Annotated in this window: 54 protein-coding genes (1 of these 54 running past the window's edge); 24 read left to right on the top strand and 30 right to left on the bottom strand. The window is 64.2% G+C overall.

All coding sequences use genetic code 11. The features are described from left to right. The 3 genes from U5A58_RS23805 to U5A58_RS23795 form a co-directional block, all read right to left on the bottom strand. Positions 1–171, bottom strand: partial view of an iron-containing alcohol dehydrogenase gene (locus U5A58_RS23805; protein ID WP_321963281.1) — the start only. It extends 999 nt beyond the left edge of the window; only the first 171 of its 1,170 coding nucleotides appear in the window; it begins with the start codon at positions 169–171; the stop codon falls past the left edge of the window. A 68-nt stretch (positions 172–239) separates the two neighbouring features. Further along, positions 240–1,127, bottom strand: a complete 888-nt coding sequence (gene dapA / locus U5A58_RS23800; protein ID WP_321963280.1) for a 4-hydroxy-tetrahydrodipicolinate synthase — start codon at positions 1,125–1,127, stop codon at positions 240–242. A gap of 98 nt (positions 1,128–1,225) precedes the next feature. Further along, the gene (locus U5A58_RS23795) at positions 1,226–2,374 is read right to left on the bottom strand and encodes a porin (RefSeq protein ID WP_321963279.1); all 1,149 of its coding nucleotides are present in this window, start codon (positions 2,372–2,374) and stop codon (positions 1,226–1,228) included. A 325-nt stretch (positions 2,375–2,699) separates the two neighbouring features. Between U5A58_RS23795 and U5A58_RS23790 the strand changes: the two genes are divergently transcribed. Next, entirely contained in the window at positions 2,700–3,602 is a 903-nt protein-coding gene (locus tag U5A58_RS23790; protein WP_321963278.1) for an NAD(P)-dependent oxidoreductase, read from the top strand. Positions 3,603–3,668: 66 nt separating this feature from the next. Here the strand turns inward: U5A58_RS23790 and U5A58_RS23785 are convergent, their stop codons facing one another. The 4 genes from U5A58_RS23785 to U5A58_RS23770 form a co-directional block, all read right to left on the bottom strand. Beyond that, positions 3,669–4,910, bottom strand: a complete 1,242-nt coding sequence (locus tag U5A58_RS23785) for a cystathionine gamma-synthase family protein (RefSeq protein WP_321913362.1) — start codon at positions 4,908–4,910, stop codon at positions 3,669–3,671. Positions 4,911–5,006: 96 nt separating this feature from the next. Next, positions 5,007–6,128, bottom strand: a complete 1,122-nt coding sequence (locus U5A58_RS23780) for a GNAT family N-acetyltransferase (protein WP_321963277.1) — start codon at positions 6,126–6,128, stop codon at positions 5,007–5,009. Next, positions 6,125–7,396: a cardiolipin synthase gene (gene cls / locus U5A58_RS23775; RefSeq protein ID WP_321963276.1), complete on the bottom strand. Its 1,272-nt coding sequence runs from the start codon at positions 7,394–7,396 to the stop codon at positions 6,125–6,127. The genes U5A58_RS23780 and cls overlap by 4 nt, the downstream gene beginning before the upstream one ends. 102 nt (positions 7,397–7,498) lie before the next feature. Beyond that, positions 7,499–7,927 (bottom strand): MarR family winged helix-turn-helix transcriptional regulator, encoded by a 429-nt coding sequence (locus U5A58_RS23770; RefSeq protein ID WP_321963275.1) that lies wholly within the window; start codon positions 7,925–7,927, stop codon positions 7,499–7,501. Between the two features lie 143 nt (positions 7,928–8,070). Between U5A58_RS23770 and U5A58_RS23765 the strand changes: the two genes are divergently transcribed. After that, positions 8,071–8,439, top strand: coding sequence for an antibiotic biosynthesis monooxygenase family protein (locus tag U5A58_RS23765; RefSeq protein WP_321913366.1), 369 nt, complete (start codon positions 8,071–8,073; stop codon positions 8,437–8,439). A gap of 50 nt (positions 8,440–8,489) precedes the next feature. On the opposite strand, the gene U5A58_RS23760 is transcribed toward U5A58_RS23765, so the two are convergent. From U5A58_RS23760 to U5A58_RS23735, 6 genes are all read right to left on the bottom strand, one after another. Continuing rightward, complete coding sequence (locus U5A58_RS23760; RefSeq protein ID WP_321949471.1) at positions 8,490–8,696, bottom strand: hypothetical protein; 207 nt, start codon at positions 8,694–8,696, stop codon at positions 8,490–8,492. Between the two features lie 205 nt (positions 8,697–8,901). Further along, positions 8,902–9,396 carry a molybdopterin-dependent oxidoreductase gene (locus U5A58_RS23755; protein WP_321963274.1) on the bottom strand — a complete coding sequence of 165 codons (495 nt, stop codon included), beginning with the start codon at positions 9,394–9,396 and terminating at the stop codon, positions 8,902–8,904. Between the two features lie 141 nt (positions 9,397–9,537). Then, positions 9,538–11,079: a methyl-accepting chemotaxis protein gene (locus tag U5A58_RS23750; RefSeq protein WP_321963273.1), complete on the bottom strand. Its 1,542-nt coding sequence runs from the start codon at positions 11,077–11,079 to the stop codon at positions 9,538–9,540. 280 nt (positions 11,080–11,359) lie between these two features. Beyond that, complete coding sequence (locus U5A58_RS23745) at positions 11,360–12,100, bottom strand: YdcF family protein (RefSeq protein ID WP_321963272.1); 741 nt, start codon at positions 12,098–12,100, stop codon at positions 11,360–11,362. A 5-nt stretch (positions 12,101–12,105) separates the two neighbouring features. Further along, positions 12,106–12,243: a hypothetical protein gene (locus U5A58_RS23740; RefSeq protein WP_321963271.1), complete on the bottom strand. Its 138-nt coding sequence runs from the start codon at positions 12,241–12,243 to the stop codon at positions 12,106–12,108. A gap of 43 nt (positions 12,244–12,286) precedes the next feature. Further along, entirely contained in the window at positions 12,287–12,604 is a 318-nt protein-coding gene (locus tag U5A58_RS23735) for a DUF3311 domain-containing protein (RefSeq protein ID WP_321963270.1), read from the bottom strand. Between the two features lie 257 nt (positions 12,605–12,861). Between U5A58_RS23735 and U5A58_RS23730 the strand changes: the two genes are divergently transcribed. Next, the gene (locus U5A58_RS23730) at positions 12,862–13,317 is read left to right on the top strand and encodes an MEKHLA domain-containing protein (RefSeq protein WP_321963269.1); all 456 of its coding nucleotides are present in this window, start codon (positions 12,862–12,864) and stop codon (positions 13,315–13,317) included. A 28-nt stretch (positions 13,318–13,345) separates the two neighbouring features. Here U5A58_RS23730 and U5A58_RS23725 read toward each other — a convergent pair whose 3' ends face one another. Then, positions 13,346–13,987 (bottom strand): TetR/AcrR family transcriptional regulator, encoded by a 642-nt coding sequence (locus U5A58_RS23725; RefSeq protein ID WP_321913373.1) that lies wholly within the window; start codon positions 13,985–13,987, stop codon positions 13,346–13,348. A 286-nt stretch (positions 13,988–14,273) separates the two neighbouring features. On the opposite strand from U5A58_RS23725, the gene U5A58_RS23720 reads away from it, so the two are divergent. The 4 genes from U5A58_RS23720 (at position 14,274) to U5A58_RS23705 (ending at position 21,664) form a co-directional block, all read left to right on the top strand. After that, positions 14,274–15,527 (top strand): efflux RND transporter periplasmic adaptor subunit, encoded by a 1,254-nt coding sequence (locus tag U5A58_RS23720; protein ID WP_415774283.1) that lies wholly within the window; start codon positions 14,274–14,276, stop codon positions 15,525–15,527. Positions 15,528–15,536: 9 nt separating this feature from the next. Next, entirely contained in the window at positions 15,537–18,749 is a 3,213-nt protein-coding gene (locus U5A58_RS23715) for an efflux RND transporter permease subunit (protein WP_321963267.1), read from the top strand. Then, on the top strand, positions 18,746–20,200 hold the full coding sequence (locus U5A58_RS23710; protein ID WP_321963266.1) for an efflux transporter outer membrane subunit: 1,455 nt from the start codon (positions 18,746–18,748) through the stop codon (positions 20,198–20,200). Before U5A58_RS23715 ends, U5A58_RS23710 begins: the two co-directional genes overlap by 4 nt. A gap of 132 nt (positions 20,201–20,332) precedes the next feature. After that, on the top strand, positions 20,333–21,664 hold the full coding sequence (locus U5A58_RS23705; protein ID WP_321963265.1) for a leucine-rich repeat-containing protein kinase family protein: 1,332 nt from the start codon (positions 20,333–20,335) through the stop codon (positions 21,662–21,664). A 73-nt stretch (positions 21,665–21,737) separates the two neighbouring features. Here U5A58_RS23705 and U5A58_RS23700 read toward each other — a convergent pair whose 3' ends face one another. After that, the gene (locus U5A58_RS23700; RefSeq protein WP_321963264.1) at positions 21,738–22,808 is read right to left on the bottom strand and encodes a radical SAM protein; all 1,071 of its coding nucleotides are present in this window, start codon (positions 22,806–22,808) and stop codon (positions 21,738–21,740) included. A 269-nt stretch (positions 22,809–23,077) separates the two neighbouring features. Between U5A58_RS23700 and U5A58_RS23695 the strand changes: the two genes are divergently transcribed. Continuing rightward, complete coding sequence (locus U5A58_RS23695; protein ID WP_321963263.1) at positions 23,078–23,587, top strand: VOC family protein; 510 nt, start codon at positions 23,078–23,080, stop codon at positions 23,585–23,587. A 46-nt stretch (positions 23,588–23,633) separates the two neighbouring features. On the opposite strand, the gene U5A58_RS23690 is transcribed toward U5A58_RS23695, so the two are convergent. Continuing rightward, complete coding sequence (locus U5A58_RS23690; protein WP_321963262.1) at positions 23,634–24,488, bottom strand: substrate-binding domain-containing protein; 855 nt, start codon at positions 24,486–24,488, stop codon at positions 23,634–23,636. A 222-nt stretch (positions 24,489–24,710) separates the two neighbouring features. On the opposite strand from U5A58_RS23690, the gene U5A58_RS23685 reads away from it, so the two are divergent. After that, on the top strand, positions 24,711–24,986 hold the full coding sequence (locus tag U5A58_RS23685) for a hypothetical protein (RefSeq protein ID WP_321913381.1): 276 nt from the start codon (positions 24,711–24,713) through the stop codon (positions 24,984–24,986). 158 nt (positions 24,987–25,144) lie between these two features. Here U5A58_RS23685 and U5A58_RS23680 read toward each other — a convergent pair whose 3' ends face one another. After that, entirely contained in the window at positions 25,145–25,453 is a 309-nt protein-coding gene (locus U5A58_RS23680) for a hypothetical protein (protein WP_321913382.1), read from the bottom strand. A 74-nt stretch (positions 25,454–25,527) separates the two neighbouring features. Further along, complete coding sequence (locus tag U5A58_RS23675) at positions 25,528–26,400, bottom strand: GNAT family N-acetyltransferase (protein ID WP_321913383.1); 873 nt, start codon at positions 26,398–26,400, stop codon at positions 25,528–25,530. Positions 26,401–26,639: 239 nt separating this feature from the next. Between U5A58_RS23675 and U5A58_RS23670 the strand changes: the two genes are divergently transcribed. From U5A58_RS23670 to U5A58_RS23620, 11 genes are all read left to right on the top strand, one after another. Beyond that, a complete protein-coding gene (locus U5A58_RS23670; RefSeq protein WP_321963261.1) occupies positions 26,640–28,130 on the top strand; it encodes an aldehyde dehydrogenase family protein in 1,491 nt (496 codons plus the stop codon). 250 nt (positions 28,131–28,380) lie between these two features. Continuing rightward, positions 28,381–29,049 (top strand): haloacid dehalogenase type II, encoded by a 669-nt coding sequence (locus U5A58_RS23665; protein ID WP_321963260.1) that lies wholly within the window; start codon positions 28,381–28,383, stop codon positions 29,047–29,049. A 25-nt stretch (positions 29,050–29,074) separates the two neighbouring features. Continuing rightward, the gene (locus U5A58_RS23660) at positions 29,075–30,349 is read left to right on the top strand and encodes an FAD-dependent oxidoreductase (RefSeq protein ID WP_321963259.1); all 1,275 of its coding nucleotides are present in this window, start codon (positions 29,075–29,077) and stop codon (positions 30,347–30,349) included. An 81-nt stretch (positions 30,350–30,430) separates the two neighbouring features. Further along, entirely contained in the window at positions 30,431–32,047 is a 1,617-nt protein-coding gene (locus tag U5A58_RS23655) for an ABC transporter substrate-binding protein (RefSeq protein ID WP_321963258.1), read from the top strand. 80 nt (positions 32,048–32,127) lie between these two features. Further along, positions 32,128–33,084, top strand: coding sequence for an ABC transporter permease (locus U5A58_RS23650; RefSeq protein WP_321913388.1), 957 nt, complete (start codon positions 32,128–32,130; stop codon positions 33,082–33,084). Further along, complete coding sequence (locus U5A58_RS23645; RefSeq protein ID WP_321963257.1) at positions 33,081–34,034, top strand: ABC transporter permease; 954 nt, start codon at positions 33,081–33,083, stop codon at positions 34,032–34,034. Before U5A58_RS23650 ends, U5A58_RS23645 begins: the two co-directional genes overlap by 4 nt. Then, on the top strand, positions 34,031–35,896 hold the full coding sequence (locus tag U5A58_RS23640) for an ABC transporter ATP-binding protein (RefSeq protein ID WP_321963256.1): 1,866 nt from the start codon (positions 34,031–34,033) through the stop codon (positions 35,894–35,896). Before U5A58_RS23645 ends, U5A58_RS23640 begins: the two co-directional genes overlap by 4 nt. Then, a complete protein-coding gene (locus tag U5A58_RS23635; protein ID WP_321963255.1) occupies positions 35,893–36,213 on the top strand; it encodes a (2Fe-2S)-binding protein in 321 nt (106 codons plus the stop codon). The genes U5A58_RS23640 and U5A58_RS23635 overlap by 4 nt, the downstream gene beginning before the upstream one ends. Then, a complete protein-coding gene (locus U5A58_RS23630; protein ID WP_321963254.1) occupies positions 36,192–37,658 on the top strand; it encodes an FAD/NAD(P)-binding oxidoreductase in 1,467 nt (488 codons plus the stop codon). Before U5A58_RS23635 ends, U5A58_RS23630 begins: the two co-directional genes overlap by 22 nt. Then, entirely contained in the window at positions 37,655–38,833 is a 1,179-nt protein-coding gene (locus U5A58_RS23625) for an FAD-binding oxidoreductase (RefSeq protein WP_321963253.1), read from the top strand. The genes U5A58_RS23630 and U5A58_RS23625 overlap by 4 nt, the downstream gene beginning before the upstream one ends. A 2-nt stretch (positions 38,834–38,835) precedes the next feature. Continuing rightward, entirely contained in the window at positions 38,836–39,180 is a 345-nt protein-coding gene (locus U5A58_RS23620) for an AraC family transcriptional regulator (protein WP_321949485.1), read from the top strand. 20 nt (positions 39,181–39,200) lie between these two features. Here the strand turns inward: U5A58_RS23620 and U5A58_RS23615 are convergent, their stop codons facing one another. The 9 genes from U5A58_RS23615 to U5A58_RS23575 all read right to left on the bottom strand — a co-directional run bounded on the left by U5A58_RS23615 (position 39,201) and on the right by U5A58_RS23575 (position 47,163). Continuing rightward, positions 39,201–39,545 carry a cupin domain-containing protein gene (locus tag U5A58_RS23615; protein ID WP_321913414.1) on the bottom strand — a complete coding sequence of 115 codons (345 nt, stop codon included), beginning with the start codon at positions 39,543–39,545 and terminating at the stop codon, positions 39,201–39,203. Positions 39,546–39,582: 37 nt separating this feature from the next. Further along, positions 39,583–40,554, bottom strand: a complete 972-nt coding sequence (locus U5A58_RS23610; RefSeq protein ID WP_321963251.1) for a succinylglutamate desuccinylase/aspartoacylase domain-containing protein — start codon at positions 40,552–40,554, stop codon at positions 39,583–39,585. Continuing rightward, entirely contained in the window at positions 40,551–42,023 is a 1,473-nt protein-coding gene (locus U5A58_RS23605; RefSeq protein ID WP_321963250.1) for an NAD-dependent succinate-semialdehyde dehydrogenase, read from the bottom strand. Before U5A58_RS23605 ends, U5A58_RS23610 begins: the two co-directional genes overlap by 4 nt. Before the next feature lie 166 nt (positions 42,024–42,189). Next, positions 42,190–42,690: an Lrp/AsnC family transcriptional regulator gene (locus tag U5A58_RS23600; RefSeq protein WP_042269347.1), complete on the bottom strand. Its 501-nt coding sequence runs from the start codon at positions 42,688–42,690 to the stop codon at positions 42,190–42,192. Between the two features lie 44 nt (positions 42,691–42,734). After that, positions 42,735–44,165 (bottom strand): aspartate aminotransferase family protein, encoded by a 1,431-nt coding sequence (locus U5A58_RS23595; protein ID WP_321963249.1) that lies wholly within the window; start codon positions 44,163–44,165, stop codon positions 42,735–42,737. 202 nt (positions 44,166–44,367) lie between these two features. Next, entirely contained in the window at positions 44,368–45,294 is a 927-nt protein-coding gene (locus U5A58_RS23590; protein ID WP_321963248.1) for a glyoxylate/hydroxypyruvate reductase A, read from the bottom strand. A 16-nt stretch (positions 45,295–45,310) separates the two neighbouring features. After that, on the bottom strand, positions 45,311–46,186 hold the full coding sequence (locus U5A58_RS23585) for a GNAT family N-acetyltransferase (RefSeq protein ID WP_321963247.1): 876 nt from the start codon (positions 46,184–46,186) through the stop codon (positions 45,311–45,313). A 139-nt stretch (positions 46,187–46,325) separates the two neighbouring features. Beyond that, positions 46,326–46,700 (bottom strand): BON domain-containing protein, encoded by a 375-nt coding sequence (locus U5A58_RS23580; protein WP_321963246.1) that lies wholly within the window; start codon positions 46,698–46,700, stop codon positions 46,326–46,328. Positions 46,701–46,869: 169 nt separating this feature from the next. Continuing rightward, on the bottom strand, positions 46,870–47,163 hold the full coding sequence (locus U5A58_RS23575; protein ID WP_321963245.1) for a hypothetical protein: 294 nt from the start codon (positions 47,161–47,163) through the stop codon (positions 46,870–46,872). 109 nt (positions 47,164–47,272) lie between these two features. Here U5A58_RS23575 and U5A58_RS23570 point away from each other — a divergent pair, with 109 nt between their 5' ends. Beyond that, positions 47,273–48,238, top strand: coding sequence for a GlxA family transcriptional regulator (locus tag U5A58_RS23570; protein ID WP_321963244.1), 966 nt, complete (start codon positions 47,273–47,275; stop codon positions 48,236–48,238). 13 nt (positions 48,239–48,251) lie between these two features. On the opposite strand, the gene U5A58_RS23565 is transcribed toward U5A58_RS23570, so the two are convergent. After that, the gene (locus tag U5A58_RS23565; RefSeq protein WP_321963243.1) at positions 48,252–48,962 is read right to left on the bottom strand and encodes a GNAT family N-acetyltransferase; all 711 of its coding nucleotides are present in this window, start codon (positions 48,960–48,962) and stop codon (positions 48,252–48,254) included. Between the two features lie 127 nt (positions 48,963–49,089). Next, positions 49,090–49,953 carry an NmrA family NAD(P)-binding protein gene (locus U5A58_RS23560; protein WP_321963242.1) on the bottom strand — a complete coding sequence of 288 codons (864 nt, stop codon included), beginning with the start codon at positions 49,951–49,953 and terminating at the stop codon, positions 49,090–49,092. 219 nt (positions 49,954–50,172) lie between these two features. Between U5A58_RS23560 and U5A58_RS23555 the strand changes: the two genes are divergently transcribed. Then, positions 50,173–51,087: a LysR family transcriptional regulator gene (locus tag U5A58_RS23555; RefSeq protein WP_321963241.1), complete on the top strand. Its 915-nt coding sequence runs from the start codon at positions 50,173–50,175 to the stop codon at positions 51,085–51,087. A gap of 131 nt (positions 51,088–51,218) precedes the next feature. Here the strand turns inward: U5A58_RS23555 and U5A58_RS23550 are convergent, their stop codons facing one another. Beyond that, the gene (locus U5A58_RS23550; RefSeq protein ID WP_321963240.1) at positions 51,219–51,656 is read right to left on the bottom strand and encodes a carboxypeptidase regulatory-like domain-containing protein; all 438 of its coding nucleotides are present in this window, start codon (positions 51,654–51,656) and stop codon (positions 51,219–51,221) included. 507 nt (positions 51,657–52,163) lie between these two features. Between U5A58_RS23550 and U5A58_RS23545 the strand changes: the two genes are divergently transcribed. Next, positions 52,164–54,377 carry a glycoside hydrolase family 3 C-terminal domain-containing protein gene (locus tag U5A58_RS23545; RefSeq protein ID WP_321963239.1) on the top strand — a complete coding sequence of 738 codons (2,214 nt, stop codon included), beginning with the start codon at positions 52,164–52,166 and terminating at the stop codon, positions 54,375–54,377. A 355-nt stretch (positions 54,378–54,732) separates the two neighbouring features. Continuing rightward, the gene (locus U5A58_RS23540) at positions 54,733–57,006 is read left to right on the top strand and encodes an EAL domain-containing protein (RefSeq protein ID WP_321963238.1); all 2,274 of its coding nucleotides are present in this window, start codon (positions 54,733–54,735) and stop codon (positions 57,004–57,006) included. The last annotated feature ends 98 nt before the right edge of the window (positions 57,007–57,104 follow it).

Here is a 57,104-nt window from a genome sequence, read left to right as displayed (position 1 = left end):
CGCCGCCACGACGCGCGCTGCAACGCCGTTCTCCTCCATCACCGGTTGCGTGATGAACGCAATGCGGCGAACCGGGCGGTCGAGCAGCGCGAGCTTTTCGGGCAACTGTTCGAGGCTGTTGGCGCCGTGCACGACGTGCTTGACGGTCTGGAAGTGGTAAACGGGGTTCATATCGTGAGTCTCGATTTCGGTCTTGCTACTGGGCGCTAATGGGCGTTCGTTCGGTGGCGGGCGTGACGTCAGGCAACGCGCGGGTAGATTTCGAGTGCCTTCGCGAGGCGCTCGCGCGTGGCGGCGTCGAGCGGCTGCGCAGGCGAGCGCGCCGGGCCGGCAGGCATGCCGAGCATGGCGGCGGCGGTCTTGAGCACGACCGGCATCGTGCCGAGCGCAAAGGCGTCGCGCAGCGCGCGCAGCGATTCCTGGGCGCGGCGGGCCGCTTCGATGTCACCCGCCTGGAAGTGATTCCAGATCGACATCACGACGCTCGGCACTGCATTCGTCGTGGCGGCAACGGCGCCATCGCCGCCCGCGATCAGCGACCAGAGAATCATCGAATCGGTGCCTGTAAATACGGCGAAATCGTCGCGGCGCAGGTTGATGAGCTGCAGCAGGCGGTCGAAGTCGCCACCGCTGTCCTTGATGCCGCGAATGTTCGGAATTTCGGCCAGACGGCGCACGGTGTCGATGGTGAGCGTCACGCCCGCCTTGGCCGGAATCGTATAGAGCATCACCGGCAGCGGGGTGGCGCGCGCGATGCGCTCGTAGTGCGTGAACAGTTCGGGCTGCGAAGCACCGTTGAAGTACGGCGTGATGACGGAGACGGCGTCCACGCCCGTGTCCTGCATCTTGCTGTTCAGTTCGATCACGTCGCGCGTGGCGTAGGCGCCGGTGCCCGCGATCACGGGCACGCGCGAGCGCGCCTGTTCCACGGCGATGCGCGCGATGCGCAGCTTTTCCGCTTCGGAAAGCGCGATGAATTCGCCATTGGTGCCGAGCACGAACAGCGCGTGCACGCCCGCGCCGATCAGGCGCTCGACGAGCGTGCGCAGGCCCGCTTCGTCGACTTCCTCGTCGGCGGTCATCGGGGTGATGAGGGCGGGGATGATGCCCCGGAAATTCACTGCCATGTTCGTTCTCCACTTCGCCGGAGAGCAACGCCTCGCTGCCCTCCAGCCATCGTGGCGCGATGGGGCGCGCCGCCATTGTTTGCTGGCTCGTTTGCCTGTTAGAACCGGTGCCGCAGCCCCAGTGCCGCGACGATCTGATGCGAGTTGCTCGAAGCCGTGATCGGCCAGAGCGCGGCCACGGCGGCCTTGCCTGTCGAGTCGGTGCCGCTTGCGCGCTGGTACGCAGCGGTCAGGTAAATATCGGTACGCTTGGAAAGCAGATAGTCGCCGCCGATATTGGCCTGGTTGTAGTGCGCGTCGCCGGCGCCGTGGCTGTTCGTATATTCGTACGCTACGCCCATCAAGAGCGCAGGCGTGAACTGATAGCTGAAGCTCACTTCGGCATTGTCGAACACCGCCGTTGCCCCATGGTAGGCCGCAATCGGCGCCGCCGCCGCGCCCGAGCCGAGATCCTCGAAACGCGAGTTCGAGTACGCGAGACCGACCTTCGCGTTGCCGAACGCGTAATTGCCCGCCACGGACGCGACTTGTTGCGTGCGTGCCGACGTGTAGCCCGAGAAGATCGGCGAATTGTTCGGCGAAATCGGTGCGGCGCCGGCCGTGCCGTCCCACAGCGCCGTGTTGGGGCGCGAGGTGTTGATGTACGACGCGGCCAGCGCGAGCGGCCCCTGCGTGTAGCCCGCCACGAGGCTCCAGATGCGGTTGTTGTTGAAGGCGCCCGGTGTGCCGCCGAAGCTGAACAGCGCGCCGCCGCGCAAGCCGTGATAGCTCTGGCTCAGGAACTTGATGCTGTTGCTCACGCGCGAATTCACGTACAGGTTGTCGGTGTCGCCCGGATGCGCGCCAATGCCGCCCGCCCACTGGTTCGCGACGACGAGCGGGCCGACAAGATCGGCGGAAGGCTCGTTCTGGCGGCCGAGCGTGACGCTGCCGACCGGCGTGGATGCGCCCACCCAGGCTGCGCGGCCGAACATGCGGCCGTTCTGGCCCAGCGTGCCCGTGGTGCTGCTGAAGCCGTTTTCGAGCTGGAAGATGGCCGCGTACCCGCCACCCAGATCCTCGGAGCCCTTGAGGCCCCAGCGGCTGCCTGACAAGACACCGCTCGACATCTGGTAGTTCGCCGACCCCTTCTGGTTGTTCGTGTACACGAGCGACGTGTCGATCAAACCGTAGAGGGTGACGCTGCTTTGCGCATGTGCGCCGATCGCGGCGCCCAGCAAGCCAAGCATGGCGGTGGTCCTTCTCATCGTTTTTTGTCTCCGGCTGGGTGGGTTATTTGATTGATTCGATCAAAGCAGGGTGGGCTTCAGCGATTTAGCAACCCTGAACTGATCGGTTGAGTCATCTTATTTGACTGAATCGATCGTTTCAACCGAGGGAAAACCCTGGATTTGATTGAATCGATCATTTTTTGGAGGGTTCGTCAGGCGTGGACCGCGCAAATTGACTGCGCAGCGCGAGGACATTCCACCCGGCTGGAAAGGCAGGGGCGATCGTTACAGCCGGGCAATGTTTGCGGTAACGTGCCGATTCGCAGGGGCTGGCATCGAGAGACGAACTGGAGAGAGACAGATGGCAAAGCGAGTCATAGTGACCGGCGGCAGCGGCCTTGCCGGAAAATGGGTGGTCGAGAACCTGGTGGCGCACGGCTACGAAGTGTTGAATCTGGACCGCGTGCCCATGCCAAAGCGCACCGCGCGCACGCTGATCACGGACATTACGGACGCGGGCCAGGTGTTCAATGCGATCGCGTCGACCACGGCGCCGGTGGAATTCGCCGACGACCTGGAGCCGCAGCCGATCGACGCGATCGTTCACTTTGCGGCGATCCCCCGCATCATGTTGACGACCGATAACGAGGTCTACCGCATCAATGTGATGGGGACCTACAACATCCTGGATGCCGCTGCGAAGCTAGGGGTCCGCAAGGTGATCGTGGCTTCGAGCGAGACGACATACGGCGTGGTGTTCGCCCACCGCCATCGCGATCCCGCGTACTTTCCGCTCGACGAGGACTATCCGGTGGATCCGATGGACAGCTACGCGACCTCGAAAGTGGTCAACGAAGTGACCGCGAAGGCATTCCAGGCGCGCACCGGGTCGGACATTTACTGCTTTCGCATTGGCAACGTGCTCGACCCCGAGGACTATGCGAAGTTCTCCACGTGGCTGAAGGACCCGGCGCTGCGCAAGCGCATTGCGTGGAGCTATATCGACGGGCGAGATCTCGCCAACGCGTGCAGGCTGGCCATCGAAACGGACGGGCTCGGCTTCCAGGTCATGAACGTCGCGGCGGACGACGTGTCGTCCGACTTGCCGACCCAAACCCTGCTGGATCGCTACTATCCGGGCGTGCCGGTCAAGAAGCCGCTCGGCGAGTTCGAGACACTGCTGAGCAACGAGAAGCTCAAGCGGCTGCTTGGCTGGAAGCAGCAGCACTACTGGCGCGACGAGGCGAAACGCTTCAATCCGTAAGCGAGCGCTGTAAATAGAAAGGGCCAGCGCGGGCTGGCCCTTTTCACGAAAGCGACACGCGAGGCGTCAGGCCGCCAGCTTGAGCGCTTGCGAGAAGTCCGCGATCAGGTCGTCGATATCTTCGATGCCCGCCGAAAGGCGCAGCATGCCGTCGGAAATGCCCATCGCCTTGCGCGTTTCTGCGCCGGCTTCGAAAAAGATTGTCGGCGCAACGGGAATGATGAGCGTGCGCGTGTCGCCGAGGCCGGTTGCCTTGATCGGCAGCTCGAGCGCGTTAACGACGTCGATCATGCGCTCCGCGTTGAGCAATTCGAACGAGAGCAGCCATGACGCGCCCTTGAACAGCGCCTGTGCGACCTCGTATTGCGGATGGCTCTTGAGGCCCGGATAGAACACCTTGCCAATGGCCGCGTGGCCCTCGAGGAACTGCGCGAGCGCGAGTGCGTTGTCGCTGCTTTGCTTCACGCGCAGGGCGAGCGTTTCCGCGCCCATCGCGATGGCGTGCGCCTGCTCCGAAGACAAGGAAGCACCCATGTCGCGCAGGCCCTTCTTGCGGATCTGCAGGAGCCCCTGATCCTTCGCAGGCGATCGCCGATAGTCGTCGGCGATGTTCGGGTACGCGCTCCAGTCGAACAGGCCCGTGTCCGTCACCGCGCCGCCGAGTGCGGCGCCATGGCCCGCGATGGTCTTGGTCAGCGAGTTGATGACGAGGCTCGCGCCGACCGCCTTCGGCTGGAACAACGCGGGCGAGGTAATCGTGTTGTCGACGACGTAGGCGATGCCGCGCTCGCGGCACAGCTCGCCGATGCCTTGCAGGTCGGGAATCTGCGTGCCCGGATTCGCGATGGTTTCGACGAACACCATGCGCGTATTCGGGCGGATGGCGTTCTTCACGTTCTCGGCCTCGCAGGCGTCGACGGTCGTGACTTCCACGCCGAGCGTGCGCAATGTGCCGAACAGGCTGTTGGTGTTGCCGAACACGTAACGGCTCGACACGAGATGATCGCCCGCGCGCAGCAGCGTGAGGAAGGTTGCCGTGATCGCGGCCATGCCGGTGCTGAAGCAGACCGTGCCGGTGCCGCCTTCGAGGCTCGTGATCTTGCGCTCGAGCGCGGCGGTCGTGGGGGTGCCTTGCCGTGCGTAGTTGAAGCCGCCTTTCTTCGTGCCCTGAAACACGCCGATCAGGTCCTCGACGCGCTCGAAACCGTATTGCACGGACGTATGAATCGGCTGGCGCACGCCGCCGTGCTCGGTGCCCGCGATCCTGTCGCCGTGAACGATGCCAGTGGTGAAGCCTTGCTTGCTCATCCTTACTCCGTTTCTCAATCGATTGCGTTCGGCACATTATCGCCTGTAACGCGTGTTGCTGGCATTGGGGCGCACCGCGCCCATGTTCCCAGCGCACTAACGCAGTTCGGACTCCGACGGTTCCAGCACGCCGCGCAGTTTGCCGAGCAGCCAGTTGACCAGCGTATTGTTGTGCCGGTAGTGATTCCAAGTGGGAATCTGGCGCGCGCCCAGAATGCGTTTGAACTCATAGGACGTGGCGCCCAGTTCGATCTCCTCGAAGCCTTCGCGAATGCCGAATTCGACCGTGCGGATGAACATGGCGAAATACAAGCCGTATTCGTGGCTCTTCGCGTAGTCGAGCCCGATATAGCGGTTGACGAGGTGCCGTCCCTTGCCGATCAACTGGGTGAAGCCAATCAGCTCGTCGCCCAGAAAGTACAGCAGATAATGGCTCAAACTGCGGGTATTGGCGAAATACTCCGGCGTGAGCTTCTCGAACTTCAACTCGGCCTTTTGCCAGGTGTTCAGATACAGCGCATGCACTTTGGCCACGAGATGATCGGGCAGCCCCGCGCATTCTTCATAGCGCAGTGCCGCCGCTTTCTTCAGCTTGCGCTTGAGCAGGTTTCTGCGATCGCTCTTCATGGCCGGGTAGTAGTCCGGGCCGATCGACAGCACCGGCACCGGCAGGCCTTTTGCCGCCACGAAGCCGCGCAGCGGCAAATCCTCGGCGAAACCTTTGTAAGCGAGCAGGCTCCCTTTCTTCGCAAGCGCCGTGCTGATGGCCGCGAGCGTTTCCTGCGAGACTTCACCCTGGATGCGGCCTGCGTCCACGGTCGGATGCCCGATGCAGGCGAGCTTGAAGCGGATCCAGCTCAAACTGTTTTTCAGCCAGCCGCTGGGAAGCAGCGTATTGAGCCGGAAATTCATCACGAAGTAGGGCGCCACGGTCACGAGCGTGCTGTCCCGGTACACCGCGAAATAGCCGAAGCTGAAGTCGTCCAGCCGGGCCGTCTGAAAGGCCTCGTAAAACGCCGCCCCCTCCGGCTCGTCGCGCAGAAATCCCTCCGGCGGCGTGGCCAGATCCTCGATGTGCAGCATGGGTTGCGGTCCCCTTTTTCTGACTGTTCTATTGACTGCCGGATGTAGGGCACCGATTGTCGGCGATCTTCGCTTCGTTGTCGAATGGCCCGCGGCGCTCGTGCAGGCGGGACAGGCATCGTCAACGCGGATCACAGTTGCGAATCGAGCAGGGCGGCCACGTGCTCCAGCAGCTTTTCGCGCAGCGGCCGGCGGCGCCAGTCGTCCAGTGTGATGCGCTTCGCGAGCGCAGCGTCGGCATCGAAAATGGCGGTCTGCTGGCGCGCGAAATCGCGGTCATAGATGTTGAGATTGGCTTCGTCGTTGAGCTTGAACGAGCGGCTGTCGAAGTTGGTCGAGCCGACCGACACCAGATACTCGTCAACGACGATCAGCTTGCAGTGGAACATCGTCGGCTGATACTCGTACATCTGAACGCCCGCCGCGAGCAGATCGCCCCAGCATGCGCGCGACGCCTCGCGCACCGTGTGGGTGTCGATGTGCTTGCCGGGCGTGATGATGCGCACCTTCACGCCGCGCTTCGCCGCTTCGACAATGGCGTTGATCGTGAGTTTGTCCGGCACGAAGTACGCCGTCGACAAGTGGATGGTTCGCGTCGCGGCGGTGATCGCCATGAGGTACATCAGCTCCATGTCGTCGCTGCCCCCCGAAGGCGAACTGCTGAACATGTGCGCGAGGCCATTGCCCGCGGCGTCGATCGCTGGAAAATATTGCGGGCCGTGCAGCACGTTGCCTGTGGACTTGACCCAGTTGTCCATGAAGACGGCCTGCATCTGCCCGACCGCCGGGCCTTCCACGCGAAAGTGCGTATCGCGCCAGTGTTTCTCATCCTGCGCGTGGCCGGTCCATTCGTCGGCGATCCCCACGCCGCCCGTAAAGCCGATGCGCCCGTCGATCACGAGCAGCTTGCGGTGCGTGCGGTCGTTCATGCGGCCAAGACCGGTCCAGTGCGGCTTGTGATACAGCACGAGCTGCACGCCCGCTTCGCGCAGCATTTGCTGGTAGCGCTTGTCCATTTTCGAGGAGCCAACCCAGTCGAGCAGCACATGCACGGCAAGACCCGCGCGCGCCTTGTCGGCCAGCGCGCTTGCGATTTCCTCGCCGATCGCCCCGGACCAGTAAATGAAGGTCTCGAAGGTGATGGTGTGCTGCGCCGAGCGGATGGCCTCCAGCATCGACGGAAAGATTGCGTCGCCGTTCACCAGCGCCTCGAAGCGATTGCCTCCCAGGACGGGTGGTCCGAGCAGCAGCCCCATCGAGCGGATGAACTGCGGACTGTCGCTGGCGTAGAGCCGTTCGATCTTGTGCTCGATCTTCTTCTCGCCGCTCGTGAGGTTCGCGATGACCAGGATGACGACGAGCGTCACCGTGACGGTCACGGCTATGAGGGCAATTGTCGACATGCGTGGGCCTCGCCTGGCGGATGGATCCATCGATGTCCCGGCGCCCGCCTGGGAACGATCCCATGCTGGTAGCACATTGCGTGCGCGAGTGGCCCAGGGCGATCAATCCGTGTCAGCGGCTGCGTCCATGTCGTCGAGATTCACCTGCAGTTTCATCAAGACGCGATGCGCGGCCTTGATCTCGCTGACCGTCACGCCCTCGGCCAGGCGGTTGACCCAGGGGGCCTGAAGACGCATGGCAGCTTCGAATGCCTGACGGCCCTCGTCGGTCAGTATGACCAGCTGCGCGCGACGATGGTGTGGGTTTGTCTCGAAGCGCACCAGACCGTCGTTGGCGAGGTCGTTGACGATCCGTTGCACGTTCTGCCGATTGGCTCCCAGATCGCGAGCGATCCACGCCACCGGCTGTGGCCGCTCCGCGGCACTGATGGCGCCCAGCATTTGCCAGCGTGCGCTCGTGAGCCCGAGGCCCTCGACGAGGCGGTCCCCGGAGGTGAGCAGCTCGCTATTGAGCCGGAAGAGATCGAGCATGATGCTTGACAGGAGTTCGCCAGCCGGTGTTCTCACAGGTTCATGCATATGTCACCTTATTTCTAAATTGACATCATCATGTCAATTTACTATAAATTGCCCATGACGGGTTGACATCATGCTTCCAGAACCAGGAGTGCACCATGCTGCAATTACGACCGCTTGATCCTGCTTGCCCGATCGAGCATCAACTTGCCATTGACGCCGAGCCCGTTGTGCTCGTGAACGTCTTTACGCTCGATCTGGCCGATGAGGCGAAGTTTCTCGAGGTCTGGCACGACGACGCCGCATTCATGAAGCAGCAACCGGGCTTCATTTCGACGCAACTCCATCGCGCCCTCGGGGCGCATCCGGCCTATATGAATTACGCGGTCTGGGAATCGACCGCGCATTTTCGGGCGGCGTTCTCTCATCCGGGGTTCAGGTCGAGCCTGGCCGCCTATCCTTCTTCGGTGATCGCATCGCCACACATTTTTCAGAAGGTTGCCGTGCCGGGGATTTGCGCGAGTTAGGCACGGCTTTTACGTTTTTTTGTGAGGTGCAGTTCGATCAGGACCGCTTATTACTTGCCAGCCGATTCACTTGCATCGGGTTCGCTGGTGCGATGCTCGTCATTTGCGGCGCGGTTCGACAAACGGTTCTTGGCGATGGAGTCGCCATGCGGGGAGGCGGTCGGCGCCGGCATGCGCGCCATGGCCATAAACGGCGCCATCATGAGGAGGCCGGCAATGGCAAACGTGGCGTTGAGTCGGCTGAAGTATGTGATCACGCTTTTCTCCTTGATGGTGAAATAAAGGATGACTAAATAATCGATGGATTGGCCGGAAGTTCGACAGAACCCCGGGAAGACGCGTTCCAAATCCAAAGCTTACGTGAAGTTTACATTCCGTAAGATTTGATGGCAAGCCACGCGTGAACATTTCGTGCGGCTTAACGCCTCACGAAATAGGGGTATGAGCGCGGATGGAGAAGTTTCAGAGCGCGAGCACGCGAGCCTCGATGCGCGCGAGACGTTTGACGTGGCGCGGCGCCGGTACGAGATCGGCGCCGGAGAAGAGCACAGGGGCGCCATGTTGCGCGTCGAGCGGTTTGTCCCCGCATTCGTAAGCGATGACCACCTGCTCGCCTGCTGGCGTGTTGAACAGTTCGTGCCAGGAGAACGTCACGAAGTAACCGTCGTGGCCGACCGCGAGAAAGACCATGCGCTTGAAGTCGCCGTCCACGTCGTTGCGCAGTTCCGCTTGACGGAGCAGATCCGTCAAGCGCACGCCGCGGTAGGGCGCGACAGTGCGGATGAAGCGCTGCGTGGTGTAGCAGCGCAGATCGAACGCCGGGCACGTCACGGCCGGATATTGCCGCAGCGCTTCGAGCGACAGGGACATCGGATGCACGAGGCTGCCCGTGAGTTGAAGCGGAGCGCCTGGCTCGACGGCATTGTCGATTGAGGCGGGGGCGGTCGCGATATCCATGTGTGAGTCTCCGGGCCGGTGTCGTTCGATATAGCCTCGCGTATATTACGCTCGCGATCCACCGGAGTCAGCCTCGCGAGCAAGATGCCAGACATGCCATAGCGGTTATGGCCCCCGAAGCGGCGCTTTGTATGCGCGAAATCAGGCCATGGCGGCGTCCCTGAGCCGGAATGCGGCGACAGTCTCGCGCAGCGCGTGCGCCTGCTCGGCCAGCGCATGCGCCGCCGCCGATGCTTCCTCCACGAGCGCCGCGTTCTGCTGTGTGACTTCGTCCATTTGCGTGACGGCGATGTTCACCTGTTCGATGCCCGTCGACTGTTCGCGCGAGGCCGTCGAAATGTCCTGAACGGTGCCGGAGACCCGCTGCACGGCCTCGACGATCTCGTCGATGATCTGGCCGGCGTCGGCCACCTGCGACGATCCGCTTTCGACGTGTTCCTTCGACTGCTCGATGAGCGTCTTGATCTCGCGCGCCGCGTTCGCGCTACGCTGCGCGAGCGTGCGGACTTCGCCCGCGACCACGGCGAAGCCGCGGCCTTGTTCACCCGCACGCGCCGCTTCGACGGCTGCGTTGAGCGCAAGAATGTTGGTTTGAAACGCGATGCCGTCGATCAAGCCGATGATCTCGCCGACCTTGCTCGAGCTATGGGCGATGGACTGCATCGTGCCGACCACGCCGCGCATTACCGTGCCGCCGCGCGCCGCGGTTTGTGCCGCCGTGCCCGCGAGCGAGGTGGCCTCCTGCGCGTTCTGGGCGTTCATGCGCACGATCGACGTGAGCTCTTCCATGCTCGCAGCGGTTTCTTCGAGCGACGCGGCCTGCTCTTCGGTGCGCGAGGACAAATTCTGGTTGCCGGAGGCAATTTGCGCGCTCGCGGTCGCGACGCCTTCGGCATTGGCGCGGACTTCGCTCACTACGCGCGCGAGACTTGTCTGCATTTTCGCGAGCGCCGTGAGCAGTTCCGCGGTTTCGTCGTCGCCCCGCGCATGCAGATCGGTCGAAAGGTCACCGTTGGCGACCTCGCGGGCAAAGCCCACCGCGCGCCCCAGCGGGCGCGTGACCGTACGGCTGAACAGCACGCCGCCCGCCAGCGCGAGCACGAACGCGACCACCATGAGCACGGCGCTCACGACGGTGGCGTGCGCGGCTTGCACCGCGGCCTGTGCGGCCACCTCTGCGTTGGTGGCGGCGATGGTCTGCGCGGCGCGGTCGAGCAGTTGGGCCGGCGCGCGATCGACACCGGCGACCACGGTATCGCCCGCAACGGGGTCGGCGCCCGCCGCCTTGAACGCCTCGAAGCCCTTGCGATACCCCTGGCCCATCGCCTCGTGCGCCGCGGCGAACTGCTCGACGAGGGCGCGCGCCTCCCCATCGGGCAGCTTCGTTTTGAGCGCGGAGGCGAGATCGTTCACGGTGTGCTCTCGCTTCTGAAATGCGCTCCAGTAACGATCGAGTTTTTGCGGGTCCTTGCCGCGCAGCAGTGTGTCCTTCCACTCCTGCACTTGCAGCTTGAACTCGACGAGCGTGGCCGACACCATGCGCTCGTTCGCGGCGGCGTCCTGCACGGTGGTGCGATAGGTATCGATGGCCTGATTGAGCGTGTGGATGCCGTATAACGCCCCCGCCGACATGAGGGTGAGAGACGCGGCGAAAGCGAGGGGAATCTTGCGGCTGAGTTTCATAGGGGGCAGATGACTGAAAACGCAGGGCGCATGGCGCGCCGACCCCCTTATTACGGCTCGCGCGGGACCTTCTTTAGTATTGGCGCATTACGTCGTCTTTCGTCATACGTAAGCCGTTGCCGACATCGTTTTCGAGCCGCGCCGGGACATTGCGATTGCTAAAAAAAGTCCGACTATTCGCGAGTCATTCTGAAAGCCTGTGCTGCTGTGCATCGCGGGGTTTTGCAACTTAATGTGGAATGCTTATTAAAGTGGCTGTCGCCGTTTGGCATCGTTTCCGTTACGCAGCTTTCAGGCCCAGCATGTTGTAGAGCGTGTAACGCGCAATACCAGCGTATTCATGGAGCGCAATATCGGCGATCACGAAGTTGTACGAAAGCGGCAGTGGCGACAGAACGGCGCGTAGATAGTCGGCACGCACCGGAATGGCGTCGACACCGAAGTGCGAAAAATAAAGCGTGCTCCGCTTCAGATGGATGGCCGACGACACCAGCAGTATTTCGTCCGGCTGGTATCGCTGCAGCAAGGCGCGGGTGAACTGGGCGTTTTGCCATGTGTTCATGCTGTCGGGCTCGCTGAGCACATCGGCGGACTCGACGCCGAGCCGAAGCAACGCGGCTCGATACACCGAAGCTTCTGACTCGCCGTTATGGCGCGGATCGCCGCCGCTCACGATGACCTTGCAGTCCGCGCCTGTCATTCGGCAATCACGATAGAGCGCGGCGGCTTCAACGATACGCGAGTACGAGAATATCCCCGGCTCGACGACCCCGGCACGGGGGATCTTTTGTGTGCCTGCGCCGAGCACGACGATGGCGTTTCGTTTGCTCCATTGCACCGTTGGATGCACCGCATAGGCCGATTGCAGGTTCGTCAGCAGCCACGCGGGAACGGGGCCGCAGCCGACAGCAAGAAACAGCGCGAACGCAGCGGCATACAGCGCGCGACTCGTGCGCCGCCAGTTGAGCGCGGCGAAACAGCGGGCGATGGCAATGGCGACGAGAAGGACGACGAACGTCATGCGAATCACACGATATCGAAACGAAAATGAAAATTGCCGAGCACGATAACCGCCGCGCGCCGCATCGCACAGAACAGCTTGAGCAAGCCATTTATTCCAGCCGGTTCTGGCAAATATGAATGCGCACGGCTGGCTTGACTCACCCACGATACTCTTCTCGTTTGCCTGTTACGCGGGCCTGCCCGACTAGAGATCTGCTTCCCATTCAAACGCCTCGAAATGAAGCTCGGCGAAAAGGGGAGGGGGCGCATCCATGGGGAACTCGGCAGCGGAGTCTGGGACTGGCGTTGACGTTTCGTTCGAAGCGACCGCGTCGCTCGCGAGGAAAACAATGCCGGTAATCACGCAGCCACCGAGGAGCCAGAATAGTTGATACCAGTAGAAGAACGGCATGCCGTCCCACATGGGATCGATTCTGTCGTAGGTTGGAATGGCGATGAGGGCCAGCCACGGCATGTACAACAGGGAAAGCCGGCGTCGCAGCGATCTTGGTTTGCCTTTCAATTGCGTAGCCCTTCGAAAGTTGCAACCGCCGCGTTAAGGAAAACGGCGATCTGGAAGGCATAACACCTGATCGAACAGGCTTATTCCTGATAAGAAGGATTTTGAATAATAATATGGAATCCGAAATAAATATCTGTTGTGCGCGATGAGGCGCGCGGCGGGAAAGCCCGCTTACGCGGGAACAACGGACACGCATTGGCGCACGGTTGATAGAATTGCGCAACGCGCAACCGCTCAATTCGAAGGAGCCAGTCTGAATGTCACCGTACACGGATACCGAACTTTTTCGCCTTCTCGCACATAGCTATCGCCGCCTGTTGGGCGTTGCGCTCGTGCCCGAAGGCATGAGCGACGGAGAAGGCGCGGCTTGGCTCTATGAGCGCGCGCCGTTCGGTTTGCTTGCGCACGGCACGCAGGAAGACCCCGTGTTCATGTATGGCAATCGCCGCGCACAGGCGATTTTCGGCTACGACTGGGACGAAATCACGGCGCTGCCTTCGCGTCTTTCGGCGCAGGCGCCCGAGCGCAGTGAGCGGCAGGCATTCCTCGATTCGGTGACGCGCGAAGGCTTCGTGAAAGACTATCGCGGCATCCGCATCACGAAGTCGGGGCAGCGCTTCTGGATCGAGCGCGCAACGGTCTGGCAACTGATCGACGAAGCCGGCGTGCTGCATGGGCAGGCTGCAATGATTCCGCATGTTGCACCTTGCTGACAGGCACACGCGCTAGCGAAGCCCGCGATCATTGCGGGTTCAGCGGGCCGTTTTGCTTCGCTTGTGGCGCCCCCACCGCGTAGCCCGCGAGAAATACGTCGACCGCCCGGTTCACGACCTGCAGCAATTTCGCGCGCGAGGTTTTCACTTCATAGCCGAGCGTCGCGAGTTCGACCAGTTCCGCCTCGAGAAGCGCCAGCAGATGGTGCGCCGCGACGCCCGTGTCGCAAGGCCGGATCGCGCCCGACTCGATCGCACTCGCCAGAAAGTCGCGCACGTGCTTCAAGCCCTGTTTCGGCCCCGATTCGTACAAGATCCGGCCCACGTTCGAGCGGTCGACCTCCTGATGGCACAGGCGGCGTATCGCGAGAAAAGAGGGCTGCAGCACGGCGCTCAGGTAGTGGAGCCCGAACGCGACGAGCGACTCGCCTAGTGGCAAATCGAGTGTCAGTTGACTGAAGGCATCGCGGATTTCGGTTCCGGCGCGGCTCGTCATTGTTTCAGCAAATAACGCCTCTTTCGACTCGAAATAGCTATAGAGCGTCGCCTTCGACGCACCTGATCGCGCCGCGATTTGCGTCATCGACGCCTGCTCGAAGCCCTCGTCCCGGAACACCTCCAGCGCGGCTTCGATGATGGATTGGCGCTTTTCTTCCGTCTTCTTTCTCATGCAGTCTCCCTCCCTGACTCGCTCTCCTGGCTGGGACGCGAGCGTCCACTCAACACACCGGCCGGTCACGAATGGAAACATTCGTGACCGGGTAATGTAATTGACAGCCATTAATCGTTCTATTATAAACCATACCGTTCAGTTTAGTTATGTGATCGGGAACATGGGATTTAGGGTTGGAAGGTAATGCGCACTGAGGCCTCAGCATGCTGAGCCGCACGATTTCAACCGCTTAGTAGTGCGAGTCAATTCATTCGCGCCTGTCCGTGTTCCAATGCGCGATTCGATGGGATATATGCCACAACAGATTGATGCAAGAGATGGATGGAGCAGGAAAAGCCGCCGCTTGAGCGCCGCGCTTTTGTGCTCGACCGCAATTGTGATTGCAGGCTGTCAAGGTCACGACGCCGGGATGCCCGCTCACTCCGCTGGCCCTGCTGGCCAGAGCGTTGAAGTCGGCGTCAAGACGCTTGCGCCGCAACGCATCGTGATGACGGCCGAGCTTTCGGGCCGGCTTTCGGCGCTGAAGGTTTCGGATGTACGCCCGCAGATTGGCGGCATCGTGCAGAAGCGTTTCTTCGTCGAAGGCTCGGACGTGAAGGCCGGCCAGGTGCTCTACCAGATCGATCCTGCCACCTACCAGGCGACCTACGACCAGGCGCGCGGCACGCTCGCCAAGGCCGAGGCCACGCTCGCTTCCGCGAAGACGAAGGCCGACCGCTACGCGCAACTCGTGAAGATCAACGCCGTGAGCGCGCAGGACAACGACGATGCGATCGCTGCCGTGCGCGAGGATGAAGCCGACGTGATCGCGGACCGCGCGTCGCTCGAATCAGCACGGATCAATCTTGGCTACACGCGCATCACGGCGCCTATCTCAGGCCGTATCGGTGCTTCTTCGGTGACCGAAGGCGCGCTCGTGACCTCCGAGCAAACCACGGCGCTCGCGACCATTCAGGCGTACGACCAGATGTACCTCGATGTCACGCGTTCGAGCGCCGACTGGCTGCGCTTGCGCAAGGCATTTGCCTCGGGCCGCCTCAAGCGCTCAGGCGAGGGCGCGGCCGTGCAACTCGTGATGGAGGACGGCACGCCCTACGCTCACGCGGGCGTGCTGCAGTTCTCGGGCATCACAGTGGACGCGACAACGGGCTCGGTGACGTTGCGCATGGTCTTCCCGAACCCGGAGGGCGAACTGCTGCCCGGCATGTTCGTGCGGGCGCAGCTCGACGAGGGCGAGAGCGCGAGCGCGCTGCTCGTACCGCAGCTCGCGGTCACGCGCGCTTCGGATGGCGGCGCGAGCGTGTGGGTCGTCGATGCAACCGGGCACGCGAAGCAGGTCGCGGTGCGCGCGGACAGCGCCTATGCGGACCAGTGGATCGTCACGAGCGGCCTGAAGGACGGCGATCGCGTGATCGTGAGCGGGCTGCAAAAAGTGCAGGCCGGGGTGGCGGTACGCGTGGCGGCGGATACGGCCGCGCCCGTTGCCGCCTCGGGTGTCTCGGTCACGTCCGCGGCGACGTCTCCGGCAAAGTCGTAAGGAGGGCGCATGGCAGGTTTTTTCATCCAGCGCCCGATCCTCGCGTGGGTCATCGCGATCGTCATCATGTTGATCGGCGGTGCGGCGACCACCACGCTGCCAATCGAGCAATATCCGACCATCGCGCCGCCTTCGGTGCAGGTTACGGCGACCTATCCGGGCGCCTCCGCCGACACGGTTGCGAAGACCGTCACCCAGGTGATCGAGCAGAAGCTCTCCGGCATCGACAACCTGTTGTACATGTCGTCGACGAGTAGCGGCGCGGGGCAGGCCACCATCAACCTGACGTTCAAGCCGGGCACCAACCCGGATATCGCGCAGGTGCAGGTGCAGAACAAGGTGACCCAGGCCACGGCCTCGCTGCCGGAAACGGTGCAGGAGCAGGGCGTGCAGGTGGCGAAGGCATCGAGCGACTTTCTGATGATCGTCGCGCTGTCGTCGCCGGGCGGCACGCTCAATTCGATCGATCTGGGCAACGTCATCGCCACGCAGATCGAGGACCCGCTCACGCAGATCAACGGCGTGGGCGACGTCACGCTGTTCGGCGCGCAGCACGCCATGCGCATCTGGCTCGATCCCGTGAAGATGCGCAGCTTCGGCGTGACCGCCTCCGATGTGACGACCGCCGTCACCAACCAGAACGTGCAGCTTTCCGTCGGCGAACTCGGCGGGGCGCCTGCTACGAACTCCCAGGCGATCAACGCGACGATCTCCGCGTCGAGCCTGATGACGACTGCCGACCAGTTCGGCGGCATTCTCCTGCGCGTAAATAGCGACGGCTCGAAGGTCCTGCTCAAGGACGTCGCGCGCGTCGAGGTGGGCGGCGACTCGTACGATACGTCGTCGCGGCTCGACGGCAAGCCGGCGGCCGCGCTGGCCGTAAAGCTGTCGACCGGCGCGAACGCCATGGCCGTTGCCAAGGCCGTGCGCGCCAAGCTCGTGGAACTGCAGCCGCAGTTGCCCAAGGATGTGGCCATTGCGTATCCGTACGACTCCACGCCGTTCGTGAAGATCTCGATCGAGGAGGTCATGAAGACGCTTTTCGAAGCGGTGATCCTCGTGTTCCTCGTGATGTACCTGTTTCTGCAGAACCTGCGCGCGACGCTGATTCCGACCATCGTCGTGCCGGTCGCGCTGCTCGGCACACTGGGCGTGATGTCGGCGATCGGCTTCTCGATCAACGTGCTTTCGATGTTCGCCATGGTGCTCGCGATCGGCTTGCTCGTGGACGACGCGATTGTCGTCGTCGAGAACGTCGAGCGGATCATGGCCGAGGAAAAGCTCGACGCGAAGACGGCAACGAAGAAGGCGATGAGCCAGATCACCGGCGCGCTCGTGGGCGTGACGACCGTGCTGACCGCCGTGTTCATCCCCATGGCGTTCTTCTCCGGCTCCACTGGGGCGATCTATCGCCAGTTTTCGGTCACGATCGTGTCGGCGATGGTGCTCTCGGTGCTGCTCGCCATGACGCTCACGCCCGCGTTGTGCGCGAGCTTGCTGAGCCCGTCGGCGCTCGAGCACGCGCAAAGCCGCGGTTTGCTCGGCGCGTTCAACCGCCTCTTCACGAAGAGCAATGCGCGCTACAGCGCCACGCTGGCGCGCGTGGTGGCGAAACCCGCGCGCTGGATGCTTGGCTACGCGCTCATTGCGGGCGTGGTCGGCATTCTGTACGTGACGCTGCCTTCGTCGTATCTGCCGGAAGAGGACCAGGGCTCGGTCATGGTGTCCATTTCGGCGCCGGTCGGCACGCCGACTTCGAAGACGCTGAAGACCGTGGCGCAAGTCGAGCAGTATTTCCTCAAGCAGCCCGCGGTGACGCACGTGATGGCCGTGAACGGATTCAGCTTCAACGGGCAAGGGCAGAACAACGCGCTCGCATTCGTGCAGTTGAAGGACTGGAGCCAGCGCGGTTCGAACGATAGCGCCCAAGCGGTGATCAGCCGCGCGAACGCCGCCTTTGCGAGCAATCGCGACGCGCAAATCTTCGTGATGAACGAGCCTGCGATTCATGGCCTCGGCACGCAGAGCGGGCTCGACTTCGAAATCGAGGACCGCGCGGGCCAGGGACACGACAAGCTGCTGAAAGCGCGCAACCAGTTCCTCGCGCTGGCTGCCAAGGATCCTTCGCTTGCGATGACGCGTCCGGCGGGTCTCGAAGATACGCCGCAGCTTTACGTCGATATCGACCGCGAGAAGGCGAGTGCACTCGGGCTGTCGATCGCCGATGTCGACACGACGATTTCCACGGCGTTCGGTTCGGCATACGTGAATAACTACATCGATACCGGGCGTATCCAGAAGGTCTACGTGCAGGCTGACGCGCCGTACCGCATGATGCCGGACGACATCGGGCAGTGGTACGTGCGCGCGGATTCGTCGTCGAGTACTTCGTCATCCTCAAGTTCGTCGTCGAGCTCATCTTCGATTTCGACATCGACGTCATCGACGACGACTTCGGGCTATGACGGCCAGATGGTGCCGTTCTCCGCGTTCGCCACCACGCGCTGGACGTTCGGGCCGCCGCAGATCGAACGCTACAACCGCGAACTGGCGATGCAAATGAGCGCCCAGCCGGCACCCGGCGTGAGCACGGGCCAGGCAATGGCCGCCGTCGAAAATCTCGCGAAGCAGCTGCCCGCCGGATTCGGTATCGAGTGGACGGGGCAGTCGTATCAGGAAGTGCTCGCGGGTTCCCAGGCCGCGTACCTGTACGCCATTTCCCTGATCGTGGTGTTTCTCTGCCTCGCGGGGCTGTACGAAAGCTGGTCGGTGCCGCTCGCGGTCATTCTCGTGGTGCCGATCGGCGTGCTGGGCGCGCTGCTGGGCGCGCATATGCGTGGCCTGTCGAACGACGTGTATTTCAAGGTTGGTCTGCTGACGACAATCGGTCTGGCCACGAAGAACGCGATCCTGATCGTCGAATTCGCGAAGGACCTGCAGGCGCAGGGCCGCGGGCTCGTCGAGGCCACGCTCGAAGCGGCGCATCAGCGTTTGCGGCCGATTCTCATGACGTCGCTCGCCTTCGTGTTCGGCGTGCTGCCGCTCGTGATTAGCACCGGTGCGGGCTCGGCCGCGCGCCATGCGATCGGAACCGGCGTGGCCGGAGGCATGATCGCGGCGACTGCGCTCGCCATCTTCTTCGTGCCCGTGTTCTTCATTGTGGTGCGCAAGCTGTTCAAGGAACATGGCGAAGCCGCGCCGGCCGCAAAGGATCATGAATGAAATTGAAGCTTTTATCGGTGCTCTGCGCGGCAGTATTGAGCGCGTGTTCTCTCGACCCGGTTTATCAGCGTCCCGCGGCGCCGGTCGCTACCGCGTGGCCAACGGGCGCCGCGTACGATGCGGGCGCATCGGCGGCTGCGGCGCCCGCATCGTCCACGGCGCCGAACGCCGCTGACGTCGGCTGGCGCGATTACTTCAAGGACCCGAAACTGCAGGAGTTGATCGCGCTCGCGCTCGATCACAACCGCGACCTGCGCGTCGCGGCGCTGCAGGTGGCCGAGTACGAGGCGCAGTACCGCATCACGCGCGCGGAACTGGCGCCGACGATCGACGCCGGCGGCTCGGTCACGAATACGCGTACCGATGGCGCGGTAAGCCACTCGAATACCGTTTCGGTCGGCACGACGTCGTGGGAAATCGACTTCTTCGGGCGCATTCGAAGCCTGAAGCGCCAGGCGCTCGAAAACTATCTGTCGACGCAGGCCTCGCGCACGAGCACGCAGCTTTCGCTCGTGGCAGATGTTGCGACCGACTACCTGCAATTGCTCTCCGACGAGACCTTGCTGAAAGTCTCGACCGACACCGCCACGGCTAACCAGAGCACCTACGATCTCACGGTGAGCATGATGAAGATCGGCAGTGCGTCGCTTCAGGACGTGCGTGAGGCGCAAACGTCGCTTGCGAGCGTGCGTGCGAGCGTAGCCTCGTACACGCGCGCGGTCGCGCAGGACCGCAACAATCTGATCGCCGAAATTGGCTGCCCGTTGCCGGATGACTTTGGCACGGGGCCCACGCTGCTGGATAGCGACGCCATGTTCGCCGACGTCGATGCGGGCATTCCGTCCGACTTGCTTGCGCGCCGGCCCGATATCATCGAGGCCGAGCATACGCTGAAGGCCGCGAACGCCAATATCGGCGCCGCGCGTGCGGCGTTCTTTCCCAAGATCGAGCTGACTGCGAGCGCCGGCACCGCCAGCACGAGCCTCTCGCAGCTGTTCAAGGCGAGCACGGGCGCATGGTCGTTCGCGCCGACGATCACGATGCCGATCTTCGATTACGGCAGCAACAAGGCGTCGCTCGACGTTGCGAAGATCGAGAAGGATATCGACGTAGCCGACTACGAAAAGGCGATCCAGACCGCGTTCAAGGAAGTATCGAACGCACTGGCGGGGCGCGCGACCTATGTCGATCAGGTCGCGGCGGACCGCGAGTACGTGAAAGCGGCGCAGGATTACTACGATCTCGCGCAGGCGCGCTACAAGGCCGGGACCGACAGCTTCCTGACCTTGCTGACCGCGCAACGCACGCTCTACACGGCGCAGGAGCAACTGGTGACCGACGAGCTGGCGAAGCTGTCGAATCAGGTCACGCTGTACAAGGTGCTGGGCGGCGGCTGGTCAGCGACGAGCGTGCATGAGCAAGCCGCCGCAAGCAGCCAGGCGCATTCCTGAAGCTTGCGAGGCAAAATGCGGTCACAGCACGCGACCCGCTAGAATTGCGATATTCGCCGCTGCCCTGAGCGCCATGCGCACGATGAGCACCGGCATTCGCGATTTCCTTGCCATTTCCCATTCAATCCACGCGTGAAGACCGCTACCCTCGAACAACTGCGTGACGGTCAACTCGCCGGCGCGCGACAGCTCAAGCTCGCCTGCGGGTTGACCGAATTTCCGCGCGAGATCTTCGATCTCGCCGACACCCTGGAGGTGCTCGACCTCTCGGGCAACGCGCTCACGTCGCTGCCGCACGACCTGGCGAGGCTGCGGCATCTGCGCATTCTGTTCGCCTCGAATAACCCGTTCACCGAGTTGCCGCCCGTACTTGGCGAGTGCGAGTCGCTGAGCATGGTCGGCTTCAAGGCGAACCGCATCCGCCGCGTTTCAGGCAGTGCGCTGCCGCCGCAATTGCGTTGGCTGATCCTGACCGATAACGAGGTCGATGCATTGCCGCCCGAAATCGGCGAACGTCCGAATCTGCAGAAGCTGATGCTCGCCGGCAACCGGCTGCGCGCGCTGCCCGAGACGATGGCCGCTTGCAGCCGCCTCGAACTGCTGCGGGTCGCGGCGAACCGGCTCGACGCCTTGCCCGACTGGCTGTTGCGCCTGCCGCGCCTCGCGTGGCTCGCCTACGCGGGCAATCCGCTCAATACCATGCGCGAGCAGGTGGCGCTCGCGGACTCACCGGTGCCCGATATCGACTGGCATACGCTCGCACTCGGACAAACGCTTGGCGAGGGGGCATCGGGCGTGACGCATCGCGCGACGCGTCTTCTGCGCGACGGGCATCCGGTGGAAGCGGTCGCCGTCAAGCTGTTCAAGGGCGCGGTGACAAGCGACGGTTTGCCGGAACTGGAAATGGCCGCGTGCCTGCAAGCAGGCTCACACCCGAACCTCATTCCGGTCCTCGGCAAGGCCACGGGACATCCGTTGGGCGAGCATGGCCTCGTGATGGAGCTGATCCATCCGTCGTTCGCCAATCTCGCCGGGCCTCCGAGCCTCGACTCATGTACGCGCGACATCTACGCGCCCGATGTCCTGTTCGACAGGCCGGTGGCGTCGCAGATCGCGCGCGGCATTGCTTCGGCGGCGCGGCATTTGCATGGGCGCGGGATCATGCATGGCGATCTCTATGCGCACAACATCCTGCACGACGGTGCGGGGCACGTATTGCTCGGCGACTTCGGCGCGGCGTCGCTGCACGATATCGACGATCGCGCGCAGGCGCAGGCACTCGAACGTATCGAGGTGCGGGCGTTCGGCTGCCTGCTCGAAGAACTCGCGCAACGTTTGGCCGGCGAAGCGCATGAGCATGCCGCCGGGTTCGATGCGCTAATCGCCGACTGTTTCGCAGAGCAGGTCGAGATGCGGCCTTCGTTCGATGAGATTGTCGAGCGACTGTCTGCGTTGAGCGTTTAAGCGCAAGCAGTGAGCGCCCCAGCGGCGAACGGCGGGCCATTCACAATGACGATGGCCTGCCCGTAACTTTCATTCATGCGCTTTGCGGCGAGGACCGCCGTGGGCCTGTCCTTCCTGCCAATGCGGCAAGCGCGGTTCGAGGCAGTTCTTCAGTGGCCAGCGCCCACAGCGAATACGCAACGCCGCGCTGAAACAACAAGCTGACAGCAGTGCGAAGCTCGCCCCTGCCCAGCGCATATACGGACTCAGTTACACCCATCGCACCGTGCATCAGGACGCTGGCATGCCGGTAGCACCCCATCATGCAGGCATTGCAGGGCTCCCGCTGATCGGGCAGGCGGTCGAGGTCGAAGACCGAGCCCATGGGCTCATGCCACGGCTCGCAACGCCACACGTCGAGATTCCAGTCGATATAAAAATACTTGCTGCCGGCAATACACGGAATGAGTTGCTGTTCGCCGCGAACGAACCGCGCAACCTCGTTCAGCGCGGCGCTCGGGTCCATCACGCGAAAGTGCTTTTTGAGGCGCTCGATTGCACTCAATGCGTCGAGTAGCTCGTCGCGGCTGAGGTCGACGAGCTTCGAATTTTCGTCGTACACGAGCGATGTGGAACCGAATGCGTCACGCCGTGGATAGGAAAAGACCACGGAATCGAAACCCAGCCGCTCGAGCGTCTCGGGAAGCAATTCGTAATGAACCAGATGGCTTACCGTAACCGTCGCACAGACCGGAATGCCGAATGCATGGGCTTGAGCGATGCCCTCGCAGATGCGGCCTTCGAGGCCTGGCAGGCCGCGATTGCGCTCGTGCTCGCGCATGTCCGCGCTATCGATCGATATCAGGAGACGCTTGAGGCCCGCGGCAGCCAGTTGTTTGATGTGGCGAGGGAGGAACCAGCCGTTCGTAATCACGCCGCACTGGATGCCGGCTTGCGTGGCCGACGCTACGAGCGATTCGATTTGCGGGTGAACCAGCGGCTCACCGCCTTGCAGCGTCATGTAGCGAATCTTGCGTTTGCGCAGCATGGGCATGGCGCGCGCGAATGCGTCAGGATCGATATAGCGGCGCGGACCGGCTAACTTCTTCTCGCGCGAAAAGCCGCAGAAGTCGCATGCGGCGTTGCAGACGTTCGTAACCGACACGTCACAGACTGCGGGCAATGGATTACGCGGCTCAATCACGCCGCTGCTTACATTTGGCAAACTGCGCCACTTGATGGTCCGCTCTGTCCTGTCCATGGTGTCCTCATGGTTTGCCGACTCAATGCGCACGAACCATCATAGGCTACGCTTGGCACACGTGCCGGATCGGCCGCGATATTTGTCCAGAAATGGATGGAACAAATCCTGTTTGACAGGCTAGTGTCAGGCGACTTCAATCCCCATACTTGAGGTGTCTCGCCGGAAAGCGAGTGCCGGGCGAGTTTGTGAACGCAATGCACGGGTTGCAGGAGGAGGACGAAATGGTTGACACCACAACCACCAGGCCACGCGCGATCGGTTTCAATCACGTCGCGCTGGAAGTTGGCGATATCGAGCAAGCGCTGGCTTTCTATGGCCGCATCTTCGACTTTCAGTTGCGCGGCAAGAGCAGGACGATGGCCTTCATCGATCTCGGCGATCAATTCATCGCGTTGCAGGCGGGGCGCAAACAGCCCGCCGACGACGGCCGCCATATAGGCCTCGTTGTCGATGACAAGGAGGCGGCGCGCGCCGCCCTGAAGGCTGCGGGCGTCAAGCTGCTCGACGGTCCGTTTCTGGATTTTCGCGACCCTTGGGGCAATCGCATCGAGATCGTGGGCTATGACAATATCCAGTACACCAAAGCGCCGAACGTTTTGCGTGGCATGGGCCTCACGCACTTGACCAAGAACGAGAGCGCGAAAAAGGAACTGGCGGAAAAAGGGATGGCGGCGAGCTAGCCGCCAACGATGGCTGATGGCTCTACGGCAGCACTGCGGCTTTTGCTCAGTTCGGCAGTGGCTGCGCTTGCGGCTGTGGTTGCATTTGCGGTTGCGGTTGCGGCGGCAGCACCGGCAACGGCTGCGGCGCCGTGATCGGTTCGAGCCCGCTGCGCATAATCGCGGGCGCTGCATCCGGCGAAGACAGAAAGCGGATCAGCGCCTCTGCGCCGGCCGGATTCTTTGCCGTGGCGGCGATGCCCCCGGAGTACACCACATAACTCTGCAATTCCGCGGGCAAACTGCCGACCACCGTCACGCCCTTCACCGGCAACAGCTCCACGACCTGCTGCAAGCCGATCTCCGCGCCGCCGCTCGCAACGACAGTGGCGACCCGTTCGGCGGGCACCATGCGGCTCTTGCTTTTCACACGCCCTTCAATGCCCAGACGCGAAAACAGTTCGTTGGCGATATACACGCCACTCGCGCTTTGCGGATAAACAATCGACTTCGCCTCAAGCAACGTGCGGCGCAAAGCGTCGACAGAACTGATGTCCGGTTTCGGCGCACCTTCACGCACCACCATGCCGATTGGCGAGCGCGCGAAGTCCACCCTGCTGCCGGGCACGACATTACCCGCGTGAATTTGATCGTCGAGCGCGTAGCTGACCACGATCAGCACGTCGGCCCATTCGCCACGCGCAAACCGCACGGGAATGGCAGTCAAGGCCGTGCCTGCCGCGGCCCCCCATACCGTGAGCAATGTATTGCCGGTCTCGTCCTCGAATAGCGGGCCCAACTCGCGATACGCTGGCGCAAACCAGCCCGACATCATGACTTTCACCTGGTCCGCCAGACACGCGTCGGGACCCAATAACGCGAGCGCTATGCAAAACGCGAGTGTGCGAACGCGGTGAGTCATGACTGACCTGGCACGGATATACATCGCTCCCTATTTGTGAAGAAAGCGCATGAAGAAAACGTGTGACGAAAGTGAGTCGCGCTACGGCTGTTTTGCATCGTTTATACAACACGTTCGTTTGTGCACACACTGGTTTTCTTCGCCTCTGATAGTCTTTTCTCAGCGACGGTTCGGGCAGTTATCAAACTTGACGCGTGAAATCGAAGACAGGGGGGCTTATCCATGTTGCATTGGCTTTCAAACTTGATTGCCCACAATGCCGCAACGCCGGAGAAGCAGGCTCAACGCGCGCTGGGTGAATTGCGTATGGCGCTGTTCCAGGCTGAACAGCGGGTTCTCGATGCGCAATTGCAGGCCGAGTACTACCGCACGCGAATTGCGTTTTGCGAAGAGGTGCTGAAGACGGGCATCGAACAGGTGTCGGACCAGCGCAAAGGGCAACGTGAAGCGGTCACGCACGACCTGCGTCCGAACCTCAAGCTCACAACTTCGCAATAGTCGCCGATTGCCGCGGCAAATAATCGGCATGCCGAATGATTTGCTCAGCCGGGGCAGGGTTGACGACAGGTGGCAGATGCGCGCATGGCCGCGCGCATCGCGCTTTTCGGCAACTTTTTGGCAGCTTTTCGGGAATCGGCAGGGTCAACGACGAACCGCTAGATGCGCGGTAGATCGTCGATGGACTTTTCGACGTTGCCGTCCGGCACTTCCAGATCGATGCCATCGATCCCGTTGGGATGCGGCACCGGCTTGATCTTCGGACCAAGAAAGCGCATGCCGCCCAGCGTAAATACCGAATACACCACGGCGCCCAAGCGGATGTCGTTCGTGATGGTCCCCACCTCGGAGATGGTGGGTGTCGAAAGCCAATCGTGCGTCTGGGGGTCGATTAGCGCCCAGCGCACGTGGGTTACCCGGTCCGTTGAGGAACTGATGCGTACACCGTCGACACCATAGGTAGCCATAGCCGTCACCCTCGAGACGAGACTTCAATGGTAGTCCGTTCGCTGCCCGGGTGGTAGCGCGCCGTCGAGCGCCCTCACCACACCGCCTGGCTCGTGATCGCAAACTGCTTGAACTGCGCATCGACGCGCAACGGCTCACCACGCTCCGTTTTCTCGATGTGATCCACGAGCGGCAACCCCACGCCTTCGAGCCAATCCGAGAGACCGAGATCGACAGGCGTATCGATACGCACGAACATGCCCGCGTTGGAGGCGAGCCAGTGGCTGATCAGCGCCTTGGCGCGGCAGGCGTCCGGTGAATCGGGGGCGATCACGGGGCCGATCACGTGGCCGTCGCCAAAGCGGCGAAAGAGCGCGAAGCCGATCAGTTCGCCGTCGCGGTCGAGCGCGATGCCGCTTGCCTGATCGAGCAGTTTGGGCAGCATATCGGAGCGATCCAGGCCGCTTGCGCGCGTGGCCAGTTCGACCAGGCGTGGCCGGTCGCTCGCGCCGATCGGGCGCAGCCGTTCGCCCGCGGGCAGGGAGACGAGCGGCGGCTGGAACGCCGCGCCCTGGTGTTGGTGAATGCGGCCAATGCGTGTAAAGCCGAGCCTTTCGACGAGCGGCCAGCCCGTGTCGCTCGCGTGGAGCAGCAGCGTGCGCGAAGCGAGCGCCTGCATCCAGTGCTCGATCATGGCCCGCCCAATGCCGCGGCGCTGATGACTCGGCTTCACGATCAGCATGCCGAGCGTTGCCGCGTTAGGACCGAACAGCCACGAGAAAGCCGTGCCGACGAGCGCGCCGCTTTCGTCCACGGCCACGATGCCTTCGCCGATGCGCGCGGCGAAACGCCAGTCTTCGGGGCGGTGCCGCCAGCGCACTGCTGTCGACAACGCATGCGCGGCGGCCAGATCGTCGGCCGTAAAGGCACGGTAGGTGATGACGCTGTTCGGGTTTGGGTCGGACACGCCGGCCTCCAGATTCTGTATACGCGTTCCGTGACTATCGCATTGCCCGCTGAGGCTGACTAGGACGATCTTCCTGTTCTGGGCGCGCGCCCGGCCTCGCTCGTGATGCAATGCAAAACGCGGGGTTGGACGGTCAATAACGCGTCGATTCTGCTGATTGCGCCTTTTTGTCGGCGAAATATGCGGCGGCAGTGGACCTACGATATTTCCCATCGAGACCAAGTCGAGGGAACCCAGTCATGGACCAGTTCGAGCCCGCCGCAGTCGCTGCCGCCGTGGCCGCAACAGCCGGCCATTTCATTGGCGGCGAGCGGGTCGTGGAGCGCGCGGATCGCATCGGCGTCGCGCGGCCGTCGGACGGCGTGCTCTATGCCTCGGTGCCGCTAGGCGATGCGCAACTCGTGGACCGCGCCGTCGAGAACGCCACGCGCGCGTTTCGCGAGAGCGGCTGGGCGCGCATGGCGCCGCGCGAACGCGCTCGCATCCTGCGCCGCTTCGCCGACCTGATCGCCGCCGACGCCGCCACGCTCGCGCCGCTCGAAGCGCTCGGCTCGACGCGCCCCGTGCGCGACGTGTGCGCCTGGGACGTGCCGTTCACGGCGGAAGGCATTCGCTTCTACGCCGAGTTCGCCGACAAGGTCGGCGGCGAGGTCGTGGCCACCGATCACGACCATCTGGGCATGACGATCGCCGAGCCCTACGGCGTGGTCGGCGCGATCGCGCCGTGGAATTTCCCGCTCGTCATGGCGTCGTGGAAAATCGGCCCGGCGCTCGCAGCAGGCAATGCCGTGGTGCTCAAGCCCTCGGAAATGACGCCGTTCTCCGTGCTGCGTCTGGCCGAACTCGCGATCGAAGCGGGCATTCCGCCGGGCATTTTCAACGTCGTGCAAGGCGACGGCGCGACGACCGGCGACGCCCTCGTGCGTCATCCGGGCGTCGCGAAGGTGACGTTCACGGGCTCGACGCGCGCGGGCGCCGCGATCATGGCGGCGTGCGCACAAAGCGGCACGAAGCCGGTCACGCTGGAACTGGGCGGCAAGAGTCCGCAACTCGTGTTTGCCGATGCACCGAGGCTCGACGAGGTCGCGCGCCGCATTGCCGGCGCGATTGCGGGCAATGCCGGGCAGGTGTGCGTGGCCGGTTCGCGGCTGCTGGTCGAGCGCGGCATTGCCGACAAACTCGTGTCGCGCATCGAGCAGGCCTTCGCAACGCTGCGCGCGGGCGCGACGTGGGCTGCGGGCACGACGCTGCCGCCCATCGTTTCAGAGGCGCAGGCCGCGCGCATCGAAGCCATCGTCGAGCGCAGCGTGGCCGAAGGCGCCACGCTGTATTGCGGCGGCCGCCGCGCCGACGCGCCTGTGCCGGGCGCGTTCTATCTGCCCACCATCCTCACCGGTGTGACCCCGCAAACCGAGGCGGTGCGCGCCGAGATCTTCGGCCCCGTGCTCACGGTGCAGACCTTCGACACGGAGGAAGAAGCGCTCGCGCTCGCCTCGCATCCCGACTACGGCCTTGCCGCCGGCGTGCACACCGCGGACATTGGCCGTGCGCTGCGCCTCGTGCGCGCACTGGAGGCGGGCACCGTGTGGGTGAACCGCTACGGGCGCAGCAGCGACTTCATGATCCCGACGGGCGGCTACAAGCGCTCGGGCATGGGCAAGGATCTCGGCCGCCAGGGCTATGAAGCGCACCTGCGGTTCAAGAGCGTGCTGATCGATACGCGGAGCTGACGACATGCCGACTGCCACGCCGACGAATCACGCAGGAAAACGCACGGTCATGCGGCTATTACGCGCGAAATGGCGCCACCGCAGAATCTGCTGCGCCGGCCCCTGCAAACGCGTGGTTTATACCGTGCAGGCCCCACGATTCGACGCCAACCCCAAATTTTGCGCTGTTTAAATTTTCCACAGGGACGCACTTCTTCCTGTATTCGCCACTGAGCCCCAAACGGGTTCATCACACGAAAGGATTGTCATCATGATCGATTTCGAGCCGAAGTACATCACGTTCGACTGCTACGGCACGCTGACGAAGTTCCGCATGGCCGACATGGCGCGCGAGATGTACGGCGACCGCCTCAAGGGCGCCGATCTCGAGAAGTTCGTCGCGTTCTTCGCCGGCTATCGCCGCGACGAGGTGCTCGGCGCATGGAAGCCGTACCGCGACGTGGTCGTCGATTCGGTGCGCCGCGCCTGCAAGCGCATGAACGTCGAGTTCATCGAATCCGAAGCCGAAAAGTTCTACACCGCCGTGCCGACCTGGGGCCCGCACCCGGACGTGCCGGAAGGCCTCTCGCGCCTCGCGAAGAAGTACAAGCTCGTGATTCTCTCGAACGCTTCGGACGACCAGATCCAGAGCAACGTCGACAAGCTCGGCGCGCCGTTCCACCGCGTATTCACGGCGCAGCAGGCGCAGTCGTACAAGCCGCGCATGCAGGGCTTCGAGTACATGTTCGACCAGTTGAACTGCAACCCCGGCGACGTGCTGCACGTGTCGTCGAGCCTGCGCTACGACCTCATGACGGCGCACGACATGGGCATCAAGCACAAGGCGTTCGTGAAGCGCGGCCACGAGCCGGGCACGCCGTACTACGAGTACTACGAAGTCGAGACGATTGGCGAACTCGCTTCGCAACTGGGTCTGTGAGAGACGAATTAGCCGAGGCCGCCCGATGAAGCTCGACTCCTACTGGCTCGATACCGCCCCTGGCGGTCTGCTCGCAAGCGAGGGACCGGTGGAGGGCCGCGTGGACGTTGCCGTGGTCGGCGGCGGCTTCACGGGGCTATCCGCCGCGCTCGCGTTTGGCCGCCGCGGCGCGAGCGTCGCGGTGCTGGACGCGGGCCGCATGGGCGGCGGAGCGTCCGGGCGCAACGGCGGTCAGTGCAACACGGGCGTGGCGCAGGACTATGCGGCGCTGCGCGCTCAACTGGGCGTCGAGCGCGCGCAGGGTTGCTACCGCGCCTATGCGGCTGCCGTCGATACGGTGGAGCGGCTGATCCGCGAAGAGGGCATCGAGTGTGACTACCTCGCATCGGGCAAGCTCAAGCTCGCGTCGAAGCCGCATCACCTCGAACACCTCGAACGGACGGCCGAACTGATCCGCCGTGAGGTCGATCCGGATGTCGAGATCATCGGCCGCGAACAGATTCGCAGCGAGGTGGAGTCGGACAGCTTCTATGGCGGTCTGCTGCACAAGCATGGCGGCCAGATGCACATGGGCCGTTTTGCGGTAGGGCTTGCGAACGCCGCCGTGCGGCGCGGCGCGCGGCTTTATGAGCACGCTGCCGTGACGTCCATTGCGAAGGAGGGCGGCGGCTATCGCGTGGAGTCGACACGTGGAACGTTGCGCGCGCAACAGGTCTTGATCGCGACGGGCCCTTCGCGGCACGGCCCGTTCGCGTGGTATCGGCGGCGTCTTGCGCCGGTTGGTTCGTTCATCGTCGTGACGCAACCGCTGCCGCCCGGGCAACTCGCGCGGCTTTTGCCGAACCGCCGCTCGTACACGACGAGCCGCCTCATGCACAACTATTTCCGCGTGACGCCGGACTCGCGGCTGCTGTTCGGCGGGCGGGCGCGCTTCACGGCGTCGGAGCAGCCCTCCGATGCGAAGAGCGGCCGCATCCTCCAGCACACGCTCGCGCAACTCTTCCCGGCGCTCGCGAACGTACGTATCGATTACTGCTGGGGCGGCCTCGTCGATATCACCGCGGACCGCTTGCCACGCGCGGGCCAGCACGACGGCATGTGGTTCTCGATGGGCTACAGCGGCCACGGCACGCAGATGTCGACACACATGGGCCAGGTGATGGCCGAGGTGATGAGCGGCAACACAGCGGCGAACCCGTGGCGCGATTTCGCTTGGCCCGCCATTCCGGGGCACACGGGCAAGCCGTGGTTTTTGCCGCTCGTCGGCGCGTACTACCAGATCAAAGACGCTTTTTACTGACCCTGCTTTTCCACTGCCTTTTCCATAAAACACAGCCTCGATACGAGCTGCGGTCCCCCACATCAGACGCGGAGAAGTTTCATGAGCATCGACAAATCGCTTGAAGACATTGCACACCCCGGCGTGCGGCTCGAGGAATTGACGAAGCGCGGCGCCACGCGCCGCGACCTCCTTCGCGCCATGGTCGCGGGGGGCATGGTGTCGATGACGGGCGCGGGCCTGCTCACCGCGAGCGGTGCGGCTCTCGCGCAGGAAAAGCCGAAGCAGGGCGGCAAGATTCGCGTGGCGACGCAGTCGGCGTCCGCGTCCGACACGCTCGATCCCGCGAAGGAGTCGGTGTCCACCGACTATGTGCGCGCCTACATGGTGTACAACGGGCTGACCGAGTACGACTCGCATCTCGGCGCGCAGATGGCGCTCGCGCAATCGCTCGAAACGAAGGACGCGACGGTGTGGGTCGTGAAGCTGCGCAGCGGCGTGCAGTTCCACGACGGCAAAACGCTCGCGCCCGCCGACGTGGTCTACTCGCTCATGCGCCACAAGGACCCCGCCGTGGCCTCGAAGGTCAAGACGCTCGCCGACCAGTTCCAGGACGTGAAGGCCACGGGCCCGAACGAAGTGACGATTACGCTCACGGGGGCGAACGCCGACCTGCCCGTGATCCTCGCCGACTCGCACTTCATGATCATCAAGGACGGTACCAACGACTTCAAGACGGCCGTGGGCACCGGGCCGTTCAAGCTCAAGGAGTTCTCGCCGGGCGTGCGCACGGTGGTCGTGCGCAACGAGCGCTACTGGAAGCCGGGCCTGCCGCATCTGGACGAGATCGAACTGGTCGGTATCGGCGACGAATCGGCGCGCGTGAACGCGCTGCTTTCGGGTGACGTGCAGCTCATCAATCAGGTGAGCCCGCGTTCGACCTCGCGAATCAAGGGCACGCCGGGCTTCGCGGTGAAGGAAACGAAGACGGGCCAGTACACCGACCTCATCATGCGCGACGAAGGCGGCATCACGGGCAACGCGGACTTCCGCCGCGGCATGATGCACCTGTTCGACCGCGAGCAGATCCGCAACGCCGTGTTCCTCGGCTACGGCGCGATCGGCAACGACCAGCCGATCGATCCGACCAACAAGTACTACTTCGCAGGCCTGCCGGAGCGCGCGTTCGATCCGCAGAAGGCGAAGTTCTATTTCCAGAAGGCGAAGCTCGGCAACACGCCGTTGCAGATCTATGCCTCTCCGGCTGCGGACGGCTCCGTCGAAATGGCGATGCTGCTGCAGCAGGTCGCGCCGCAGGCGGGCCTGAACCTCCAGGTGGTGCGCACGCCGAGCGACGGCTACTGGTCGAACCACTGGATGAAGCACCCGCTGACCTTCGGCAACATCAACGCGCGCCCGAGCGCCGACGTGATCTTCACGCAGTTCTTCAAGTCGGACGCACCGTGGAACGAGGCGAACTGGAAGGACCCGAAGTTCGACCAGATGCTGCTGGCGGCGCGCGGCGAGCCCGACGACGCCAAGCGCAAGAAGATCTACGGCGACATGCAGGTGCTCGTGCATAGCGACGGCGGCATCGGCATTCCGATGTTCCTGAGCTCGCTCGACGCGCATACGACGAAGCTCAAGGGCCTTGGCTCGATTCCGATTGCGGGCCTCATGGGCTTCAAGTTCGCCGAGAACGTCTGGCTCGAAGCGTAGTTGCCGACGTGATGGTTGCGGCCGGGCGCCCGCCCGGCCACCGATTTCCCGCTTCATGATGCTCAGGGAGGCGACATCCGATGAAAGCTCACGCGCAACGTCTCATTGCCGCGCGTCTCGGTCTCGCGCTGCTCACGTTGCTGATCGTCTCGGCAATCGTGTTCGGCCTCACGGGCCTCTTGCCCGGCGACGCCGCGCAGCAGGCCCTCGGCCAGGCGGCCACGCCCGAGCAGGTGGCCGCGCTGCGTCACCAGTTCGGCCTCGATCAGCCCGCGCTCACGCGTTATGTCCACTGGCTTTTGCAGGCCGTGACCGGCAACTTCGGCACATCGGTGTCGAACAACCAGCCGGTGAGCGAGCTGATCGCCACGCGCCTGCCGAATTCGCTCGTGCTGGCGGGGCTCACTACGCTGGTTTCCGTGCCGCTCGCGCTCGCCATCGGCATCTTTTCCGCCGTGTTTCGCGGCTCGCTGCTCGATCGCGCACTCAACGTGCTCACGCTTTCCGCCGTGGCGGTGCCCGAATTTCTCGTCGCCACTATCGCGGTGCTGATCTTCGCGGTGAAGCTGCGCTGGCTGCCTGCGCTCGCGTACCTCTCCGAGGTGGACTCGTTCGGCACGCTCCTGCGCATCTACGCCATGCCCGTCATGACGCTGTGCTGCGTGATCGTCGCGCAGATGGCGCGCATGACGCGCGCCGCCGTGCTCGACCAGTTGGGGGCGCCGTACGTGGAAATGGCCCGCCTGAAGGGCGCCTCGCCCGCGCGCATCGTGCTGCGCCATGTGCTGCCGAACACGATTGGCCCGATCGCCAATGCGGTCGCGCTGAGCCTCTCGTATCTCTTTGGCGGCGTGGTGATCGTGGAGTCGATCTTCAACTATCCGGGCCTCGCGAGCCTGATGGTCGACGCCGTGACGAACCGCGACCTGCCGCTCGTGCAGGGCTGCGTGATGGTGTTCTGCGCCGCGTATCTGGTGCTCGTGCTGATCGCGGACCTGTGTCAAATCGTATCCAACCCGAGGCTGCGTCAACGATGAACCGACCCGCCACATCCCATGCCGCGACCGTGCTCTACGCGTCGAGCGAGAGCGAGGAGCGCGCCGCCGAGGTCGCCAAGGACGTACAGAGCGATGTTCCCACGCCGCCGCGCTCGCCGCTGCGCCGTATCGTCGGGCGCCTCTCGGTGCTCGGCCTGATCGGACTTGCCATTGTCGTGTTCTGGCTCGGCGTGGCCTTCATCGGGCCGCTCGTCGCGCCATACAAGGGCGGCGCCATCACCTCCACGGAGATCTTTGGCTCGTATAGCGCGGCGCATTTGCTCGGCACCGATTTCCTTGGCCGCGACATGCTGAGCCGCGTGCTCTACGGCACGCAGTACACCGTGGGCCTCGCGCTCGCCGCCACGCTGCTCGCAAGCGGCATCGGTACGTTCTTCGGACTGCTTGCGGCTGTCGCGCCGCGCTGGATCGACGAGGTGCTGAGCCGCCTGTTCGACGCGTTGATCTCCATTCCGAGCAAGGTGCTCGCGCTCGTCGTGATCGCGGCGTTCGGCTCGTCGGTGCCCATGCTGATCACCGTCGCGGCGCTTGCCTATATTCCGGGAGCCTTTCGCATCTCGCGCTCGCTCGCCGTGAACCTGATGACGCTCGAATACGTGCAGGTCGCCCGGGCGCGCGGAGAGGGGCTGTTCTATATCGCCCGCGTGGAGGTGCTGCCGAACATGATCCACCCCATGCTCGCCGACTTCGGCCTGCGCTTCGTGTTCATCGTGCTGCTGCTCTCGGGCCTCTCGTTCCTCGGCCTCGGTGTGCAGCCGCCGGACGCGGACTGGGGCTCGCTCGTGCGCGAGAACATTGGCGGCCTCGCGGAAGGCGCGCCCGCCGTGCTGATGCCAGCCGTCGCCATCGCGACGCTGACCGTTGGCGTGAACCTGCTGATCGACAGCCTGCGCCGTCACGGCGGCCGCGCGCATGGAGGCGGAAAATGAACATGATCGAAGTGACGGGCCTGCGCGTGGTCGCGGGCGCGGCGCCCGATCCGGTCGTCGAGATCGTCAAGGGCGTCGACTTCACGGTGAAGAAGGGCGAAGTGCTCGCGCTGATCGGCGAGTCGGGGTCGGGCAAGACCACCATCGCGCTCTCGCTGCTCGGCCATGCGCGCGAGGGCTGCGCCATCGCAGGCGGCAGCGTGAAGATTGGCGGCACGGATGTGCTCGCGCTCGACGAACGCGGCCGCCGCGCACTGCGCGCGCGCACCGTGGCTTATGTGGCGCAGAGCGCTTCGGCGGGCTTCAATCCGGCGCGCACGATCATGGATCAGGTGACCGAGCCCGCGCTGCTGCACAAGCTGATGTCGCCTGCGGCGGCGCGCGAGAAAGCGGTGAGCCTGTTCCGCGCGCTCGCGTTGCCTTCGCCGGAGACGATAGGCGCGCGCTATCCGCATCAGGTCTCCGGCGGCCAGTTGCAGCGGCTGATGGCGGCGATGGCGCTTATCACCGATCCCGCCGTGGTCGTGTTCGACGAACCCACCACCGCGCTCGACGTGACCACACAGATCGAAGTGCTCGCGGCGTTCCGCAAGGTCGTGCGCGAGCTGGGTACGACGGCTGTGTACGTGTCGCACGATCTCGCAGTCGTCGCGCAGATGGCCGATCGTATCGTCGTCCTGAACAATGGCGCGGTGCGCGAGAACGGCACGACGCTCCAGGTGCTCGACGCCCCCGCCGACGACTACACGCGCGCGCTGCTGGCCGCGCGCCGTCACCCCGACCCCGGTCCGCCCGCCGTGCCGCCGCCTGCCGAGGTGCCGCTGCTCGAAGTGCGCAACCTGATCGCGGGCTATGGCCGCGTCGATGCGAACGGGGTGCCCGCCGTGCGCGTGCTGGAGGACGTGAGCCTGCGTATTCCGCGTGGCAGTGCGCTCGGCGTGATCGGCGAATCGGGCTCGGGCAAGACGACGCTCGCGCGCGTGGTGGCGGGGCTCGTCGAGCGTGCGCGCGGCGAGGTGCTGCTCGACGGCGTGCCACTGCCCGCCACGCTTTCGGCGCGCACGCCCGACCAGTACCGCCGTATCCAGATCGTGTTCCAGAACGCCGACACCGCGCTGAACCCGAGCCGCACGATCGCCGATATCCTCGCGCGGCCCATGTGCTTCTATCACGGTCTGCGCGGCGCTCGCGCGCAAAAGCGCATGCTCGAACTGCTGGACCTCGTGAAGCTGCCTGCATCGATTGCGAAGCGTCAACCGGGCGCGCTCTCAGGCGGCCAGAAGCAGCGCGTGAACCTCGCTCGCGCGCTCGCGGCGGAGCCCGCGCTCATTCTGTGCGACGAGGTGACGTCCGCGCTCGACACCGTGGTCGGCGCTGCGATTCTCGACTTGCTTGCCGAATTGCGGCGCGAGCTAGGCGTTTCGTACATGTTCATCAGCCACGATATCTCGACGGTGCGCGCGATTTGCGATGACGTCGTCGTGCTGTACGGCGGCCAGTGCGTGGAGGCGGGTCAGCGCGATGTGCTGGAAGCGCCGCCTTATCACCCGTACACGGGCCTGCTCGTCGATTCGGTCCCGGCCCTGCAGCCGGGCTGGCTCGATGCACGGCGCGCTGTAGCGGGCACGGCGCTCCCGCCGCTTGGCGCCTCGGCCGAAGTGCGCGAACTGTGCGCGTTCCGCGCGCGTTGCCCGGTGCGCATCGACGGCGCCTGCAACGTCACGCCGCCCGCGATCAAGCGCTTGCCTGGCGGCGCACAGATTCTTTGCCATCACACGACGGCCGAACTGCAGCGGCTGCAGACCGCCCAGGCGGAACAGGTCGCGCAAGCCACGCAAGCCACAAAGAGGGCCGCCGCATGAGCGCACGCTTCGTGAGAGTGGCGGAAGCGGGCCGCCCGACCTTCGACATCGAAATCGACGGCCGCATGGCGCAGGCCGCCGAGGGCGACACGCTGATGGTCGCGCTGCTCGCGACGCAGGACGCGCTGCGCGACTGCGAGTTCGACGACGGGCGGCGCGCCGGCTTCTGCCTGATGGGCGCGTGCCAGGACTGCTGGGTGTGGACCGCACAGGGCGAGCGGCTGCGCGCTTGCACGACGCCGGCGGCGCCGGGCATGTCGATCGTCACGCGCAATGCGCTTGCCGGGGAGGGCGTATGGCCGCGCGGTCAGAACTGAAGGTGGTCGTGATCGGCGCGGGGCCCGCTGGCGTGCGCGCCGCGCAGACGCTGGTCGCGGCGGGGCTGCGCCCTGTCGTGGTGGACGAAGGGCGGCGCGATGGCGGGCAGATCTACCGCCGCCAGCCCGAAGGCTTCAAGCGCAGCTACGAAACGCTCTACGGCACCGAGGCCGCGCGCGCCGCGTCGCTGCACCGCGACTTCGACGCGCTGCGCCCGCAGATCGACTACCTGCCCGACACGCTCGTCTGGAACGTCGGGCCGAAGTCCGTGCATCTAGCAAGCGGTGCGCGCTACCACGAGCTGGCCTTCGACGCGCTGATCGTCTGCAGCGGCGCGACCGACCGGCTCATGCCGGTGCCGGGCTGGCATCTGGCGGGCGCGTATAGCCTGGGCGGCGCGCAGGTCGCGCTGAAGTCGCAGGGCTGCGCCATCGGCGCGCGCACCGTCATGATGGGCACAGGCCCGCTGCTTTACCTCGTCGCCGCTCAGTACGTGAAAGCGGGCGCGACGGTGAGCGCGGTGCTCGATACGTCCACGACAGGCCAGCGCGTGCGTGCGTTGCCCGATTTGCTGCAAGTTCCCGCCACGTTGCGCAAGGGCATGGCGCTGCTGCGCACGCTGCGCCGCGCGGGCGTGCCGGTGCATCGCGGCGTCACGCCGCTCGCCATCGACGGCACGCCTGAGCACGGCGTGGGCGCCGTGCGCGTGAAGCTCGCAAACGGCAGCGAGCAGCGCGTGGCGTGCGACGCCGTCGCGCTCGGCTATCACCTGCGCTCCGAAACGCAAATCGCCGATCTCGCCGGTTGCGCGTTCGCGTTCGATGCGGCTGCGCGGCAATGGCTGCCCGAAGTCGATCAGGACGGGCGCAGCAGTGTGGCAGGCGTGTATCTCGCTGGGGACGGCGCGCGCGTGCGCGGCGCCGACGCGGCCGAGCGCGCGGGGCGTCTCGCTGCGCTTGCGGCCTTGCAGGATGCGGGCGCGGGCTCATCTAGTGGCGCGCGCGCGGAGACAGCAAGACTGCGCGTTGAACTCGCGCGTTTCACGCGCTTCGCACAAGGCTTGCGCAAAGCCTTTCCGTGGCCCGCGCATTTCGCGGCGGCGCTGCCTGACGAGACCGTAGTGTGCCGTTGCGAAGCCATCACGGCGGGCGAGTTGCGCCGCGTGGTGCGCGAGACGGGCGCAACGGAAGCCAATCGCGCGAAGGCCTTTTCGCGCGTGGGAATGGGGCGCTGCCAGGGCCGCTTTTGCGCGCATGCCGGGGCCGAAGTCATCGCCGCCGAGGCGCGTGTGCCGCTCGAAGCCGTGGGCCGCCTGCGCGGACAAGCGCCGGTGAAGCCGCTCACGATGACGCTGAGCGCCGTAGACAATGGCATCGACGAAACGCAGGCCTTCGCCGCACTAACGCAGCACGGCGCGCGCTGCGCAAAGGAGTTCAGCGAATGACGGATCGCGCCGACGTGATCGTGATTGGAGGCGGCATCATCGGGACGTCCACGGCGTTCTTCCTGAGCCGCCGCAAGCGCTCAGTGATCCTGATCGAACGCGGGCTGACGGGCCAGCAGGCAAGCGGCGTGAACTTCGGCGGCGTGCGCCGCCAGGGCCGCGCGCTCTCGCAGCTCGCCATGTCCAATCGCGCGCTCAATATTTGGTACCGCGCGCAGTCGCTGCTTGGCGAAGATGTGGAGTTTCTGCCTTCTGGCCACACGCGCGTGTGCTACCACGCGCACGACGCCGAGTACTTTCATCGCTACGCCGAGCAAGCGCGCGCGTACGGGCTCGACCTCGAAGTGCTCGAAGGCGCGGCGATGTTCAAGCGTTTTCCGTTCCTTGGCCGCGAAGTGCTGGCCGCCTCCCTCTCGCCGCGTGACGGCCACGCCAATCCGCGTCTGGCCGCGCCGGCCTTCGGGCGCGCTGCCGCGCGCCTGGGCGCGCATCTCGTCGAGAACACCGAGATCGTGCGGGTCGAAAAGGAGGCGGGCGGCTTTCGCGTGGAGAGCGCGACAGGGCACGTGTGGCGCGCGCAGCAGCTGCTGATTTGCGCCGGTGCATGGGCGGGGGCGCTCTCCGAGCAGTTCGGCGAGCCGGTGCCGCTCGTTGCGCGCGGCCCGCAGATGGCCGTGACCGAGCCCGTGCCCTACCGCTTCACGCATTCGATGGGCGTCTACACGTCGGTCAAGGAAGAAAGCGTGTACTTCCGGCAGATTCCACGCGGCAACCTCGTGCTGGGCGGCGGCCCGTCAGGTCCCGCCGACACGGGCACGCGCCGCGCCGGCGTGCTGCCCGGCAACACTGTGCAGCAGATCGCGCAGTTTCGCCGGCTGGTGCCCGCGCTCGCGCCGCTGCACGTGATCCGCGTGTGGAGCGGCGTGGAAAGCTATCTGCCGGACTCGGAGCCCGTGATTGGCCCGAGTTCGACAACGGAGGGCCTTTTCTATGCATTCGGCTTCAGCGGCTCGGGCTTTCAGATCGGGCCCGGCGTGGGCGAAACGCTCGCGGAACTGCTCGACGCCGGCGCAACCGACATGCCGCTCGAACCGTTTTCGATTGCGCGCTTCGGGCGCAGTCCATTGGCGGCATCTACTGTCGCCGCGCAGGCATCGACCGCGAGCGAGGCTTGATTATGCATAACGCGACCGTGACTCCGCTTCGCGACGCGCTGGCTTATATCGAAGCGAATTTCGACAAGTCAGTGAGTCTCGCAGAACTGGCCGAGGTGTCCGCGCTCAGCGTGTCGCGCTTCGCTACCGTGTTTCGCGAGCAGGTCGGCCTTTCGCCATACAAGTACCTGTGCGAAGTGCGCGTGCGCCGCGCGCAGCACTTGCTGCTCGCGGGCGTGCCGGGCGCCGTGGTGGCGACCGAAGTCGGCTTCTTCGACCAGAGTCATCTGGCTCGGCATTTCAAGCGCTTTTGCGGCGTGACGCCCAGCGCCTTTCTACAGCAGGCGAGAGCGCTCGAAGCGGCTTGAGCGCTCGCCCGCGTCTCGCGTCACAAAATGACGTAGACCTTGCGCATCGTTTCGTCGACTTCCCACGTGCCTTCCGTGTTCGCCGCGAAGAAGAGCGTATCGCCGCCGCGAAAATGCACGGTTGCCTCGCCGTCGGGCGTGAAGCGTCCGCTTCCGCTCAGAATGTGCATGACCTCCGCTTCTTTCACCGAGCGCCGGTAGGTGCCGCTGGTGCATTCGAAGAGCCCTGTATCGATGGACTCTGTGCCCGGAATCACTTTTTGCACGCCCGAGACGCGTATCGTCTGCGAGCCGGGTGCGCCCGCGGTGCCCCAGTCCTCCAGTGCCTGCACGTTAATGCTTTGCGTGATCTGCTGAACTTTCATCATTCGTTCGTTTGCCTAAGTAAAAAGAGAAAGCACTTCAGTGCTTCTGATCGATGCGCTGCTCGATCTTGCCAAGCCGGACCACGGTCACGCCCGGGCGTAACTGGCGCAGCGAAGGCATCACCAGAATGCAGTCGTCGTAGGGCGTGACGACCGGCTCGCCGTCGGACCAGCCAATCACGGCGCCCGCCTTGGGGAACACTTCGAGGCCCGTGTACTCGCCCGCGAAACGAAAGTCCATGCTCTTCGCCACCACGGGCTGCGTCACGCGCACGACACGCATTTCCGGTGGCAGCGGCTGTAGCCAGCCCGCGGGCAGATCCGCTTCGTCCACCACACCCGAGAGCAGCAAAAAGCGCGCGGTGACATCGCGCGCAACGGTCACGGCGCTCGCTTCCCAATGCTGTCCGCACTCGATCAACAGCGCGTTCTTCATGCTCGCGGCGTCGCCGAAGCCTTCGTAGTCGCGCATGCGGCGGCCTTCAGGGTGACCTTCGTCGCAGATGACGGTGGCCGGCGCGCCAAGCCGCGCCGAGAGTTCGACGCCCTTCGCGAGCGGCCCCGCGACGATGAGCGGCCTGGACTTCTCGTGCATCGAATGCAGATCGAGCAGCAGATCGACGTCGTCGATCACGGGCCGCATCGCGCGGGCGCGGCGCAGTTCGCTCGAATCGCGCGTGAGGTCGTCGAGCGCCTGCGCGGTCCACACACGGTTGAAGTCCTGATCGACGAAACGCGCGGCGTCGGGGCGCGCAGGGTCGAAGCGGCCGTAGGCCTCCACGTTCGCGAACGCGAGCGTGAGCTTGCCGCGCCGTGGCCGCAGGCGAGCGCGCAGCAGCGCATCGACGACGATCGCGCCGCACACTTCGTTGCCGTGCGTGAGCGCGTTGATCATCACGTGCGGGCCGGGCACGCCCGAATCGAACGTATGCACATAGGGGATGCCGGTTTCGCTGCGCTCGTGCGCGGCGAGGTCGGGAAACGCAACTTCGATCGGATAGGTGCTCATGCAAGCCCTCCCTGGCAGAGGTATTTGATCGAGAGATAATCGTCGAGCCCGTACTTCGAGCCCTCGCGGCCATAGCCCGATTCCTTCACGCCGCCAAAGGGCGCAGCTTCGCTGGCGAGCGCGCCCTCGTTGATGCCGACGATACCCGCTTCGAGCTGCCGCGCGACGCGGTCGATGCGGCGCACGTCCTGGCTGTAGAAGTACGAGGCGAGGCCATAGGGCGTGTCATTGGCGGCGTGGATGGCCTCGGCTTCAGTCTCGAAGCGGAACAGCGGCACAACCGGGCCGAAGGTTTCTTCGCAGCTTAGCTGCATGTCGGGCGTCGCGTTTGCGAGCACAGTGGGCGCGTACCAGTTCGGGCCCAGTTCGGCGAGGCGCTTGCCGCCGGTGAGCACGCGTGCGCCGCGGCTCACGGCGTCGTCCACGTGGCGGGCGATCTTCTCGACCGCGCGCGCGTTGATCATCGGGCCGATCTGCGCGGCGGGGTCGGTCGCGGGCGCGACTTTCAAGGCGGCCACGCGCGTGGCGAGCTTGTCGGCGAAGCGCTCGAACACGCCCGATTGCACGTACACGCGATTCGGGCACACGCAGGTTTGTCCGCCGTTGCGGAATTTCGCGGCCATGAGGCCTTCGACCGCGGCATCGAGATCGGCGTCGTCGAACACAATGAACGGTGCGTTGCCGCCCAGTTCGAGCGAGAGCTTCTTCAACGTGCCCGCCGATTCTTTCGCGAGATGCTTGCCCACGGGCGTCGAGCCGGTGAAGGTGATCTTGCGCACGCGGCTGTCGGCGAGCCAGTCGGCCACAGCGCTCACGCCGCGCTCGCGCGAAGCGCAGATGAGGTTCAGCACGCCAGGCGGCACACGCGCCTCGTGCGCGAGCATCACGAGCGCGAGCGCGGTGAGCGGTGTGTCTTCGGCGGGTTTGCCGACCACCGTGCAGCCCGCCGCCAGAGCCGGGGCGATCTTGCGGGCGATCATCGCGAGCGGGAAGTTCCAGGGCGTGATCGCCGCGACCACGCCCACCGGTTCTTTCACCGCGCTCATGCGCTTGCCGCGCTGCTGCTGCGGGATGATGTCGCCGTAAATGCGCGTGGCCTCATCGGCGAACCATGCAACGTAGGACGCGCCATACATGGCTTCGCCGCGCCCTTCGTGCAGCGGCTTGCCTTGTTCGAGCGAGATCAGTTGACCCAACTCGTCGGCGTGCTCGACGATCAGCGCATGCCAGCGGCGCAGCACCGCGGCGCGTTGCGCGGGGAGCGTGTCGCGCCACGCGGGGAAGGCGCGGGCGGCGGCGTCGGTGGCGGCGCGGGCGTCGTTCGCATCGCTGTCGGCGATCTCGGCGATCGTGTTGCTGGTCGCGGGATCGGTCACGGCGAAGCGCGAACCGGAGGCGGCGGGCACCCATTGCCCGTCGATGAAGTTGTCGCAGCGAATCAACTCGCTCAAGGAGTAATGCGTAGTCATTTACCGATTCCTTTCCGCCCATGCGGAAGTCGATGGTTCGATGCGAGGCAATGAGCGCGCACGACCAGCGCGCCGAAACCGTGAAGTTTCAGCGCGAAGCGTGCGCGAGAAAATGGATGCGAGGCGAGAGAGCGCGAGGCGCGTGCCTCACGTCCGTTGCCCATGCTCAGGAATGCAGGTTCTGCGAAAACAGCGTTTCGAGCGGATAGTGCGTCTTGACGAACGCCGTCTTGATGATCACGTAGCTGAAGTACTTCTCGATGCCAATGTCGCGCTCCAGCAGCCCTTCGACAATGCTTTGATAGTGGCTCACGCTGCGCGCGACAAACTTCAGCAGATAGTCGTAGCCGCCGCTCGCAAGATGGCATTCGACCACCTCGTCCACTTCGCGTATGGCCTTCTCGAACTTGATGAAGTCCTCGCGGCGATGGTCGGCGAGCGTGACCTCGGTGAACACCATCTGCACGTCGCCGAGCTTTTCCAGCTGGATCTGCGCACCGTAGCCGACGATGAACCCCGCCTTCTCCAGACGTTTCACGCGGATCAGGCAGGGGCTGGGCGACAGCCCGACTGCGTCGGCCAGTTCGACATTCGTGATGCGCCCCCGCTTCTGCAGTTGCGAGAGGATGCGCAGATCGATTCGGTCCAGCTTGCAGTCGTTGCTCATCGTGATGGGGGCGGCCCCGCATGTCGAAGTATCGAGTGATGTTATCACGCGGCGACACGGGCGCTGACCCCATTCTTTACCCCGCTTGTGGCCTTCAATGCCGCGCGCACCTCGGGCTGCGCGAGCACGTCGTCGAGTGTTTTTTCGAGGCGCTCGAACAGCAGGTCGAACTCGCTTTCGGTGTACGAAAGCGCGGGCGCGAAGCCGAGTATGCCGTCGCCGAACGCGCGGAATACGAGGCCGTTACCGTACGCTGCGGCGGCGATGCGATCGGGCAGGCCAAGCGATGCGTCGAAGCGCTGCTTGCTCTCTTTGTCGGCCACGAGTTCGAGCGCGCCGAGCAAACCGCGGTGACGCGAGTCGCCCACGAGCGGGTGGTCGAGCAGCGCGTCGAGCCCGGCAGCAAAGCGCGGCGCACGCGCGGCGCCATTCGCGAGCAGACCGCCTTCGTGATATAGACGCATGACTTCGAGGCCGATGGCCGCGCTCACCGGGTGCGCCGAATAGGTGTGACCGTGGCCGACCACAGCGGCGCTGTCGCCATCGGCAATGCCTTGATAAATGGTGTCCGACATCAGCACGGCGCCCATCGGTGCGTAGCCTGCCGTGAGGCCCTTGGCCACGGTCATCAGATCCGGCTCGACGTCTTCGGCCTGGCACGCGAAGAGCGGGCCCGTGCGGCCGAAACCGGTAATCACTTCATCAGCGACGAACAGAATATCGAGCTTGCGGCACGCTTCGCGCATGGCTTTCAGCCAGCCGACGGGCGGCACGATCACGCCGCCCGAACCCTGGATCGGTTCGCAGAAAAACGCGGCGACGTTTTCGGCGCCGAGTGCGGCGACCTTCGCTTCGAGCGCGGCGACCGAAGCGGCGATGAGCGCGGCGTCGTCCACATGCTCGCTGCGATACGCATAAGGCGAGGGGATGTGATGCTGCGTGGCGAGCGGCAAGTCGAAGTTGCGATGAAACGCGGGCAATGCAGTGAGCCCCGCACCGACCGCCGACGAGCCGTGATAGCCGCGCTCCTGCGCGATGATGTGCTTCTTCGCGGGGCGGCCCGTTGCGTTGTAGTAGTGCGTGATGAAGCGCAGCGCAGAATCCACGGCATCGGAGCCGCCCAGCGTGAAGTACACATGCTGCAGCGAAGCGGGCGCGCATTCGACGAGTTGCGCGGCCAGTTCGATGGCGGGCTCCGAGCCGAAGTGGAAGTAGCCGGTCGCGTAGGGCAGGCGCGCCATCTGGCGTGCAGCGGCTTCGACGATGCTTTGATGGCCGTAGCCCGTGTTGACGCACCAGAGGCCGGAGAACGCGTCGAGCAGTTCGTTGCCGTCGGCGTCGCGCAGGAACACGCCCTGGGCGGAGTCGAGCACGGTCACGCCGCGCGCTTCGTGTGCGCGGTAGTTCACGACGGGATGGATCAGATGTTTGCGGTCGGCTTCTATGAGCGAGAGAGTCTGCGAGCGATTCGGCATGGTTCGGTTCCCGGCTGAAAAGTCAGAGGAGTGCGGCGCGTGGGCCATTGATCAGGCGTTGATTGGCCGTTGATTCACCGTTCCATGCTACCGGGCCGATGCCGTTACACGCTTCGCCAAATAATTCGCGAAATAGCGCGTTTGTGGCGTTTTGATCGGGGGCCGCAGCATATTCTGCTGAGCCCTTTTAGCGCCAGTCGCTTCAGTAACCGCGCGTGCGGTCGATGAGGCCGAGCATCGGCAAGCCGTCGCGGTGGCGGCGGATGTTCTCGAGCACGACATCGACGGCTGTTTCGGGGCGCGTGGCGCTGGCGATATGCGGCGTGAGGCGCACGCGCGGATGCGTCCAGAACGGATGCTCCGGCGGCAGCGGTTCGGGGTCCACGACATCGAGAATCGCATTGTGCAGATGGCCGCTGTCGAGCGCGTCGAGCAGCGCCCGCTGGTCGAGCTGCGGCCCGCGCCCGACGTTGATGAACGACGCGCCCTGCGGCAGCCTGGCGAAGAGCGTGGTGTCGAGCAGCCCGCGAGTTGCATCGGTAAGCGGCAGCAGGCAGATGAGGATATCGGTGCGCGCGAGGAAGGCATCGAGCGCTTCAGCGCCCGCATAGCACGCAACGCCTGGCAAGGTGCGCGGCGAGCGGCTCCAGCCTGCGCAGTCAAAGCTGAAGAGGCGCAGGCGTTCGAGCACCGCACTGCCCAGCATGCCGAGCCCCAGCACGCCAACGCGCCGAGACGCCGCGGCGCGCACCGGCAGGGCGCGCCATACGCGCTGCTGCTGTTGCAAGGCGTAGTCGAACAGATCGCGGTGGATGGTCAGGACCGCCTGCGTCACATACTCGACCATCCCTTCGACGATGCCCGGCTCGATCATGCGCACCACGGCGACATGGTCGGGCACGCCTGAGAGATCGAACTGGTCGATGCCCGCGCCCACGGAGAAAATCACTTCGAGATTGGGCAGCGTGCGCGCGGGATTCTCGGGCGGCTGCCACGCCGCGAGATAACGCACGTCGGCGGGGTCGCCGGTATCGGGCCACAGGCGGAACGGGATGTCGGGAGCCTTGTGCGCGAAGAGTTGCGCCCATTGCTTGCCGCGCTCGGGGTCGGCTTTGTAGAGGAGCGTCATGGGGCGGTCCTCGTAGTCAGCCGAGCGCTTGATTGACGATGGCGAATTGCAGCACGGACGGGTCGCGTACGGGCGCGCCGTTGCGCGCCATCTTCACGACCGTGTCGACACGCGCGAGCCCGATCGATTCGAGCCACGGGCCGAGGTCCTGTTCATCGGGCGTATCGAGTCGCGTGAAGGCGCCTGCGTTGGCGGCGAGACGGTTGGCGATCAACGCTTTGGCTCGCTGCAGGTGCAATCCATCGTCGGCGGCGACGGCCACCGGACCGATCGCATGGCCGCGTCCGAATGGGCGCAACAGCGCGAAGCCGACCACCGTGTCGCCACGCACGAGCGCCACGCCCTCGGACACGTCGAGCAGCGGCGGCACGAGCGCACCGCGGTCGAGCCCGCTCGCGCGCGATGCGAGTTCGATCAAGCGCGGCGTATCGCCCGGTTCGAGCGGACGCACGCGCTCGCCCGGCGGCGGCTCGACGAAGGGCGCCGCGAAGCTGTCACCCTGATGCTGATGCAGCAGGCCGATCTTCTCGAAGCCGAGCTTTTCGTAGAGCGGCTGGCCTGCCTGCGTGGCGTGCAGCACGGTCATGCGCGGGCCGAGCGCTTCGAGCAGACGCTCCATGAGCATGCGGCCGATGCCGCGGCCCTGCTGGTCTGCCGAGACGATCACGAGACCGAGCGTCGCGCCGTGCTCGCCCCATGGCCAGCACAGCGCCGTGCCGACCACGGTCTTGCCTTCGCGAACCACGAAACCGTGCCCGGCCGCGGCGGCGAAACGCCAGTCGTCGCTGCGATGCGGCCAACGGAATTGCAGGGAAAGCGCGTGGGCGCCCTCGATATCGGATTCGGTGAAAGTCTCGCAAACGAGAGTCGAGGACGCGGGCTGGCCGGACACGGAGGGCTCCTTGATCGAAGTTCGATAGGTCAACTTCGACTTTGACAGGATGCGCGCCACGGGAATAGGACGATCCTGCTGTACGGCCGATCGAATTCGCCGACGAGTCCGCTTCTCAGTCCGCTTTTAGGTTCAGCAATCAAGGTCCGCTGCTGCGTGCCGTACGTACGGTCAAGTGGTTGGACACCGACGTGACGCCGCTCACCGACCCAGCCGCGTCGCCGGCCCGCGCGATCTGCACCTCGTGCGGGACCGACCCCGTCAACGAAACGACGCCGTGGTGCGCCGTGACGTGGATGTTGGCGAAATTCAGTCCTGTCGTGCGCGTGAAGGCGCGGCGCACGTCACGCACCAGCGCACTGTCCGAGCGGCCCGATGGCGCGGGGGCGCCTTCTTGAGCGGAAGTCTCGGCGGGCGCGCTCGCGGCCGTTTGCGCGTACGCATAACCCGCGCAGCTCGCGATGGCCGCGAAGACCAGCGCGCGGACGATTCGGCATTGACTGTTAGTTTTCATCCTTCTTCCCTTTGCCAGGTTTCCCAGGTTTCCCGACAGCCGCCAACGCATCGAAAACAAGCGGCGGATCAGTACGTTGTAGGTGAAATCTCTGGCGAGGAGAAGAAGGCTGCCAGGAGGCCGCCGGCAACCCATGACGCATGCGTGGACGGCGCCTCCTTTGCTGCGCTTACTTTCCTTGAAGGAGCAGGCCGAGCGGCGCGAGCGGGCCCACTGCCAGCAGATCGAATGCGAGGATATCGGCCTCGACGAGCGGCAGCGTGTCCAGCGTGGCCTTCACTTCATCCACCGAGCCCGAGCTCATGAGAAACACCACGCCGGGCTTGTCCTGGCGGAACCAGTACTGCTCGATTTTGCCGTCCAGGTAGAGCTTGAGCGTGGCCGGCACTTCGTGCGGCATGATCTCGTCGCGCTGCGCCGGGGTGAGTTCCTTGACGATCGATCCAATGGCGAGAACCTTCATGACAACCTCCGTGTTCAATGTTTGTTGCGACTTGCAACGCGATTGAGTGTATCGTTGGGGTCTCGTCGGCTGTACTGTCACAAACGACAACTTTAGAGGCATTTACGCCATGCGCATTTCTGTCCTGGCTCTCGATGGCGTGTTCGATACCGGGCTCTCTGTCACGCTCGACGCGTTCTCGGCCGCAAACAAGCTTTCGGCGGCGACCATGGGCGGCGTGCCGCGTTTCGACGTCACGCTCGTGGGGGTGAGAAAGCGCGTGCGCTCGGCTCACGGCCTGGTCGTGCCGGTGCAGGCGGTCTCGCCGGATATGAAGCCGGACTGGGTGATCGTGCCGGCGTTGGTGACGTTGTCGCCACAAGAACTGATGCAGTCGTTCGAGCGCCCGGACGTTGGACAGGCCATCGCGCGTTTGCTCGAATGGCAAGCGGGAGGCGTGCGCGTCGGCGCTTCGTGCGTCGGGACCTTCATCCTCGCGGAGGCAGGGCTGCTCGATCACCGCGAAGCCACGACCAACTGGGCGCTCGCGCCGTTCTTCCGGCAGCGCTATCCGCATGTGCAACTCAATGAATCGCGCATGCTCGTGCCTTCGGATATCGGCGTGACCGCCGGCGCGGCCATGGGGCATCTCGATCTTGCGCTCTGGCTGATCCGGTCTGCGAGCCCGGAACTGGCATCGCTCGTTTCGCGCTATCTGCTGGCCGACATCCGCTCTTCGCAGGCGCCGTACATCATCCCGAATCATCTGGCGCAAGCCGATCCGCTCATTCAGCGCTTCGAACAATGGGCGAGGAACAATCTCAGGGCGGGATTTTCGCTGCAGGATGCCGCGAAGGCGCTGGCGACCAGCTCGCGGTCCTTGCAGCGGCGCTGCCAGGACGTGCTCGGCAAGTCGCCGCTCGCGTACTTTCAGGACTTGCGGGTCGAGCACGCGCAGTCGCTGCTGCGCAGCGGCAAGCTCGACCTGGAGAGGATTGCCGCCGAAGTCGGTTACGGCGACGGCGCGACGCTGCGCAGCCTGTTGCGGCAGCGGTTGGGAAGAGGGGTGCGGGAACTGCGCGCCGACTTGTTGTGAGCGACGGGTCTTTTTACGGCGCGAGGCCAAGCACCGTGAGATGCATCTCGCGGCGCTCGACAAAGCCCAGCGCGCGATAGATCGCAATCGCGCCGTGATTCGACGTGAGCACGTGCAGAAAGGGGGTTTCGCCGCGCGCGCAGATCGACGCCACCAGCAGCTTCATCAGGCCCGTCGCGAGCCCTTGTCCCCTGAACGCCGCGTCCACGCACACAGCACTGATTTCGGTGTGCCCTTCGACCTTCATGCGCTCGCCTGCCATGGCGACGAGCTTGCCCGCTTTGCGCACGCCAACGTAGCCGCCAAATTCGATGGTGCGCGGACCGAACGGGCCGGGCTGCGTTGCGGCGGCCAGCGCGAGCATCTCCGGCACATCACGCTCCGTTAGCCGGACATGCTCCTGCGTGGGCGCATGGGGTTCGCCTTGCCAGACCATTTGCAGCAGCGTGGCATGCCTGATCAGCGCGAAGCCGGCGGGCGGGTGCACGGCATCCAGCGTGGTCAGGGCAACGGGGGCGTGTTCTTCGATGAGTCCTCGCAACGCGTCGAACGATTCGGGCGTGGTGTCCATCAACGCCGCAAAGGGCGCAATGGCGGGCGCATACCGCAGTGCGCCATCGTTCCCGACGGCAAGATGGCGCTGGCGGCCGGTTAGCGCGTGCCACACGGTATTGTCCAGCGCGGGCGTGCTGCCCGTGGATTTCGTTGCCAGCACATCGAGCATGATTCGCGCTTCCTTGGAGAAGGTAGGGGGATTGCGACGATAGTCTAGTTGCGGCGCGTTCGGCGGACCACAGCCGAACGCGCCAACTTTGGCGTCAATCGCGCCAATGCCTTTCGTCACGCACCCGTCAGGCACCCTTTACCAGCGCGTCGAGCACGGTGTCCAGTTCGACTTGCCCGCGGACGATTTCGTGGGCGGGTTTCTCGAAGCAGATCCAGCCCTCGTTGAATCCGTCGAGCATGCGCATGCGTGGCTGGGGATGTTTCATGCCCTGCGAGATAAAGCGCGACTCCCAGTCCCGCCGGTTCACCGCCACCGCGCGCACCGGGCTGCCAAGCACGCGGGCAAATGCGCAAGCCATGTCGCTCGCGCTCACGCGGCGCGGCCCTTCCAGTTCGACCACGCGTGTGCCGCTCCACGTCTGCTGGAGCAATTCGGCAGCGACGCGGCCAACGTCTGCGGTCGCGACCATCGGCACGGCGTGGTCGAGCGGCTGCAGGTAGCTCTCGATTACGCCGTCGTCGCGCGCGGACGCCACATCCCACGCGGCATTCTCCATGAACCAGCCAGGCCGCAGGAAAGTCACGGGCAGCGGCAACGCTGCGAGCGCCTGCTCCATCAACGAAAGTTGCGAAAGCAGATTGCTCTCGTGCGCCTGCGCGCCGATCGTCGATAAACATACGATTTTTTCGGGCTGCGCGTGGCGGATCGCGGCGCACACGGCGTCGATGACCGCGCGGGATTCGGGAAAGCCAGGCGACGGATCGAACTGCGGCGGCAGCAGAATGAATACGCCCTGCGCGCCGCTGAACGCAGCGGTAAGCGCTGCGGCGTCTTCCATGCTTGCCGTGGCCAATTCGCATCCTTGTGCCTGCCACGACGCGGCGCGCGCGGCGTCGCGCACGACTGCCCGAACCGGTTGCCCCGAGGCAAGCAGCGTACGTGCGAGAGCGCCGCCCACTTTTCCGGTAATGCCTGTAATTGCGTACACTTGAAACCCTCCGAATGCGTCGACGAGATTGTCGAAAAACCCGAACACGATGGCGGACATGCGCTGCCTGATGCCGTTTCGGTGAGACGCATTCTGGACGCATGGCGACCGAAGCTAAATGCCGCGCAGGGCACGAGATCAGTGACTCGGGCGCATGAATCGGATTGCCGATCCCTCATCGCCACGGGCGGCCGAACTGGCTGCGATTGAACGACGACATTGAGAACGACACTCGAGAACATTTCCGGCGCGATCAGTGTGTTTGCCGCCGTCGTTGACGCGGGGACGTTTGCCGCCGCGGCAGACGTGCTCGGCATGTCGCCGCCCGGCGTGAGCCGCGCAATTGCGCGGCTGGAAAAGCGCCTCGATATCCGGCTCTTCAATCGCACGACGCGATCGATCTCGCTCACCGAAGGCGGCCGCCGTTTTTACGAGCAGGTCGTCCCGCATCTCGCGGGGCTCGAGGAGGCGGCGATTGCGGCATCGGGCAACGCGTCGGCGGTGCGGGGCAGGCTTCGGGTCAACCTGGACCCGGTGTGCTACCGCGCGATTCTCGGCACGCAACTCGACCGGTTCATGGACGCCCACCCCGAACTCGAGATCGAACTTATCGCGAGAGATAGCCTTGGCGACCTCGTTGCGGAAGGCTTCGATGTCGCGATGCGCTTCGGCAAGCCGAGATCGTCCACGCTAGTCGCACGCAAGCTGCTCGATACCGCCGTGGTGACGGTGGCGGCTCCGTCCTACCTCTCGCGCCGGGGGAGGCCGCTGCGTCCCGAAGATCTTGAAGGCACCGCTCACCGGTGCCTCGAATTCCGCGACCCCGAGACAGGCAAGCCCTATCCCTGGGAGTTTCATCGCAAGCGCAAGCATGTCGTGGTGGCGACGCATGGGCGGCTGACCGTAAACGATCCGGGCGCATTGCTCAACGCATGTCTGGCCGGTTCCGGCATTGCGCAAATGCTTCTTCTCGGCGCAGAACCGCTGATTGCCGATGGCAGGCTGGTGAATCTCTTCCCCGACTGGCCTGACGAACGCTTTCCGCTTTACGTCTACTATCCCTCGCGCCAATACACGCCCGCAAAGACGCGTGCATTCATCGACTTCACCGTCTACTGGGCCGCGGCGCATTGATTGCGAATACCTTGCAGCGGCATGCGTTGCGGTCAGATCGTGAGCACGAGTTGCCGCGGCCGACTCTCTCGCGTCAACGGGAGCGCGGCTGCCTCGCGAGTCATTACGGCAGGCTGGAGATGCGATACGGCTCAGTGCTTGTGCGGAAACGAGAACGTCGCACGCGCGCTGCCGTTGCCGGCGACGTTCACGCGCTGCGTTCTCGTGACGTCGTTGTAGGTAGCGGTGACCGTATAGCGTCCGCTCGGCAGCCGCACGAGCATGTACGGACCGTGCGAACGCGTGTCGAGCACGGTCGCGCCGCCGGCACCCGTGATCTTCACTTCCACGTCGGCGACATAGCTCGAACCGGGGCCGGTAAAGAGCAGTGAGAGCGGCCACTGGCTGCGCGCATGCCGCAGCGCCGTGGACTCGTCGCGGCCAACCCCGCCGGACACGAATGAGATGTCGCCTTGCTGCTCCGTTTGCGGCATGCCCGTTTGCGCGAGTGCGCCGCTTGCCAGGGTGAATGCACACGCCGCGACGAGCAGGGTCGAAGCGATTCGGGGAGCCTTGCGTTGCCTTTGCATCGTGGTCACTCCTTACGGGGATGTCGATTTCGCGCGCAGCAGCGCAAGCGCCGCCGCTTGCGCAGGCCTCGTAACAGATTAGCTTTTTTCGGCCCGCGTCGCGCATTGCACGCTGGGGTCACGGGGCGTTGCTCGGTATTTGCGAACGTCATGCCATTCACATCGAATGCCGGCTTACCGTTGTGTTCGCAACAATCGCATTACTCGAATATTACGTTTTGCTGTCAATTTCATACCTTTCATGCGTGTTAGTTAGCGCCAGCCGGGAAAATACTGAGATAAAAGCCCGTAAGGCGACTCAATAGTTTTTGTATGATTATTTGGAGTTTTGCTACATCAACCGGCGGGGTCCACGCGCAAGCACGCAGGCAAACGTTTGCACGCAGTGGCCGCGCCAGTTTCCCCCGCAGGAAGTTCGTCGGCGCCTGACGCCGACGGCCGCTCTGCCAGACCTGTTCACCGCTCTGATCAGTACTCCATAACGTATTGGAAATCCCGGAGAGACATATGAGGATCACCCGTTGGCCCACCGCCGCCGTACTGGTTGCGATGGCCGCTACCGCCCATGCCGGCGACAGCAGCAACGACGTACCTTATCCATTGCCAATGCCGTTGATGGCCGTCCCTCAGAACCTCGGCGCGCACGTACGCGCGGACTTGCTGCTCAAGCGCATGACGCAGGACGAGAAGCTCCAGTTCATCCATTCCGAGTATCAAATGAGCGCCGTGCCCGGCGGCGGCGCGGGCTATATCCAGGGCGTGCCGCGTCTGGGCATTCCCGACCTGAACATGGTTGATTCCGCAACGGGCTCGGGCAGCACGAGCCAGAAGAGCACGACCTTTCCGGCGACGATCGCGCTCGCGGCAAGCTGGGACCCGTATCTCGCGCGCGACTTTGGCGCACGCATCGCTGACCAGTTGCGCGAGCAAGGATTCGGCATGGGTCTGGGCGGCGGCACGAACCTTGCGCGCGAACCGCGCGGCGGCCGCCTCTTCGAGTATCTCGGCGAAGACCCCGTGCTGGCGGGCGAAATGCTCGCGGCGCGCACCATCGGCACACAGGGCCAGCAGGTGATCGCCACGATCAAGCACTACGTTGGCAACGAACAGGAAACGGGCCGGCAGGGCGGCAACAGCCAGATCGACGAGCGCACGCTGCGCGAACTCTATCTGCTGCCGTTCGAGATCGCCGCGAAGGAAGGGCGGCCTGGCAGCGTGATGTGCAGCTATAACCGCCTGAACGGCACTTACGCATGCGAGAACACGCATGTGCTGACCGACGTGCTGAAGAAGGATTGGGGTTTCCAGGGCCAGGTGCAGTCGGACTGGGGCGCGACGCATAGTACGGCCCCGGCGATCAACGCGGGCCTCGACGAGGAAGAGGATGTGGGCCCGACGGTCTACCTCACACCCGATCTGGTCAAGCAGGCGATCGCCTCCAAGGCAGTCTCGCAGGACCGCCTGGACGACATGGTGCGACGCAAGCTCTACGTGATGATCAGCACCGGCGTGCTGGACCATCCGGCTCAGGGCGGCGCTACGATCGACTTCGCGAAGTACAACGCGTTCACCCAGGCCGCGGAAGAGGAATCCATCGTTCTCCTGAAGAACGAAAACAGCCAGCTGCCGCTTTCGGCGCCGAGCCTGCACAAGATCGCGGTGATCGGCGCGCATGCCGATACGGCCGTGCTGAGCGGTGGCGGCTCGGGCAACACGCGCGATCCGGTGACGGGCAACTTCTCGGGCTGCGGCGGGCTCACGTTCGCTTCGTCCACGGGCTGCGGATGGTGGACCAACCCGTGGCTCAAGCTCAATACGCCGATCACGCAGGCGATCCAGCAACTCGCGCCTTCGGCGCAGGTGAGCTTTGCGGGCAACACCGACCAGACGCAGCCGTTCCGCGCCTATACGCAGCAGGAAATCACCCAGGCCGCCACGCTCGCAAGCCAGTCCGATGTGGCGATCGTCGTCGTGGCGCAGCCTGCGGGTGAGGACTTCGGCGACCTGCAAAGCCTGAGTCTCGCGAATCCGTCGAACCAGGATCAGCTGGTCGAGGCCGTTGCGAAGGCCAACCCGCGCACGATCGTGATCATCGAGAGCGGCAATCCGGTGCTGATGCCGTGGAAGGACCAGGTCGCGGCGATCGTCGAGGCATGGTATCCGGGCGAGGGCGGCGGCAAGGCAATCGCGAACGTGCTGTTCGGTCAGGTGAACCCTTCGGGCAAGCTGCCGGTCACGTTCCCGGTGCGCGATCAGGACACGCCAACGTGGGGAACGAACGGCGCCTTCGCGACCGATCCCGTGTACGCCGAAAAGCTGGACATGGGCTATCGCTGGTATGACGCGAACAACATCACGCCGCTTTATGAGTTCGGTTATGGCCTGTCGTATACGCACTTCAGCTATTCGGGCTTGACGGTGAAGCAGGGCCCGGGACATACGCTCACGGCGTCGTTCACGGTGCGCAACGATGGCCGCGTGGCCGGTGCGGAAACGGCGCAGGTGTATCTGGGCGTGAGCTATGCCGGCGAGCCGCCGCATCGTCTGGTGGGTTTCCAGAAGGTGTTCCTGAAGCCGGGCCAGTCGCAGCCGGTGCGCGTGACGATTACCGAGCGCGCACAGAGCGTTTGGGACACGACGCGTAACGACTGGGCCTACGTGTCCGGCAGCGCGGTGTATGTGGGCGCGTCTTCGCGCGATATCCGCCTGCAGAGCCGGTAATCAGGAGGGCGCATGGAGGCTGCGTTAACTGCCTCCATGCTTGAATACGTGAGAGCGCACGGCTCGCGAACGTTTGCGAGCCGATTCAGAATTAAATTCGCCAAGTCTTTCCGTATCTATCATTCGCGTGCGCAAGCATGCAAACGCAAATTCCCGCCAACGCAATTGATTTCCGCGGGTAATCCCCATTCATTCTGAATAGGGAAACCGGATAAACTGAACCACCCGTCCGTGGGCCTTCCTCCGTTTGCGCGTTTTCCAGATTCACACCGTCACGCTTCACTGTGACTCTGTCTCGTAGTGCCGCGCGCACGCGACGCATGGAAGCTGAACCAAAAAGAATACTAAATCAGCCATGAGACTGATCACACGCGCAGTGAACTGGCTTACCGAAGGCAACCGCCGCGGTCGAATCGTTGCGGTGCTCGTCCCTGCGTGGGTGAGTGCCGTGGCGGCGGCTGTGCTTGCCCAGCACTCCCGCGTTGCAATCGCGTGGCTCGTGATCGTGCTCGTGTGCACCACGGTGCTGCTGCTACGCGTCTTCCAGCGCCTTGCCGCCCATTTGCGTTTGAGCGAAGAGCGTCTGAGCCTCGGGTTCGAAGGCATCAATGCCGGACTATGGGACTGGGATCTTGTCAGCGATCGTGCCTATTATTCCCGCTATCTGTACCAGCAACTCGGCTATGGCGACGGCGACCTCCCCATGGACACGCGCGCGTTCAACGCGCTCGTGCATCCGGCGGATCTGCTTCGCTTGCGCGAGACCATCGTCAATCACCTGAAGCATGACAGCCTCTACGACGTCGAGTACAGACTGCGAATGTCCGATGGTCAATACCTGTGGTGCCGGGGGCGCGGCAAGGCCATACGCGATGAGAGCGGGCGCGCGACGCGTATCGTCGGTTGCCTCTTCGATATCTCCGGGCTCAAGCGCGCGGAGGCGGCAGCCGCAAAGGAAAAGAGCCTTACCGAAGCGACGCTCGCTTCGATCGATGACGGTGTGATCCGCTTGGACAACGAGGCGAGCGTGACCTATTGCAACGCCGCCGCCGAGCGCATGCTCGGACGTCCCTCGCGCGACATCTACCGGAAGCCGCTGTTCGACGTTTGTGATCTCTATGACGAGCGCTCCGGCAATATCGTCACCGCTCAATGTCTGCACAACCGCGCGGCAGCGGCTGACGACGCGCAGCGCAGACTTTCGGTGACGCGCCCGGACGGCTCGCTCTTGCCCGTGGCGTGCTCCGTGGCGACGATCCGCGACGACGAAGAGGAAATGCTCGGAACGGTCATGGTGCTTCGAGACGCCAGCACGGAGCGCAAGCACGCTGCCGAACTCGAATATCAAGCCACGCACGATCATTTGACCGGTCTGCTGAACCGCCGCGAATTCGAGCGCCGGCTATCGGGCTTGCTCGAGAATGCCGGGGCACGCCCGCACGCGGTGATGTTCCTCGACCTCGATCAGTTCAAGGTCGTCAACGATACGTGCGGCCACGCGGCCGGCGATGAATTGATTCGCAGCGTGGGCGGCGCGTTGCAGCAACAACTGCGAACTGCGCATATCCTCGCGCGCCTGGGCGGCGATGAATTCGGCGTCGTGCTGCCAGAGTGCGGCATCGACGACGCCCTGCGGGTCGCGGAGGATCTGCGGGAGGCCGTGACGGTCATTCGCCTGCCATGGGACCAGCGCTTGCTGACGACTGGCGTGAGCATTGGCGTCGTGGACGTAGACGCCACGCAGACTTCGACGTGGGACGTCATGAAGGCGGCCGATGTCGCCTGTTATATGGCCAAGGAAAAAGGCCGCAACCGCGTGCATCGGTATTGCCTCGAAGATCAGCTCCAGTCGACCACCCACACGCAGATGGAGTGGGTGGCCCGCGTAAAAGCGGCGCTCGAGCACGACCGGTTCCGCCTGTACGCGCAACAGATCAAATCGCTCAAAGAGGGGCCTGCCGGCGAGGAAGTGCACGTCGAGCTGCTGCTACGCATGGTCGACGAATCGGGCGGCGTGATTCCCCCCGCGTACTTCATCGGGGCGGCCGAGCGCTTCAACTTGATGCCCCTGGTCGACCGATGGGTGATCGGCCGTGCTTTCGAAGCCATCGCGGCGGGCCATCTTGCGGCAAACGTCTGGTCGATCAATCTTTCCGGCGCGTCGCTCGGCGACGACGACTTGCTCGCGTATATCGTGCAGCAGCAGCAACGCTGCGGGATCCGCTTCGAAAGCGTGTGCTTCGAGATCACGGAAACCGCCGTGATCACCAATCTATCGAAAGCGATTGCTCTCATGGAGAGCCTGCGTGCGCTGGGTTGCCGATTCGCGCTCGACGATTTCGGCTCTGGCATGTCCTCGTTCACTTACTTGAAGCGCTTGCCTGTGGACTACCTGAAGATCGACGGCAGCTTCGTGCGCGGCATTGCCAGCAGCGACCTCGATCGGACCATCGTCCAGTCCATTCATCAGGTGGCTCACGCCGCGGGCAAGGCGACCATCGCCGAGTTTGTGGAAAGCGAGGCGATCATCGGGCGCCTCAGCGGGATTGGCATCGACTATGCGCAGGGGTTTTGTGTCGGGTTGCCCCAGCCGCTTCCCGAAAGCGTGGTCGAGAGCGTCAGCGCTTAAGCATGGCGGTTGCCAAGGCGATGCGACGCTAAATAGTCGACGTAGCGACCCCTAAAAATAATTTTTAGAAAGTCGCTTGACGATATCCCAAATGACCC

Origin of the sequence: Paraburkholderia sp. J7 (genome assembly GCF_905220155.1) — a bacterium.
Lineage (GTDB): Bacteria > Pseudomonadota > Gammaproteobacteria > Burkholderiales > Burkholderiaceae > Paraburkholderia.
The sequence above is the reverse complement of the archived record's forward strand: the minus strand, read 5'-3'. Positions and strand labels throughout refer to the sequence as shown.

Bases quoted from the DNA above. Each gene is read 5' to 3' on its own strand.
- U5A58_RS23690 (WP_321963262.1), bottom strand. From the start codon at position 24,488: ATGACTCACCGCGTTCGCACACTCGCGTTTTGCATAGCGCTCGCGTTA.
- U5A58_RS23590 (WP_321963248.1), bottom strand. From the start codon at position 45,294: ATGACGCTCCTCTACAAAGCCGACCCCGAGCGCGGCAAGCAATGGGCG.
- U5A58_RS23635 (WP_321963255.1), top strand. From the start codon at position 35,893: ATGAGCGCACGCTTCGTGAGAGTGGCGGAAGCGGGCCGCCCGACCTTC.
- dapA (WP_321963280.1), bottom strand. From the start codon at position 1,127: ATGGCAGTGAATTTCCGGGGCATCATCCCCGCCCTCATCACCCCGATG.
- U5A58_RS23610 (WP_321963251.1), bottom strand. From the start codon at position 40,554: ATGAGCACCTATCCGATCGAAGTTGCGTTTCCCGACCTCGCCGCGCAC.
- U5A58_RS23620 (WP_321949485.1), top strand. From the start codon at position 38,836: ATGCATAACGCGACCGTGACTCCGCTTCGCGACGCGCTGGCTTATATC.
- U5A58_RS23625 (WP_321963253.1), top strand. From the start codon at position 37,655: ATGACGGATCGCGCCGACGTGATCGTGATTGGAGGCGGCATCATCGGG.
- U5A58_RS23550 (WP_321963240.1), bottom strand. From the start codon at position 51,656: ATGCAAAGGCAACGCAAGGCTCCCCGAATCGCTTCGACCCTGCTCGTC.
- U5A58_RS23770 (WP_321963275.1), bottom strand. From the start codon at position 7,927: ATGCTCGATCTCTTCCGGCTCAATAGCGAGCTGCTCACCTCCGGGGAC.
- U5A58_RS23575 (WP_321963245.1), bottom strand. From the start codon at position 47,163: ATGAAGGTTCTCGCCATTGGATCGATCGTCAAGGAACTCACCCCGGCG.
- U5A58_RS23795 (WP_321963279.1), bottom strand. From the start codon at position 2,374: ATGAGAAGGACCACCGCCATGCTTGGCTTGCTGGGCGCCGCGATCGGC.
- U5A58_RS23660 (WP_321963259.1), top strand. From the start codon at position 29,075: ATGAAGCTCGACTCCTACTGGCTCGATACCGCCCCTGGCGGTCTGCTC.
- U5A58_RS23755 (WP_321963274.1), bottom strand. From the start codon at position 9,396: ATGGATATCGCGACCGCCCCCGCCTCAATCGACAATGCCGTCGAGCCA.
- U5A58_RS23655 (WP_321963258.1), top strand. From the start codon at position 30,431: ATGAGCATCGACAAATCGCTTGAAGACATTGCACACCCCGGCGTGCGG.
- U5A58_RS23605 (WP_321963250.1), bottom strand. From the start codon at position 42,023: ATGACTACGCATTACTCCTTGAGCGAGTTGATTCGCTGCGACAACTTC.
- U5A58_RS23685 (WP_321913381.1), top strand. From the start codon at position 24,711: ATGTTGCATTGGCTTTCAAACTTGATTGCCCACAATGCCGCAACGCCG.
- U5A58_RS23765 (WP_321913366.1), top strand. From the start codon at position 8,071: ATGCTGCAATTACGACCGCTTGATCCTGCTTGCCCGATCGAGCATCAA.
- U5A58_RS23580 (WP_321963246.1), bottom strand. From the start codon at position 46,700: ATGAAAACTAACAGTCAATGCCGAATCGTCCGCGCGCTGGTCTTCGCG.
- U5A58_RS23640 (WP_321963256.1), top strand. From the start codon at position 34,031: ATGAACATGATCGAAGTGACGGGCCTGCGCGTGGTCGCGGGCGCGGCG.
- U5A58_RS23665 (WP_321963260.1), top strand. From the start codon at position 28,381: ATGATCGATTTCGAGCCGAAGTACATCACGTTCGACTGCTACGGCACG.
- U5A58_RS23680 (WP_321913382.1), bottom strand. From the start codon at position 25,453: ATGGCTACCTATGGTGTCGACGGTGTACGCATCAGTTCCTCAACGGAC.
- U5A58_RS23600 (WP_042269347.1), bottom strand. From the start codon at position 42,690: ATGAGCAACGACTGCAAGCTGGACCGAATCGATCTGCGCATCCTCTCG.
- U5A58_RS23790 (WP_321963278.1), top strand. From the start codon at position 2,700: ATGGCAAAGCGAGTCATAGTGACCGGCGGCAGCGGCCTTGCCGGAAAA.
- U5A58_RS23745 (WP_321963272.1), bottom strand. From the start codon at position 12,100: ATGACGTTCGTCGTCCTTCTCGTCGCCATTGCCATCGCCCGCTGTTTC.
- U5A58_RS23630 (WP_321963254.1), top strand. From the start codon at position 36,192: ATGGCCGCGCGGTCAGAACTGAAGGTGGTCGTGATCGGCGCGGGGCCC.
- U5A58_RS23750 (WP_321963273.1), bottom strand. From the start codon at position 11,079: ATGAAACTCAGCCGCAAGATTCCCCTCGCTTTCGCCGCGTCTCTCACC.
- U5A58_RS23670 (WP_321963261.1), top strand. From the start codon at position 26,640: ATGGACCAGTTCGAGCCCGCCGCAGTCGCTGCCGCCGTGGCCGCAACA.
- U5A58_RS23720 (WP_415774283.1), top strand. From the start codon at position 14,274: ATGGGATATATGCCACAACAGATTGATGCAAGAGATGGATGGAGCAGG.
- U5A58_RS23725 (WP_321913373.1), bottom strand. From the start codon at position 13,987: ATGAGAAAGAAGACGGAAGAAAAGCGCCAATCCATCATCGAAGCCGCG.
- U5A58_RS23595 (WP_321963249.1), bottom strand. From the start codon at position 44,165: ATGCCGAATCGCTCGCAGACTCTCTCGCTCATAGAAGCCGACCGCAAA.
- U5A58_RS23785 (WP_321913362.1), bottom strand. From the start codon at position 4,910: ATGAGCAAGCAAGGCTTCACCACTGGCATCGTTCACGGCGACAGGATC.
- U5A58_RS23540 (WP_321963238.1), top strand. From the start codon at position 54,733: ATGAGACTGATCACACGCGCAGTGAACTGGCTTACCGAAGGCAACCGC.
- U5A58_RS23730 (WP_321963269.1), top strand. From the start codon at position 12,862: ATGTCACCGTACACGGATACCGAACTTTTTCGCCTTCTCGCACATAGC.
- U5A58_RS23710 (WP_321963266.1), top strand. From the start codon at position 18,746: ATGAAATTGAAGCTTTTATCGGTGCTCTGCGCGGCAGTATTGAGCGCG.
- cls (WP_321963276.1), bottom strand. From the start codon at position 7,396: ATGTCGACAATTGCCCTCATAGCCGTGACCGTCACGGTGACGCTCGTC.
- U5A58_RS23715 (WP_321963267.1), top strand. From the start codon at position 15,537: ATGGCAGGTTTTTTCATCCAGCGCCCGATCCTCGCGTGGGTCATCGCG.
- U5A58_RS23645 (WP_321963257.1), top strand. From the start codon at position 33,081: ATGAACCGACCCGCCACATCCCATGCCGCGACCGTGCTCTACGCGTCG.
- U5A58_RS23650 (WP_321913388.1), top strand. From the start codon at position 32,128: ATGAAAGCTCACGCGCAACGTCTCATTGCCGCGCGTCTCGGTCTCGCG.
- U5A58_RS23565 (WP_321963243.1), bottom strand. From the start codon at position 48,962: ATGCTCGATGTGCTGGCAACGAAATCCACGGGCAGCACGCCCGCGCTG.
- U5A58_RS23570 (WP_321963244.1), top strand. From the start codon at position 47,273: ATGCGCATTTCTGTCCTGGCTCTCGATGGCGTGTTCGATACCGGGCTC.
- U5A58_RS23615 (WP_321913414.1), bottom strand. From the start codon at position 39,545: ATGAAAGTTCAGCAGATCACGCAAAGCATTAACGTGCAGGCACTGGAG.
- U5A58_RS23545 (WP_321963239.1), top strand. From the start codon at position 52,164: ATGAGGATCACCCGTTGGCCCACCGCCGCCGTACTGGTTGCGATGGCC.